At 44.5% G+C, this 57,671-nt stretch carries 44 protein-coding genes and 2 pseudogenes (1 of these 46 running past the window's edge); 12 read left to right on the top strand and 34 right to left on the bottom strand.

Translation table 11 applies throughout. The annotated features are described in order from the left end of the window. The 9 genes and pseudogenes from U2P89_RS11790 to U2P89_RS11750 form a co-directional block, all read right to left on the bottom strand. Positions 1 to 663, bottom strand: partial view of an RHS repeat-associated core domain-containing protein gene (locus tag U2P89_RS11790; RefSeq protein ID WP_322191484.1) — the 5' portion only. Its footprint begins 111 nt before the window's first position; only the first 663 of its 774 coding nucleotides appear in the window; it begins with the start codon at positions 661 to 663; its stop codon lies beyond the left edge, outside the window. A gap of 359 nt (positions 664 to 1,022) precedes the next feature. Beyond that, positions 1,023 to 1,451 (bottom strand): energy transducer TonB, encoded by a 429-nt coding sequence (locus tag U2P89_RS11785; protein ID WP_322191483.1) that lies wholly within the window; start codon positions 1,449 to 1,451, stop codon positions 1,023 to 1,025. Between the two features lie 116 nt (positions 1,452 to 1,567). Then, positions 1,568 to 1,984, bottom strand: a complete 417-nt coding sequence (locus tag U2P89_RS11780; RefSeq protein WP_322191482.1) for an energy transducer TonB — start codon at positions 1,982 to 1,984, stop codon at positions 1,568 to 1,570. Then, entirely contained in the window at positions 1,978 to 2,898 is a 921-nt protein-coding gene (locus U2P89_RS11775) for a hypothetical protein (RefSeq protein WP_322191481.1), read from the bottom strand. Before U2P89_RS11775 ends, U2P89_RS11780 begins: the two co-directional genes overlap by 7 nt. Then, positions 2,871 to 3,039 (bottom strand): annotated as a pseudogene (locus tag U2P89_RS11770) (RHS repeat domain-containing protein); the annotation flags it as partial. The gene U2P89_RS11775 and the pseudogene U2P89_RS11770, both read right to left, overlap by 28 nt. A gap of 166 nt (positions 3,040 to 3,205) precedes the next feature. Next, complete coding sequence (locus U2P89_RS11765; protein ID WP_091908893.1) at positions 3,206 to 3,583, bottom strand: hypothetical protein; 378 nt, start codon at positions 3,581 to 3,583, stop codon at positions 3,206 to 3,208. Between the two features lie 122 nt (positions 3,584 to 3,705). Next, on the bottom strand, positions 3,706 to 8,793 hold the full coding sequence (locus U2P89_RS11760) for an RHS repeat-associated core domain-containing protein (protein WP_322191480.1): 5,088 nt from the start codon (positions 8,791 to 8,793) through the stop codon (positions 3,706 to 3,708). A gap of 55 nt (positions 8,794 to 8,848) precedes the next feature. Beyond that, on the bottom strand, positions 8,849 to 9,238 hold the full coding sequence (locus U2P89_RS11755; RefSeq protein ID WP_322191479.1) for a T9SS type A sorting domain-containing protein: 390 nt from the start codon (positions 9,236 to 9,238) through the stop codon (positions 8,849 to 8,851). Positions 9,239 to 9,440: 202 nt separating this feature from the next. Next, positions 9,441 to 11,099 (bottom strand): tetratricopeptide repeat protein, encoded by a 1,659-nt coding sequence (locus tag U2P89_RS11750; protein ID WP_076929965.1) that lies wholly within the window; start codon positions 11,097 to 11,099, stop codon positions 9,441 to 9,443. 111 nt (positions 11,100 to 11,210) lie between these two features. Here U2P89_RS11750 and ispE point away from each other — a divergent pair, with 111 nt between their 5' ends. The 8 genes from ispE (at position 11,211) to U2P89_RS11710 (ending at position 20,499) form a co-directional block, all read left to right on the top strand. Continuing rightward, on the top strand, positions 11,211 to 12,110 hold the full coding sequence (ispE, locus tag U2P89_RS11745; RefSeq protein WP_076929963.1) for a 4-(cytidine 5'-diphospho)-2-C-methyl-D-erythritol kinase: 900 nt from the start codon (positions 11,211 to 11,213) through the stop codon (positions 12,108 to 12,110). Between the two features lie 17 nt (positions 12,111 to 12,127). Further along, positions 12,128 to 14,671 carry a prolyl oligopeptidase family serine peptidase gene (locus U2P89_RS11740; protein WP_092024958.1) on the top strand — a complete coding sequence of 848 codons (2,544 nt, stop codon included), beginning with the start codon at positions 12,128 to 12,130 and terminating at the stop codon, positions 14,669 to 14,671. A gap of 54 nt (positions 14,672 to 14,725) precedes the next feature. Then, positions 14,726 to 15,511: an inositol monophosphatase family protein gene (locus U2P89_RS11735; protein WP_091908998.1), complete on the top strand. Its 786-nt coding sequence runs from the start codon at positions 14,726 to 14,728 to the stop codon at positions 15,509 to 15,511. Continuing rightward, entirely contained in the window at positions 15,511 to 16,305 is a 795-nt protein-coding gene (zupT, locus tag U2P89_RS11730) for a zinc transporter ZupT (RefSeq protein ID WP_091909001.1), read from the top strand. Before U2P89_RS11735 ends, zupT begins: the two co-directional genes overlap by 1 nt. Before the next feature lie 63 nt (positions 16,306 to 16,368). Then, a complete protein-coding gene (locus tag U2P89_RS11725; RefSeq protein ID WP_019539724.1) occupies positions 16,369 to 16,929 on the top strand; it encodes a helix-turn-helix domain-containing protein in 561 nt (186 codons plus the stop codon). 79 nt (positions 16,930 to 17,008) lie between these two features. After that, positions 17,009 to 18,682 carry an AMP-binding protein gene (locus U2P89_RS11720; RefSeq protein WP_092024956.1) on the top strand — a complete coding sequence of 558 codons (1,674 nt, stop codon included), beginning with the start codon at positions 17,009 to 17,011 and terminating at the stop codon, positions 18,680 to 18,682. 72 nt (positions 18,683 to 18,754) lie between these two features. Then, positions 18,755 to 19,636: an ACP S-malonyltransferase gene (fabD, locus tag U2P89_RS11715; protein ID WP_076929947.1), complete on the top strand. Its 882-nt coding sequence runs from the start codon at positions 18,755 to 18,757 to the stop codon at positions 19,634 to 19,636. Positions 19,637 to 19,797: 161 nt separating this feature from the next. Beyond that, positions 19,798 to 20,499, top strand: coding sequence for a DUF4919 domain-containing protein (locus U2P89_RS11710; RefSeq protein ID WP_322191478.1), 702 nt, complete (start codon positions 19,798 to 19,800; stop codon positions 20,497 to 20,499). A gap of 8 nt (positions 20,500 to 20,507) precedes the next feature. Here U2P89_RS11710 and corA read toward each other — a convergent pair whose 3' ends face one another. From corA to U2P89_RS11695, 3 genes are all read right to left on the bottom strand, one after another. Next, positions 20,508 to 21,572: a magnesium/cobalt transporter CorA gene (corA, locus tag U2P89_RS11705; RefSeq protein ID WP_322191477.1), complete on the bottom strand. Its 1,065-nt coding sequence runs from the start codon at positions 21,570 to 21,572 to the stop codon at positions 20,508 to 20,510. Between the two features lie 92 nt (positions 21,573 to 21,664). Continuing rightward, positions 21,665 to 22,054, bottom strand: a complete 390-nt coding sequence (locus U2P89_RS11700; RefSeq protein WP_322191476.1) for a HigA family addiction module antitoxin — start codon at positions 22,052 to 22,054, stop codon at positions 21,665 to 21,667. Between the two features lie 35 nt (positions 22,055 to 22,089). Then, on the bottom strand, positions 22,090 to 22,224 hold the full coding sequence (locus U2P89_RS11695) for a hypothetical protein (RefSeq protein ID WP_313381363.1): 135 nt from the start codon (positions 22,222 to 22,224) through the stop codon (positions 22,090 to 22,092). Positions 22,225 to 22,287: 63 nt separating this feature from the next. Here U2P89_RS11695 and U2P89_RS11690 point away from each other — a divergent pair. Then, positions 22,288 to 22,506 (top strand): annotated as a pseudogene (locus tag U2P89_RS11690) (WYL domain-containing protein); the annotation flags it as partial. Positions 22,507 to 22,662: 156 nt separating this feature from the next. Here U2P89_RS11690 and U2P89_RS11685 read toward each other — a convergent pair. The 17 genes from U2P89_RS11685 to U2P89_RS11605 form a co-directional block, all read right to left on the bottom strand. After that, positions 22,663 to 23,625 carry a hypothetical protein gene (locus tag U2P89_RS11685; RefSeq protein ID WP_019539733.1) on the bottom strand — a complete coding sequence of 321 codons (963 nt, stop codon included), beginning with the start codon at positions 23,623 to 23,625 and terminating at the stop codon, positions 22,663 to 22,665. Between the two features lie 178 nt (positions 23,626 to 23,803). Beyond that, the gene (locus tag U2P89_RS11680; protein ID WP_322191475.1) at positions 23,804 to 26,116 is read right to left on the bottom strand and encodes an outer membrane beta-barrel family protein; all 2,313 of its coding nucleotides are present in this window, start codon (positions 26,114 to 26,116) and stop codon (positions 23,804 to 23,806) included. 138 nt (positions 26,117 to 26,254) lie between these two features. Continuing rightward, positions 26,255 to 28,402, bottom strand: a complete 2,148-nt coding sequence (gene scpA / locus U2P89_RS11675) for a methylmalonyl-CoA mutase (protein WP_091909015.1) — start codon at positions 28,400 to 28,402, stop codon at positions 26,255 to 26,257. 84 nt (positions 28,403 to 28,486) lie between these two features. Beyond that, positions 28,487 to 29,389 carry a prenyltransferase gene (locus tag U2P89_RS11670; RefSeq protein WP_313381360.1) on the bottom strand — a complete coding sequence of 301 codons (903 nt, stop codon included), beginning with the start codon at positions 29,387 to 29,389 and terminating at the stop codon, positions 28,487 to 28,489. A gap of 23 nt (positions 29,390 to 29,412) precedes the next feature. Further along, positions 29,413 to 31,311: a methylmalonyl-CoA mutase small subunit gene (gene mutA / locus U2P89_RS11665; RefSeq protein WP_322191474.1), complete on the bottom strand. Its 1,899-nt coding sequence runs from the start codon at positions 31,309 to 31,311 to the stop codon at positions 29,413 to 29,415. 514 nt (positions 31,312 to 31,825) lie between these two features. Further along, positions 31,826 to 32,698, bottom strand: coding sequence for a helix-turn-helix transcriptional regulator (locus U2P89_RS11660; protein WP_139233424.1), 873 nt, complete (start codon positions 32,696 to 32,698; stop codon positions 31,826 to 31,828). Next, positions 32,698 to 33,039 carry a nitrous oxide-stimulated promoter family protein gene (locus tag U2P89_RS11655; protein WP_076929922.1) on the bottom strand — a complete coding sequence of 114 codons (342 nt, stop codon included), beginning with the start codon at positions 33,037 to 33,039 and terminating at the stop codon, positions 32,698 to 32,700. The genes U2P89_RS11660 and U2P89_RS11655 overlap by 1 nt, the downstream gene beginning before the upstream one ends. A gap of 65 nt (positions 33,040 to 33,104) precedes the next feature. Further along, the gene (locus U2P89_RS11650) at positions 33,105 to 34,442 is read right to left on the bottom strand and encodes a hypothetical protein (protein WP_091909029.1); all 1,338 of its coding nucleotides are present in this window, start codon (positions 34,440 to 34,442) and stop codon (positions 33,105 to 33,107) included. Positions 34,443 to 34,495: 53 nt separating this feature from the next. Continuing rightward, a complete protein-coding gene (locus tag U2P89_RS11645; RefSeq protein ID WP_091909032.1) occupies positions 34,496 to 35,272 on the bottom strand; it encodes an SDR family NAD(P)-dependent oxidoreductase in 777 nt (258 codons plus the stop codon). A gap of 258 nt (positions 35,273 to 35,530) precedes the next feature. After that, positions 35,531 to 36,991: a rod shape-determining protein RodA gene (gene rodA / locus U2P89_RS11640; protein ID WP_092024942.1), complete on the bottom strand. Its 1,461-nt coding sequence runs from the start codon at positions 36,989 to 36,991 to the stop codon at positions 35,531 to 35,533. A gap of 16 nt (positions 36,992 to 37,007) precedes the next feature. Beyond that, positions 37,008 to 38,900, bottom strand: coding sequence for a penicillin-binding protein 2 (mrdA, locus tag U2P89_RS11635; protein ID WP_091909038.1), 1,893 nt, complete (start codon positions 38,898 to 38,900; stop codon positions 37,008 to 37,010). Further along, complete coding sequence (gene mreD / locus U2P89_RS11630; protein ID WP_091909041.1) at positions 38,890 to 39,405, bottom strand: rod shape-determining protein MreD; 516 nt, start codon at positions 39,403 to 39,405, stop codon at positions 38,890 to 38,892. Before mreD ends, mrdA begins: the two co-directional genes overlap by 11 nt. Continuing rightward, positions 39,402 to 40,253, bottom strand: a complete 852-nt coding sequence (gene mreC / locus U2P89_RS11625) for a rod shape-determining protein MreC (protein WP_313381358.1) — start codon at positions 40,251 to 40,253, stop codon at positions 39,402 to 39,404. The genes mreD and mreC overlap by 4 nt, the downstream gene beginning before the upstream one ends. A gap of 70 nt (positions 40,254 to 40,323) precedes the next feature. Continuing rightward, the gene (locus U2P89_RS11620) at positions 40,324 to 41,349 is read right to left on the bottom strand and encodes a rod shape-determining protein (protein ID WP_019539746.1); all 1,026 of its coding nucleotides are present in this window, start codon (positions 41,347 to 41,349) and stop codon (positions 40,324 to 40,326) included. Between the two features lie 42 nt (positions 41,350 to 41,391). Then, entirely contained in the window at positions 41,392 to 42,915 is a 1,524-nt protein-coding gene (gene purH / locus U2P89_RS11615) for a bifunctional phosphoribosylaminoimidazolecarboxamide formyltransferase/IMP cyclohydrolase (RefSeq protein WP_322191473.1), read from the bottom strand. A gap of 364 nt (positions 42,916 to 43,279) precedes the next feature. Continuing rightward, on the bottom strand, positions 43,280 to 44,245 hold the full coding sequence (locus U2P89_RS11610; RefSeq protein ID WP_091906300.1) for an ROK family protein: 966 nt from the start codon (positions 44,243 to 44,245) through the stop codon (positions 43,280 to 43,282). A 167-nt stretch (positions 44,246 to 44,412) separates the two neighbouring features. Next, on the bottom strand, positions 44,413 to 45,126 hold the full coding sequence (locus tag U2P89_RS11605) for a M48 family metallopeptidase (protein WP_322191472.1): 714 nt from the start codon (positions 45,124 to 45,126) through the stop codon (positions 44,413 to 44,415). A 152-nt stretch (positions 45,127 to 45,278) separates the two neighbouring features. On the opposite strand from U2P89_RS11605, the gene U2P89_RS11600 reads away from it, so the two are divergent. Then, entirely contained in the window at positions 45,279 to 46,727 is a 1,449-nt protein-coding gene (locus U2P89_RS11600) for a tryptophanase (protein WP_322191471.1), read from the top strand. Positions 46,728 to 46,730: 3 nt separating this feature from the next. Here the strand turns inward: U2P89_RS11600 and U2P89_RS11595 are convergent, their stop codons facing one another. The 3 genes from U2P89_RS11595 to U2P89_RS11585 form a co-directional block, all read right to left on the bottom strand. Further along, entirely contained in the window at positions 46,731 to 47,117 is a 387-nt protein-coding gene (locus tag U2P89_RS11595) for a hypothetical protein (RefSeq protein WP_019539752.1), read from the bottom strand. A gap of 249 nt (positions 47,118 to 47,366) precedes the next feature. Further along, the gene (locus tag U2P89_RS11590) at positions 47,367 to 49,118 is read right to left on the bottom strand and encodes a RagB/SusD family nutrient uptake outer membrane protein (protein WP_322191470.1); all 1,752 of its coding nucleotides are present in this window, start codon (positions 49,116 to 49,118) and stop codon (positions 47,367 to 47,369) included. Positions 49,119 to 49,138: 20 nt separating this feature from the next. Next, positions 49,139 to 52,384 (bottom strand): TonB-dependent receptor, encoded by a 3,246-nt coding sequence (locus tag U2P89_RS11585; protein ID WP_322191486.1) that lies wholly within the window; start codon positions 52,382 to 52,384, stop codon positions 49,139 to 49,141. Between the two features lie 1,200 nt (positions 52,385 to 53,584). On the opposite strand from U2P89_RS11585, the gene U2P89_RS11580 reads away from it, so the two are divergent. Both U2P89_RS11580 and hemW read left to right on the top strand, forming a co-directional pair. Next, a complete protein-coding gene (locus U2P89_RS11580; RefSeq protein ID WP_019539756.1) occupies positions 53,585 to 54,361 on the top strand; it encodes a glycerophosphodiester phosphodiesterase in 777 nt (258 codons plus the stop codon). 30 nt (positions 54,362 to 54,391) lie between these two features. Beyond that, a complete protein-coding gene (hemW, locus tag U2P89_RS11575) occupies positions 54,392 to 55,519 on the top strand; it encodes a radical SAM family heme chaperone HemW (protein WP_322191469.1) in 1,128 nt (375 codons plus the stop codon). Positions 55,520 to 55,523: 4 nt separating this feature from the next. Here hemW and U2P89_RS11570 read toward each other — a convergent pair whose 3' ends face one another. Next, positions 55,524 to 57,008: a TolC family protein gene (locus tag U2P89_RS11570; protein WP_322191468.1), complete on the bottom strand. Its 1,485-nt coding sequence runs from the start codon at positions 57,006 to 57,008 to the stop codon at positions 55,524 to 55,526. Between the two features lie 168 nt (positions 57,009 to 57,176). Beyond that, on the bottom strand, positions 57,177 to 57,623 hold the full coding sequence (locus U2P89_RS11565; RefSeq protein WP_322191467.1) for an ABC transporter ATP-binding protein: 447 nt from the start codon (positions 57,621 to 57,623) through the stop codon (positions 57,177 to 57,179). Positions 57,624 to 57,671 lie beyond the last annotated feature (48 nt).

Raw genomic sequence — 57,671 nt, 5'->3', positions numbered from 1 at the left:
GCCTAAGGCTGTTTCCATATCATCTCCTTCCAGCAGAGATGCTCCGGTAGACAGCGTAAACCCGGTGGCGGAACTTGTCAAACCTTGGGTTGCCATTTCCTGAACAGCCTTGCCTCCTAATTTTGAAGTATATTTGCTGATATAAGGAGATAGCTTTCCTGATATTTTCGAACCTATACCGGCAGTTGCTCCTCCGATTGCTGCATCAAAAAGGATTCCGTCAAGTTTAATATTATTCCAATTCCATTTGCCATCAGCTCCAAAGCCCTGATTTACGACGCTATTCATCCCGCTCATCAGGGCTCCTCCTCCCGCCGGAGACATATAAAGAGAAGCCCATCCTCCGACCAAACCAACACCAAAATAACTTAATCCTTTCCAGTTAAATTGACATCCATTCCCAACCCAATTTATTACCCCGCCAATAAGTGCACCTATTATATCATCAATTATAGCCCATTCACCGGATGGATCAATGTAAACAAGCGGATTGTTCAAACAGTAGGAGTACCGGTTAAAGTTCTGCGTGAAATCCGGCATCTGCACGTATGGGTCGGGACTTAAGAACCTGCCTAATGCCGAGTCATAAAGCCGCGCATTCATATTGATAAGCCCGAACCAGTAGAGGTGTTCGTGCCCGGTGTAGCCGCGGCGCAGGAACAAAATAGGCTCGCTGCCCGGAGCATACGCCGCGTGCGGGCGGGATTGCGCAACCTGCCCCAGGCGTCGTAACTCAATTCCTGTTTCAAAGAGCCGTCGGCATTGGCCACATGGGTGATACTGCCGAGATAATCACGGCAAATATAGTAAATTTTCCAAACATTATTCTCCTTTACATATACCGCAGGGGCGGAATAGGCGTCGCCCCCTAAAAAGATGTTCTACATTTGTTTGGGTGTCTATTTCATACTGCCCGCCGATATATTGTCGTGTCAATACATCTTCGATCCTTGTTTAAGGTGCATCTTTACACGGTCACCTGTGGCATTGTTAGGTAAATGTAGCGTTATAGTCGTTCTTCTCTACCGTCTCCTATTCGTCGCTTTATTTAATTGAGAATTACCTATGTGGGTTAACCTAAACGTAATTGGAAGTTGAAAACAAATTCCTATCGGTTTGCCTCTATTTATTGCAGGTTTATCAAATTTAATAAGTCTGGCAACTCGTAAAGCCTCCTCATCCAAGTCAGGTCGAATTCCTTTTGTAATTTTGTGCTCCGAAGTATAACCCAATGTATCTATCCAAAAACTCACAAATATTTTCCCTTCTATTCTATCTTTTTTTGCACTCTCAGGATATCTTAAATTTTCATTTATAAATTTATTAATATCCTTTATTTCTGGAAGTTCCTGAGGCTCTCCAAAAATAATATTACAAGTATCACATATATTTTGGGCATTTGCAACAATTATTGTTGTAAAGCTTATAATTAAAATAGCTACTTTTACCATTTTCTCGGGATTTTGTAAATGAAATGCCACCATCTTTTATTTATCAAATTGGTTTCATAAGCATTAAACCAATAAAAATTTGCTTGTAGAGAACTGAAAACAGTTGTTTCATCATTTTAAATAAGAGGTTTGCACGAGGAAGCAGATAGATTGAATTTAACAGGGACAACATATCTTACCTTGATTGCTCTTCCTTTTTGCATCGCCGGCTTTTCGTAATGAATCAGCTTTGCTACCCTCAGAGCTTCGGTATTCAAATCTTTTCTTATACCTTTTTCTATTTTATGATCTATGGTAGATCCATCAACATTAATCCAATAAGATACAAAGACCGTACCTTCCAAAGAATCCTTTTGGGCTGTTTTAGGATATTTTATATTGTCTGCAATAAACTTGGTTAAACACCCTTTAAATAATGGTGCCGATTCAATATACGTGATTAACTCGTTATTATAGGTCGAGTCATTGTTTTGACTATGCAAAAATGTACCCCATAACAGAACAAGTAGTAGAATAAATACTTTTTTTACCATTTTCTCGGAATTTTATATATGAATTGAAATCTTTTGGGATAACTTGAATAATTAACACCAAATAAAGAGAGTTGACTTTGATAAAATTCAACACCTTGCCAAGGCAATTTATTTCCCAGATAAAGTCCCTGTCTTTTATATGCATAAACATATCCATTAATTTCCTCAAGGTATGTATCTATTCCAAGTCCTCGTAAATCTTCAGGAAGTTGAGCTATTGATTTTCCTGCTTTTATATTCTTCGAACTATAGGATTCTTTCATATATGTTGCATAAAGAGTTGCATAGTCTTCGAACGCGTATTGTCCATATGAAATTTCACCTGTTTTCGGATGAGTTGCCCCCCAATAACCATCTGCTTCATAATTTTTTGATTTTTTATCTGGATCATAAGTTCCCTCAAACCCAAAATAATCCAACGCCTTTTGATACTGTCCATTTGCGACAAAGCGCTTCAACACTTGATTATTATTTCTAAAACCCTGCCCTCTCATGAAATTGGTTGTCCTTTCTGGAAAAACCATCGCTGAGAGACTTGGGTCGAATGTCCAGCCCGTCTTATCAACTGTCCATGCAGAAACATTTCCACTCCATACATTATGTGAAATATTATAATTTGCTCCTACTGTTGTAAAATTTGAACTTATTGGAAATCCCATTTGAGGGGATAATCCTGCCGACCACCCTACACTAAAACCACTATTCGTAGAATATGAGGCATATAATGTATTAAAGGCTGCCGTGGCACCAGCATAGGCACTAAAATCGCTATTCTTGAAATTATAACCGACACCGGCTTGTACGCTTGCAACACCCGGTATGCCAAAAACAACCGAAAAACCAATACTTAATCCACCTTTCCTACTCCAACTTATATTTGGGATAAACCAAATAAATTCTCCTGTCTCATCCACATACACCAGCGGATTGTTCAAACAGTAACTGTACCGGTTAAAGTTCTGCGTAAAATCCGGCATCTGCACATACGGGTCGGGCGATAAGAAGCGTCCCAGCGCGGGGTCGTAGAGGCGGGCGTTCATGTTGATCAACCCGAACCAGCTCCTCTCGGCTCCCCCTAGGAGTTATAGGCAAAAGTGGCGGTAATGCCGTTTTCGGTCATAGTGTTTGGATTGCCAATCCGTCTGACCGCTCAAAGCGGTCAGACGGGTGGGAAAACTACCCCGCCACTACGGGATAGCTCTTAACTTTTTGTTTTTCTTTTTATTTGCCATTAGGAGCATTATTTTGATTGGGAGTATTACTTTTTAAATAAGTTTGCTTTAATAATTCTTCATAATGCTTGATACTTTTCGGTTTGAATCCAAATTTTAAGAAGACCCCTGAAATATGAGGAAAGAACAAAACTTTTTTCAATTCGTCATTTAAAAACTCAATTATATAGAAATAAAAGAAATGTCTTTTTATCCTTTTTATCTCATAATTCTTGAATACTTTCCTTTTTTTACAATCTTGTATTATTGTTATTTCTTCATTATAAAAAACATCCCGTAGTTTTAGTAATGGAAGAAGAATAATCTGTATAATTAGAAAAAAAATAAATCCTACTAAAAAAGGCATCATTTTCTCTACGTTAACCATATTTATTATTACTCCTATACAACATACGATAATAATACATATATTGAACAACGGCAAAATATATTTATATAAGAAAGTAATTCTGCTTGATAGTCTTTTCATTGCAATACATAAAATTATAATTAGTATATAAAACCTAATTTTAGAGATCCAGAAGCACCCCATCCCAAAGCAATTTTTCCGGAAAGATCTAAGCCAAAAAATCCACTTCTAAAACTCCAATCATCATAAAAGTTAAAGGTTGCTCCGAATATTCCAAATGCTCCAACTTCAATTGTATGAGTTTTAAATGGATATTGGGGCGAAGACAAGTCAATAGATTGACTATAATTAACTCCGGCATAATAGCTTGCCCCCAAATCCAACAATTTCCTTATACTTCCTTCTCCTTCAAAATAAAAATTAGGCGCTTCTTTATTACTGAGATTGCCTTCTATTAAAATATCATGAACCGGTGAAATATTTATTCCAACACCTTTATCTAAAGAACCTGCTATTTGTACTCCATAGGAAATCTCGCCTTGAGCTGATGTGTAAAAGTGATCTTTCATCCAATTTTTAATTGATTTTTTTGAATTATATTCATTCCTAACCTGAATAATCGCATTTTCCACCCCTTTCTCCGGCTTATTATAATCATATTGTGGATAATATATGTTCGAATTCCCATTATGATGGTACCCCATACCCAGTCCTTTATCTTTGCTATAACCAACCATCGGTTGTGGTTGACCTGCTTTTCCGGCTGATATACCACCGTACATTCCCGAACCGTCCGTATTTGAACCAAAATGAAACACAACTTCGTCCGGTTTTCCCCAGTTCCATGGAAGCCAGTTCCATTTTAATGGATTTCCCTGGTTTTCTTTTGGTGTATTGTCGTGAGCTGCTTTTGCATAGAAAAAAACTCCGATAATTGCACCGATAATCCAATTTGCCAATTCCCCATCCTGATCGATATAGACCAATGGATTGTTCATCGCATAAGTATATCGATTGTAGTGTTGGGTCATGAATGGATTTTGCACATACGGGTCGGGACTTAAGAACCTGCCTAATGCCGAGTCATAAAGCCGCGCATTCATATTGATAAGCCCAAACCAGTAGAGGTGCTCGTGCCCGGTGTAGCCACGGCGCAGGAACAGAACAGGCTCGCTGCCCGGAGCATACGCCGCGTGCGTGGCGGGATTGCGCAACCTGCCCCAGGCGTCGTAACTATATTCGGCTTTCAAAGAACCATCACTATTGGCAATATGCGTGATACTGCCTAAATAGTCTCTGCAAATATAATACATTTTCCAACTACTTCCGTTCTCTTTCACATAAACTGCCGGAGCGGAATAGGCATCGCCACCCAGGTAGAGCCGCTCGATGTTGTTCTCCACATCCAACTCGTACTGCTTGCCGATGTAGTAGCGCGAAAGGATAACGTTATTATTCTGTTTTACCTGCATCTTCACCCGGTCGCCCGCGGCGTTGTAGGTAAAGGCGGCGTTAAAGCCGTTCTCCGTAATGCTGTTTGGGCGTTGGTACGAGGTGTAGGTAACGCTTTGCTCCCTTACGGGCACAGCCGTGCCCGTGGGGGTAAACATGGTAACCTGGTAAGGTCTCGACGTATTGCCGTAGGCCAGTGTCCCTACGCCGGGCATCTGCGTAATGTTGCCGTTGGCGGCGTACGATAGGGTTTGCCCGCCCATGCTGCTCAGGCGGTTCAGGTGGTCGTAACCGAACGTCTCGGTCTTGTTGTGCCTGTTGTCTTTGCGGCTGAGCAGGTTGCCCTTCTGCACGTCGAAGTTATAGGTAAAGCTCTGTATGCTGCCCGCCGTGCGGCCGGTGGGCAGCCCGAAGGCGGTGTAGCCGTAGGTGCGCGCCATGGTGCCGGTGGTGGCCCTGGTGGGCTGCCCCAGGGCGTTTTCCTCGGTAAGCTTCCAGATACTGGTGGTATTATTCAGTTTTATCTCTGTATTATGCCCGTAGGCATACGTGAAATTCTCCGTACCGATGGTTCCGTTTTGCGTTTCGTACTGCACGGACGAGACATTGCCGGTGGCGTAAGCGTAGGTCTTTTGCAGGAACTTGCCGTCGGGCACGGTTTCTTTTAATGTTTGTACCCTGTCAAATGAATCGTACGTGTAATCAATACGAGTTCCATTGGTAGAGTTCTCGTATTCTAAAAGCGATAAGTCGGTAGTTTTATAGACATACGAGGTAGTGAATTCCGGGCGTTCTACACGCTCAATTCTTCCGTCTCTTTTAAATATCGAACGAATAATTTTACCGTTGGCATCTTTTACTGTACGGGTCAATACGCCTGCCGAGGTGTAACTGTCGCTGAAGGTTTGTGTTCCGGCGCTGGGGTCGGCGATGGATGTCTGCCGCCCGAAGGCGTCGTATCCGAAGGATGTGATCACCCCGCCGGGAGCGGTAATGGAGGACGGTTGTCCGTCGGGGCGCAGGGTGTAGGTGATGGTTCCGCCCGGGTCGCTCACGCTTATCAGCGCGCCTGACGCGTCGGCGGTCTTGGTGACAGCTATCCCGTTGCGGGTTTCCGTCACGCTTAACCCGTTGTAGTTCCACGTGGCGGTTTTACCGGATGCTTCGGTAAGGTTGGTCGGACGGTCATAGGTGTCATAGGTATAGGTGTTCCAATACGAGGGCGACGAGCCCTTGAACGGAAGCGATACTTTTTCCAGTCGTCCCTTGTTGTCGTAAGCATTATCCACATACTGCCAACTGCCGTCGAAACGCTGGTTGCCCTTGCGGATCTCCCTGCCCAGCGCGTCGTAATGGACAACGGTGGCAGGCTGGCCGGTAACGGTATGAGTGATGGTGTACAGCCCTGCACCACCCCAATCGATTTCGGTGGTTTCAGAAGTCCCGTCGGGATATGCCACGGAGGTTAACTGCCCCCATTCATTGTAAACGCGGGTAGTGATCCGGCTCTTATGATCCTCAATGGTTTTTGGATTACCGTATTTATCGTAATTGGAATAATCCGTTTTTTGCAGCAATGCGTTGGTGACGGAAGCGATATATCTGCCTGAAGGATCGTAGGTATACGTGTTGCCGAGAAACTCGGTAACGTTGTACGGTGCCGACTTTTCGGAGGTTAGATTCCCATTGGCGTCATATTCCCATTTTGTTTCACCGGTTTTCTGGTTGCCGCCTGTCCCCGCGTGGGTGATCCGTGTTGCGGGCAGGCGGGCGCTATTGTAGGTAATCGCTTCTTTATGGATCCACGAAGCACCGCCCCGGGTGTTGGTCACGGTCGTGGTCAACGGCTGGCCGATAAGGTACCGGGCAGAGGTGATAATATTGTCGTATGTTTGGTCGGTTATCCGGGTGATCCCCGACCCCGAGCCGATGTTCAGGGTGATCTTCGTGGGGTTGTTATACGTGTCGTATTGGTAACTGGCGTATGTATATACGCCAGTCAACTTGTCGGTCTCGTTGGAAGAGGTCATCCGGGGATTGCATTTTCTGTTGCTTCCTTCGTTACGGGTATAGTAGTAATTGGCCGTACCGAAAGGTGAATCGACTTTGATCGTTACGCCGAACAATAAGGGATCACGTTCTTCCTCAACCGTGATATTTTGTACGTATTCAATAGTCTTCACCTTCTCAAACCCCGAGAATCCAAGCCCGGTTTTATGTGCTACAGCACCATACCAGGTGTAGTAATATTGTTTGACGGGACGATAATTATCCATATAAATATTAGACGTACGCAAAAGATTCAAGGGAGCGATCAAAGAGAAAAAAGGATAGGATCTGCTGATTGATGACGTGATATAGTTATCGTTCTCCACCATATTGCTGTAGTCATTCATATATTGCATCCCGTAACTGTCGGTAAGACCGGTCAGGAGCTTATCTTTGCCTTCATCTTTGGTAAACCGGTAACACTTCACATAAGCATCCTCAATAGTGATAAAATGGCTGGAATTGCGGAATTCCACCACATTGGCCGGTAATATCTTCGAATTCGCGGTAACCGTGACTTCATTTCCGGTAGCCGTGTTTTGTATTATACCATGTCTATTAAGGAATGCTCTTACCCGGTTATTTTTCAATCGCAACAGGTCGCTTTTCCCGTCACCGTTGACATCCATCAGAAAATAGGTCTCCCCAGATTCCGCATTTGTTACGGATTGAGTGCTCTTCACATGCTCCTTGCCGGTGGACAAATACACAGTCCATGTGTTCCCGTTATCAACATAACCAAGGTCAACCTCTTTGTAAACACTCCTCCCGTGTGTCGGACAGCAGGCATCATCCACATTATAGGGTGTACCGTATCCTTGACATGACTGCAAACTCGAATTGCACTCGTTGCAATATAAATTATAGATAGACACGAAATTAGTAACATCGTAGCTGCATTTCCTGCAATTATGCGAATATTCATTGATAATAGGATGAGGTGTACCACAATTATAACACATACTGGGTGCCCAGACAGGTATGGGAGCGTACGTCCTGTCCTGGTAAGAGTTGACAGGGGGGATCAGGATATCGGCCATTCCATCGCCATTAAGGTCGCCAATCAGTTCGTTCCTGTAGAATTCCGTCCTTGTCAGGGATGAGGAAAATGGAAGGGCTGTAAAAGAAGTGCCGCTCAGCGTATAGACTTTCCATCCCGATGAAGATGCATTGCCGGCCTGACTGTTATAAGTCAATGCTATCTGAGGTGCAGATGACGCAACAGGTGCCGTCGGAACAGGTATGGAATAGAATTTCCCTCCCGAAGGGGTAACTCCTTCAGTAAAATCGATTTTCCCCTCAGACTTACTTTGGTCGACGGACATTACCTGCGCAGATAACTCAACCACAGCACCGTTTTCCTGCATATACTTATTTTTCAACACTTTGTCTGCATTGGAGATCAAGGCAGGAACACCTGACTTAATATCGTCCAGCACAAACCCTTTAAACCTATAATGGTAAAGAGTATCACCTTCGCCTAAAACTTCCGGTTCAATGGTATATCCGGTTTGTTTATCATATAAGTTATTGGAAACAAAGAATCCCGAATCATTATAATGTACATGGTCGCACGATTCATCCGTACAGACATGTATATGCCCCGTTTTTGGTATCGTATCATTGCCTGTATGGCAAAACGCTTTCGTTCCCGGCAAAACCCACAGGTTGATGCCGAGCAATAAACAGAGCGGAAGATTTCTATTCAAAGTGTAAAATGTTTTCATACGCATGTGTTTTTTAAGTAATGGGTTATCATTATTGAACCGGCAAATCAACAAATCATTTCTTGATCACCCTCCAGGCAGTGGGTTGACCATTCAGAATAATATGCAGGATGTATATCCCTTTGGGGTACCTGCCCATATCGACAAGGGTCGTCTCGCCCGTGATGCGCCGTTTTGCCACGATGATCCCGGTTATATTGTAAAGAGAATATTCACCCTGCATGGAGGGGGCGTAACCGGAAACCCGGATGGTCATCTGTGTTTCAACGGGATTGGGATAGATCCTGACCTGTGTATCATCGAGAGTCTCCTCGAAGAAGACCGTGTCGGCCGGGTTCTCCGAATCGGAAGCACTCCGGGGTTCTCCTGTTCTTTCAGGGTAATAACTTTCGGATCGGCAGACTCTCCGCGATTGACGGATGTGGAAAAAAGAGAAGATCCGCACAGACAGAGAAAAACAAACAGTGTAATTTTTTTATTCATGAATATATTCTTTTGTAGTGTTAATTACTCATTACAAAGAGAATATAAAATATGTAATACTTCGAGTTTTTAATAAAATATTTTTTAAATTTTACGCCTATGGATAAGCTATAAGGCTCACTATCAAAATTATATTGAGGTTACCACTTTACGCTCCCGCAGTGTTATGAAGAAGGTGTTTTTACCCGTTCAAAGAAAGAAGTATTGATTCCCGACTCCTTCAGCTTATTTTTTAGCTGGTTCTTTCTGCTACGTATGCTGGCAACACTGGTTCTGAGTATAATGGCCATATCGCTGTTGGTCACACCGCAGCAAATCAAAAAAAACATCAATAACTCAGATTTGTTGATATCATCTGGAAGGGAGATGCCGGTCAGCTCTTCGAATTTCTTTCCGGAAATATCACGGGCAAAACCGTCTATTAAGTTTTTTGACATTGATTTCAGCAACTGTTCGATAAAGTCGGCAAAATCGGGTTTTAACCTTCGCTCTTTGTTGGCCAAGGCGCCTAGTTCTTTTTCTATTAAAAAGAATTGGGTTAACATCCGATTATAGATACTCATGGTGAACTGCTGCTGTTTGTTTTTCCTCATTTCCTTTTCCATCTCCATTTTTTCGAATTTTACCCTGTTGTTTTTTTTCTGGATATAGATGGCTGAAAGGATTAGAAGAATGATCAGGCAAAGAATCACAATTATGGCTATCCTTGCATGTGCCTCAGCCCGCAATGCTTTGTTTTCCGCCTCACTGTGATTATATTGTTTTTCCAGTTGCAATATATGGATATCTTTCTGTTTTGCAATTGTCTTATCATGAACAAGGGCCGCTTCCCTTCGATAGTTGTTTGCTGTTTTGTAGTCGCCCTGCTCTTCTGCTATATCTGCCACATTTTCATACAGCAGGTAGTTTAGCTCATAATTAGAGTCGGGAATATGTTCAATAGATTTCAAGGCATAGAGCATGGCGCTGTCTAATCGGCCGAGATAGCGATATTGTTCGGCAATGGAATAATACATCCGGAAAATATCTGGTTTTTCTTTCATTAACGGCACTAATCCAAGCAGCTCCTTTTCCTTTTCCAATGCTTTATCATATAGTTTCTGAGTAGCATAATAAACAGATTGGGCATTCAGCAGAAAATAATCTTCATCCACACTTTTCGGGGAAATAGCGTCCAGTGTGTCGAGGTATGCTTTTCCCCGGTCAAGATTTTCCAACTTCAAACTATTCCAGAAGAGTGCGAGATAGCTGTCGAAAATGTGTGCCGGATTTTTTTCAACTTTGGCACATTGCAGGGCTTTTTGCCGATACTCGGCGGCAATGGTGAAATTGCTGTTCTTTTCATGTATGCTTCCGAGAAAAAAGTTCAACAGGTAAGCAATGGAAGGGTCTCCCTTCTGTTGGAGGGAGAACATTTTTTCTGCCTTTTTGAGCGGGAGCAGCACAGTGCTGTCGGTAATATTCATCCGGTATCTGACAACACTCTGATAAATAAGCGAACGGATATGGCCATCCGTTCCCGGCCGGTGTTTGGTATAATATCGTACCACCCCACTGATCAATGAATCGGAAGTGAATTCGGTATATGTTTTATCATCAACAATGGTTTTTAAAAGTCCGTGGTATGCACGGTTGGCAGGGGAAAGCCGTCGGGGATCGAGCTTACGCAGGCTGTCGGCAATGGTCTCAGGATATTTTCCCAACTGATTGTCCCATTGCTGCAAACGGATATATGTTTGCCGTTCTCCTTCATTATCACACGACAAGGGTATCCATAGCAATAAAAATAGCATTAAAATAACTTTCAGGTTATCCCTCCCCATAGCATTCGATTTTTCACAAATTTAGATAAATTTCTAAAATTGTGCAATGGAAAATTGACAGTTGACAATAAAAAAAAGAAATACTATATTTGCAGGCTAAAGCATAGGCGAATGATCTGTTTTCCCAACGCAAAAATTAATTTAGGGCTCCACGTTGTTTCGCGCCGAAAAGATGGCTATCACAACCTGGAGACTATTTTTTATCCTATCGGGTTAAAAGATGCCCTGGAGATCGTCCCGGTAGTGGAGACCGGGGCGAAAAAGCCTGCCGGGGTTCCGGAATTTACCGCAAGCACAGGTTCGACGGCCGACAATAAACCTTCTCCCGGTAAGTACCGTTTTTTCCAGACCGGCATTCCGATCGAGGGAGCACCGGAAAATAACCTGGTGATCAAATCGCTGCACCTGATAGCCACTGAGAAAAAGCTGCCGGAAATAGATATTCACCTGCTCAAAAAGATTCCGTCCGGTGCTGGATTAGGCGGCGGTTCTTCGGACGCGGCATTTATGCTCAGGCTGCTCAACGAGACTTTCGACTTAGGGTATTCAAAAGAAGAACTGATGCTTCGTGCCGCCCGTTTGGGTGCTGATTGCCCCTTCTTCATCCTGAACAGGCCCGCTTTTGCTACAGGCACCGGCGACGAACTGGAACCCATAGAGTTAGACCTAAGCAACTATATGCTTTTACTTGTGAAGCCAGATATCATGGTCTCCACCAAAGAGGCTTACGCGATGATCACCCCGCGGAAACCGGATCTACCGCTGAGAGAGATTATCCGGAAACCGCCTGAAACATGGAGAGAGCTACTGAAAAATGATTTTGAACCTCCTGTTTTCAAAAAATTTCCCGAAATTTGCAGGATCAGGCAAAAACTTTATGAAATGGGGGCGGTATATGCTTCCATGAGCGGGTCGGGGTCGTCTGTCTTCGGCCTCTTTGAAGAGGAACCTGATTGGAGGGGAGCATTCGCCGGCCATTTCGTTTGGAACAGTGATAAGGTGGGAAGGTGATTTTTAGTTTACAAAATATGAAACGATATTCTTTTTTTTACATCATTAGCGGGTTACTGCTGGTAATAAGCACAAAGGCGCAGCAGCCGCTGATGCCGGACAAGATCTATTCTTTCGATCCGATTCCGGTACAGAGACCGGTAATGCTGGATAGTACAAACCTCGACAAATCCACCTTTTCGGATGAAAAGCTACTCGCCTATCCGGTCTCCTTTCCGGCACAGGAACGGTTTACCACAGAGTTGACTCCGGATACGGCCGGATTTTTCAACCTGACAAAACCACCACAGGGAGAAGCATTGCAACTATTCTCTTTCTTTGTCACCGGTGACCGCTATGGTAAAGGGAAACTCACCATAACATCGCCCAATCCGCTGGAATTGTGGGTCGATAATGTGAAACGGGCAACCAAAACACAAGTAAACGACAGCCTGCACCAGTCGGGATCTGTGGATACGAACCTGAACGGGCCGGCGAACAATGTGCGTATTGTCATTAAGATGCTCACCTCGGCAGAATATAAGGCAGATCCCGCTGTGAAGATCGAACTGAAACCCGACGAGAAAGATTCCCTGCTCGTCTATACATTTAATAACATAGACAACCGAAGGATCAATATCAAAGATATCCTTGAAGGAAAAAGGGTGAATAGCTCTTCGGTTTCACCCAGTGGACGATTCGTGCTGCTAAGCCTGCGGGAGACATTGTCCGGGGGGAATAGCCGGAGTTATACAGAGATATATGATGCCAGGCAGAAACGGATGATCCTTTCGGAACCGGGCGCCAGAGCACAACTGAATTGGATGCCAAAATCAGACCTGCTCTATTATGTGGCTGATGACAACAGCGGACGGACACTCTACACACTGGATCCGCTCACAGCAGAAACTAAAATTATTGCCGAAGGACTACCGAAAGAGAATTTCCATATGGCACCCGATGAACAATCGGTTTTCTTCTCCACAAAGGAAAGCATTACCATCAGTAATCCCGGGGGGTTGAAACGGCTGCTCGGGATCGACGACAGGCTGCCGGGTTACCGTGACCGCTATTTTTTATACCGGCATTTCTTCGATACGGGTCTCACCCAACAACTCACCTTCGGACGCCAAACCGCTTCACTCAATGATGTGACTGGCGATGTAAAGAAACTGCTCTTTTCCACTTCTGAAGAATATCTTCTGGAACGCCCTTTCCGCAGAAGTTCGCTCTATATGCTGGATTTGGAGACCATGGAGGTGGATACGATCTGGAAAAATGAAACGTACGCTTACTCCGCCCAGTTTTCACCCGACGGAAAACAACTGCTGATCCACGGTGCTCCCGAAGCATTCGGAGGTATCGGGCTTAATATCAAAGAGGGGCAGGTTGCCAACAGCTACGATACACAGTCGTTTATCATGAATCTGGCCACCCGGCAGGTGGAACCGGTCACCAAAAACTTTGATCCTACCATTAGCGCACAGGAATGGAATGCGCAGGACGGATATATCTATTACCGCGTAGAAGAGGGTGACCGTGCAAATATGTACCGCTATGATCCGAGACGGAAAAAGTTCGACAAACTACCGCTCAAAGAGGATGTGATCCGCTCCTTCAATATTGCCGAAAATGCCGCATGGGCGACTTATACAGGGGTAAGCACATCGAATTCGAACCGGAGTTACCTGCTGAACCTGAAGACGATGGAATCGACCCTGATCTCCGATCCTTATGCGGAACGGCTGAGTAAACTGCAATTAGGAGAAGTGAAAGACTGGCAATTCACCAGTTCTTTCGGCGATGTGATCGAAGGACGTTACTATCTGCCTCCCAATTTCGATCCGAAGAAAAAATATCCGCTGATCGTTTATTACTATGGCGGAACCAGCCCTACGTCACGAACATTTGAGAGCACTTATCCGTTACATGTCTACGCCGCACAGGATTATGTGGTCTATACGCTGCAACCGAGCGGCACTACCGGCTACGGGCAGGAGTTCTCTGCCCGCCATGTGAATGCCTGGGGCGACCAGACTGCCGAGGAGATCATAGAAGGAACCAAAGCGTTCGTAGCCTCCCACCCTTTTGTGGACGGCACAAAGATCGGTAATATCGGTGCATCGTACGGCGGATTTATGACGCAGTACCTCATCACCAGGACCGACCTGTTTTCTGCTTCGGTATCGCATGCCGGGATCAGCAATATTACCAGTTACTGGGGTGAAGGATATTGGGGTTACTCTTACAGTGCAGGAGCAAGTGCAGGAAGTTATCCATGGAACAATCCCGACCTCTATGTAAAGCAAAGCCCGCTCTTTTCTGCCGACAAGGTCAATACGCCGTTGCTGCTACTGCATGGAACAGCCGACACCAACGTGCCTATCGGTGAGAGCATCCAGATGTACAACGCCTTGAAACTGCTCGGCAAGGAGGCAGAATTTATCCAGGTGGAAGGTGAAAACCATGCTATCTATGATTATGACAAGCGGATTGCCTGGAATAACGCTATCTATGCCTGGTTCGCCAAATGGCTGAAAGAGGACTCCCGCTGGTGGGATTCGATGTTTCCTGACAATTGAAAATTGAAAATGAAGAATTGGTAATTGGTAATTAGTAATTAGTAATTCTAAAATATGAATCTGGAAGAACTTTGTAATAAGGTAAAAGAACTTGCATTCTCTACGGGCGAATACCTGAAAACGGAACAGGCTGCCCTGCGTAAGAGGGATATTGAGTTGAAAGGCACCCGTAATTATGTGACCTATATCGATAAAGAGGCGGAGAACCGGTTAGTAGAGGGATTAAGCCGGTTACTTCCCGAAGCGGGATTCCTCACGGAAGAGGAGACAGTGGGGTTTGAACAGAAAGAACACACATGGATCATCGACCCGCTGGACGGTACCACCAATTACGTGCACGGCGATTCTCCTTTCTCGGTGAGTATCGCCTTGATGAAAGAAAATGAAATTATCCTGGGTGTGGTATATGATCCACTGGCTGCACAGATGTATTCCGCCACCGGAACGGGAAAAGTTTTCCTGAACGATAATCCGGTAAGAGTGAGCGGCCACTCCACCCTGACAAACGGCTATATAGGCTTCGGCATTCCGTACAGCCTCGATGAGAGGGGTGAACAGATCCTCAGGAATGCCATGAAGCAGTTTCGCAAATGCAGTTTCCGCATCAAGGGATCGGCAGCACTGGAAATCTGTTACATAGCGGCAGGCGTATGTGACGCTTACTTTCATAGCGGCCTCTCACCATGGGATGTAGCTGCCGGAGCATTTATCCTGGAATGTGCCGGTGGAAAATGCAGCGATTTTTCCGGAGGGGACAATTACATTTTCAATAAAGAACTGGTCGCTTCAAACGGTATTATTCATCAGGAAATTATGGAAACCATCATACAGGGAAACTAATGGAAAACCAGACTGTTCTAATAGCATTCCTGCTAACCCTCTTTGCCGGCTTGTCGACCGGTATCGGCAGTTTAATCGCTTTTTTGGCTAAACGCACCAACACTAATTTCCTTAGCCTCTCCCTGGGACTTTCCGCAGGTGTGATGATCTATGTTTCTTTCATGGAATTGATGCCTAATTCGTTGGAGTCGCTTACCGGCATATTTGGCCAGAAAACAGGTATGTTCTATATGATCCTTGGTTTTTTCGGAGGTATCGCACTGATCGCACTGATTGACTTCCTGGTTCCCAAATCGCAAAACCCACACGAAATACACGGTGTGGAAGAGATGAAGACAAACTACAGGTTGAAACAGACCGGTATGATCACGGCTATTACCATCGCCATTCACAACTTCCCGGAGGGGATCGCCACTTTCATGTCGGCTATGAACTCGTTCGAGGTAGCCATCCCCATTACAGCGGCCATCGCCATCCACAATATTCCCGAAGGGATTGCGGTATCGGTTCCTATTTATCACGCTACCGGCAGCAAGAAGAAAGCATTTTGGCTTTCTTTCGCCTCAGGGTTGGCAGAGCCGCTGGGTGCGCTCATCGCTTTCCTGTTCCTGCTCCCTTTCTGGAATCCGGTGCTGGATGCGTTTATTCTCTCGGCCATTGCCGGGGTAATGGTTTTTATCTCCCTGGATGAGTTATTACCCACCGCAGAAAAATACGGTAAACACCATCTCTCCATTATCGGGTTGATGATTGGCATGGCGATTATGGCACTGAGCCTCTATTTGTTCATCTAAACAAAAAAGATTATTTTTGTTTCACGTTTTTACAGATCCATCAACACTCATACACAAACAGCTATGACAACAGATATTAGACAAATAGGCGAACGGATCAAAGGGTTGCGCGATGCGATCAACCTGTCCCCCGGTGAGATGGCCCATAGACTGGAAGTAGATACGGACGATTACCTGCAATTTGAGGCGGGTGAGAAAGATATCTCCGTCTCATTCTTACAGCGCATAGAGCGGGAGTTCAACGTGGATCTGGGTACCTTAATGTTTGGTACGGAGCCTCGAATGAATTCCTACTTTATCACCCGGAAAGACAAAGGTGTAAGTGTGGAAAGGGTTTCAGCCTATAAATACCAATCACTCACTTCCGGCTTCACCAATAATGTGGCAGAAATTTTTGTCGTCACGGTAGAGCCTAAGCCATTGGATATCGATTTTTACCAGAATATCCACGCGGGACAGGAATTCAACATGGTGTTGGAAGGAAGCATGATGCTGCATATCAACGGCAAAAACCTGGTACTTGAAGAAGGCGACAGCATCTATTTCGATTCGTCGCTCCCACACGGTATGAAGGCGCTTAATGACAAACCGGTAAAATTTCTTGCCGTCATCCTCTATCCGTAATTAATAAAGAAATAAATATTTTCCTCTAATCGGCAGGATATTTCCAACACAAAAGTCCTAACGTCATAATACGGTTATCATGCTAGAAAAATTTGTAAAGAAAACCTCATTCAGTTCGCATCAGGATTTTATCGACCATTACGATATCTCGGTTCCCGAAAACTTCAATTTTGCATATGATGTGACGGATGAATGGGCGCGAACAAACCCCGGAAAACGGGCGCTCTGCTGGACTAACGACAAAGGGGCACACAGGGATCTGACGTTCGGCGAACTGAAAACGCTGTCAGACAAGACAGCCTCATTCTTCCAATCGCTCGGCATCGGAAAAGGGGATATGGTGATGCTTATCCTGAAAAGAAGCATCGAGTTTTGGCCGGCCATCCTGGCGCTACACAAGATCGGAGCCATAGCGATCCCGGCAACCCATCTGCTGACCGATAAAGATATCGTTTATCGTAACAATGCGGCAGATATAAAGGCGATTGTAGCCGTACAGGATGAAAACCTGATTGAGCATGTGAATCTGGCAATGGCTAAATCGCCTACGGTACAACACCGTATTATGGTGGGTGATACCATTCCCGAAGGGTGGATCGACTTTCACCGGGGAGTGGGAGAAGCGGTTCCGTTCGTCAGACCGGAAAAGGTGAACGATAACGACGATATCATGCTCCTTTATTTTACTTCCGGTACTACGGGGCAACCCAAGATGGTGATACACGATTTCACCTATCCCTTGGGGCATATCACTACCGCCAAATACTGGCATAACCTGCATGAGGATAGTGTACACCTGACCGTGGCAGATACCGGATGGGCCAAAGCGGTATGGGGAAAGCTATATGGACAATGGATCGTGGGCGCCTGCATATTTGTCTACGACTTCGACGGCCGTTTTATCCCCCAGGATATGCTCCGGATGATATCCGAATACAAAGTCACTTCGTTCTGCGCTCCTCCTACCATCTTCCGGTTCCTGATCCGTGAAGACCTGGCCAAATATGATCTTTCGGCTCTGGAATACTGTACTACAGCGGGGGAGGCGCTCAACCCGTCGGTATTCGAGACTTTTTATAAACTGACCGGTATCAAGATGATGGAGGCATTCGGGCAGACTGAGACAGCCCCTACTATAATCACTTTCCCCTGGATGGAACCCAAACCGGGTGCGATGGGTGTCCCCAACCCTCTTTACAAGATGGATCTTCTGACCCACGATGGACGTGCGGCCGAAGATGGGGAACAGGGAGAGATCGTCTTCTATACCGACGGAAAGCGTCCTCTTTCTCTGTTCAAAGGCTATTATCGTGATGAAACGCTTACCCAGGAAGTATACGCGGATCATATTTATCATACGGGCGATATGGCCTGGCGCGATGAGGACGGTTACTACTGGTTTGTAGGACGTACCGACGACGTGATCAAGAGCTCCGGCTACCGCATCGGCCCGTTTGAGGTGGAGAGTGCGGTAATGACCCATCCTGCCGTGGTGGAATGCGCCATCACCGGCGTACCCGATGAGATCAGGGGGCAGGTAATCAAGGCAACCATCGTGCTGGCGGAAGAATATAAAGCGCAAGCGGGCGATGAACTGGCTAAAGAGATTCAGGAGCATGTAAAAAATGTAACGGCTCCCTACAAATACCCGCGATTGATTGAATTCGTAAATGAATTACCCAAAACGATCAGCGGAAAGATCCGACGGGTGGAGATCCGGGAAAAAGGGGGAAGTGGAGAAGTGGAGAAGTGAAGAAGTGAAGAAATTTTGGCTTATAACGATTTAATGATTCAACAATTTAATGATTCAACAATAAATAATTATATGAAGAAAGCATACGTATTTCCCGGTCAGGGAGCCCAGTTTGTGGGCATGGGTAAAGAGTTGTACGAAACATCACCCTTAGCAAATGAATTATTTGAAAAAGCAAACGAAATACTGGGATTCCGGATCACCGACCTGATGTTTGCCGGAACGGATGAAGACCTGAAACAGACAAAGGTTACACAACCTGCCATCTTCCTCCATTCAGTGATCCTGGCAAAAACACTGGGAGAAGAGTTCCAGCCCGATATGACTGCCGGCCATTCGCTCGGAGAGTTTTCAGCATTGGTAGCTGCAGGAGCCTTATCATTTGAGGATGGACTTAAACTGGTATATGCCCGTGCGCTGGCTATGCAAAAGGCGTGTGAAGCCAATCCCTCCACCATGGCAGCCATTCTTGCGCTTCCCGACGAAAAGGTGGAAGAGATCTGCGCATCGATTGATGATGTGGTTGTGCCCGCCAATTACAACTGTCCGGGACAGATCGTGATCTCCGGGTCCAATAGTGGAATAGAAAAAGCCTGCGAACTGATGAAAGAGGCAGGCGCTAAACGTGCCTTACCCCTGAAAGTAGGTGGTGCTTTCCACTCACCACTGATGGAACCTGCCCGTGTAGAATTGTCGGATGCCATTGAATCGACCCGTTTCTCGGCTCCCGTCTGCCCTGTGTACCAGAATGTATCCACCACAGGCGAAACAGATCCCGACACAATCAAGCAAAATCTGATTGCACAGCTTACCTCACCGGTAAAATGGACACAATCGGTACAACAGATGATTGCCGACGGCGCCACGGAGTTTGTAGAACTTGGTCCCGGCAGCGTATTACAAGGACTTATCTCCAAGATCGACAGAAACGTTACCGTTTCAGGAAAACAATAAATTTCAGGTATTTAAATGAGTTTGAACCGGAGTAGGACATAGCACTTACTCCGGTTTTTCAATGTCCATTAAGGTTTCTTATCTAATTTTTTTTGTTAAAATCGAATTTAGAAAATACATTTGTATTGTAACGCAATTACTAACACAGAAAACAGAAAGCTATGCAAAAATTATTGTCCATATTTACACTCATTGCGTCTGTGACATTTTCGGCACACGCACAGGAAGAGTTTTTCAGCGCCCCCAATTATGTCCAGATCGAAAGAAACATAAAAGAACCGACTTCTACCTACTATTATCCCAAATTGATGGAGAAATATATGGCCGGAGACGAGAAAATGACCCTTGAGGAAGGACGACATCTCTATTTCGGTTTTATCTATCAGCCCCAATACATGCCTGTTGACACCTCCTCATATAACAATAAACTGGCAGAAGTATTATCCAAAAAGGTATTCACTCCGAATGATTATACCAATATCCTGGAATATTCAAATGCACTGTTGCTCGAAGATCCGTTCAACCTGCGCGCGTTGAATGCGAAATTGCTGGTGTATGCACAACAGAACAATACCGAAGAATATAAAAGAGTGGCACAACAACGGCGAGTAGTGCAGAATGCTATTGCGGGCACCGGTGACGGGATGTCGGATAAAACTCCGTTTTACGTGATCAAGGTGGCTCATGAATATGATATCCTTCCTTTTCTGGGTTACAACTTTGGTGGTAATGATAAAATTCTCTCAAGCAAAAAGATAAATTATCTAACCCTCGGAGATAATCGATTCGGCGTAGAGAGAGTATATTTCAATATTGCTCCCGTTATTGATCATGTGAGTTCACGCGGCGGAGGAAAAATGTAAAGTGGTTGTCAAAACCACTTTCTTTTTTTAAAATACCAAAGCATCCCGATGGCGATCAACAACATTACTCCCCAGACTATGAAATAACCATACCGCCAATGTAGTTCCGGTATATTGTCGAAATTCATTCCATAGACACCCACAATAAATGTGAGCGGGATAAATATTACCGAGAAGATGGTAAGCAGCGCCATTATATCACTCAGTTTGGTACTCATGGAAGAATGATAAATATTTAACTCATCGTACAATAGTTCACGATAGTAATCCAGCAGTTCTACAGCCAGGTTTATATTATCCTGAAGTTCTTTATAGTGTTTTTCGTTTACCGGGGCAATATAATCGCTTTCCGATTTCACAAGCCCCATAATCATCTCCCTGGCAGGCCTTATATAGCGTCCTACATTACTCAGTTCACGCTTAAGAAGATTAATTATTTTGAGTGTTTCCCTACCGGGATCCATAATCATCTCGTTTTCCAGGTTTTCAATCTTTTCGCCAAGTCCTTCCAAAATAAAGATATAATTATCGATTACTACATCCAGCAGGGCAAAGGCCAGATAATCGGCACCCAATGTCCTGAATCTCTTGGAATGCTTTCTGATCCGCTCCCTGACCGGATTAAACAAATCGCTCTTCTCTTCCCGGAAAGTGACAAGCAGGTTATCCATTACCACAAGACTCAGGTTGTCGACAGATACCCGGTTTTTCCCTTCGTTGAGTTCCATCATCTTTATGGAAACAAAAAGGCCCTTATCGAATTCTTCCATCTGAGGACGTGTGCCCGGCTCCATCACATCCGATAAAATATCGGCCGGGATTTGCAGGGTATCGACCAACTCTCCCATCAATTTCTCATCATGCAATCCGTCGATATTCAACCAAATGAGTGTTTCACTGTTTTTATAAGGCAGGAGTTCTTCTACCGACCGGATTGTCGACTCGTTCACTTTCTCAAAATCGATCTCAAAAAGTGTCATGCGGACCTCTCCGGAACGATGCCGGCCACGAAACTTCAGTTCGTACGGCGAGAGTCCTATATCTTCTTTACGTTTAAGTGGAGTGTGGGGCATATGTCGGGAATTACAAATTATCAATTATCAATTACAAATTACCAATTAGAGAAATATGTGGGTGGAAATAGTATCCTCAATTTATAAACCATTTATACATAACGAAACTTTTCCAAATGAACAGGATGAAGAAGTAAATTGCGACGTTCTTCCTCCAGATCATAAGTCCTTTGCAAACGTAACCAGAAGTCAGCTTTTCCTCCGAAAACAGCTTCTATCCTCAATGCTATATTAGGGGTAATACCTCCCCGCCGATTCAGTATTTTAGATAATGTCAAACGGCTAACCTTCAACATACCAGCAGCTTCTTTGATAGTTATTCCGGCGGGTTTGATTACATCTTCAAGTAAAATTTCTCCCGGATGAATGTGTATATCCTGATGTTTATTCATAATCGTCTTTAGTGATAATCTGAGGGATTCAAATATACAGTATTTATTTGAAAAGTAAAATCCCTTATAAATTAAAAACCGCCCTGACATATGCCAAAGCGGTTTTACCTTCTTGCTTTAATCATTTACTTCGAAAAGATATCTTTTAACTGCCCTACAATATTTCCACTTCCGGATATGGTAATCTCACCGATCTTGTCGGCAATTTTCTCCACGTATTCCATCTCTTTCAGTTTCCACAACATTTCGTTCTCCTCCATCAATTTGGCAGTATTGAGCATACTCCGTACGGAATTTTCTGATTATAAATAAATTGGAACCAGATGCCACAAAACAAAAATGCGTTGATCCGTTACCGTACCATCGATAAATGCCTGCAAAACCGATACCGCCAATGGACGTTGGAAGATTTGATAGAGGCCTGCTCCGAAGCGCTTTACGAGTATGAAGGCCGAAAGGTCAATGTAAGCAAACGTACCGTCCAACTCGATATCCAGACCATGCGTAGCGAAAAACTGGGATACAATGCTCCCATAACGGTACGATTTTTCAAATTAAAGTAAAACTCAACTTAGAACTTGAACGCCTGTTTTTGGGCTTCGGCGACTGCATTGAAGTAATTTCTCCTTCACGGTTAAGACACAGAATTTCAGATACCCTGCGTGCCGCATACAGCCTATATGAAGAAAAATAAAACACTACCGTTTTCTGTCCAGATGGATGCAGGTTTCAAAGAATTTAATAATATCATTCTTAATCAGTTCCGGATGTTCATGTCCGATATTATCATAGGTGTTAAAAACAGCATTTACATTATTGGCTGAATATATACTCCTGCATCTGTCCCATCGATCCGGTAGCATTTGTTCTCCTAAAAGATTAAAGATCTGATCCCTTTCATACGGATCGAATGCGTCTTCATAAGGAACTGCGTCGTTATCATCAAATCTTCCCATAAAATAGAACTGAGGTGTTTTTAAAAATGATGTTCTCTGAAATTCTTTACCTGTTATTTCATCAAAATCACCCGTACCTACCGGATATTTTACTATTTCATTATTAATACTATCCATAGGAAGCATTAATAAGCCATTTAATCCTCCTGCTGCTACAGCCAGTATTTTTTCCGGATGCATGATGGTAAATCTGTTCGCGAAAGTTCCCGATGCAGAAAATCCGGTCAGAAGATACCGATTCCCAATCCGGATATTTTTACCTTCCAACCTCTTTTGAGCATCCACGCACATTTCAAGAAGCTGAATATCGAGTCTTTCCAAAGAGTTACCTTTCTGAAACATCACATCCCTATCTAAAGCATGAGTATATATTTTCCATTCTGATTTCGGACGAGGGAATACAGGGACAATCAACGGATATTTTAATTTTTGTGCGACCCAGTTTCCCAAATAAAAATCGACAGTCACGATCCTTTTTGCTTTTTCAATATGTTTTTGTAAGTCGTCATCGACAAAACCTGAATTATTCGGTTCAATAATCAGATAATTCTCTTCGTATTCAGAAATGCCATTCGGAATAAATAAAAAATAGGGGTATTCGAATTGATTATTTACACCGGGTTCGACAAATATCAGTTCACCGTTATATGAATCAACACATCCGTTAATCAGAATCAGAAAGGATAAACAAAGAAAATATTTCATAGGATTATCTTACAGTCATTATTTTTCATAATGCGAGGTTACTGAAATAATTGCGTACAACTCTTGGCACAAATATAATGGTTATTACCGGAATGTACAAATATCAACATTCCGGTAAACTCCTCATTACTAACCATTATCCTCTTTCCTCTTTCAATTTTCAACTTTCAACTTTCATCTACCTCATCCTGCTGATCTCGTTCTCACCGGCACCCGTACCTTTATACCTGTTCTGGCCCGTATTGAATTTATACCGGAGAGTGAGTTCCAGTTCCCTTGTATCCCAACGATTGAACTGGTATATCTCCATTTTTTCGTTATAGAAAGTAACTCCGGTTATCTGCCTGTGAAGCAGATCATGTCCTTTCAGTACAACGGATAACTGATCATTCATGAACGATTTGGTTATTCCGGCATTCACTATAAACTGATTTTCGGAAAGATAAAGGTTTTGATTGTGTCCTTTACCCTGAAAGCGTGTATCTAATGTCAGTATAAATCCCTTCGGTAACGTGAAAGAGTTATTTAGCGAAACTACCGGCATGGGGCTGCTCATATTTACGGGTTTGCTATTACTGTTGATAGTAAGCCATTGTTTGATAAATCCGGCACTGGCTTGCGGACTCCAGATTCCAAATTTTGGAGAGACCGTAAGGAAAGCGGTAAGCGAAGGCAATTTCTCCAGGTTACGAAGGGTAACAAGGCTTACGGCTGGATTTTCCTCCATTTGCTCCGTCCAGACGATAATAGCATCTTTTTCATTCTTGTAGCTCATCATTAATTGGATAAACTTCCATGATCCTGTCAATGTGGCATCGTGAATGACCTCATGCCTGAGAAAAGGATTTCCCGATTCCAAGGTAAAACGGTTCACATAAAGTACATTACTTCGAAGCTGGTGATAGTAGGGACGTGCGGTTTTCGCCGTATAACTCAGTTGTAACTGTGCATCTTTGATGCTTGTTGCAAAGGAAAAGTTGGGGAACCATTGCGAATAGTTCCTACTCTGTTCATCGATCTTCACGTCGTTATTGAAATAGTCGGAACGCACATTCTCGTAACGCAGTCCGGCGGTAAACCGTCCGACAGACACCGGTCGGGAGTATTCTGCAAAAAAGCTTCCGTTCTGCTCCCGGATAGTGGTGTAGGATGAGGGTATCATGCTGATATCGGTCATATATTCGTCATCCCTCCGTGTGTTGGTATATTCATTGCCGAAAGAGACCTTTCCGCCTAAGACAGGATAGGATAATACCAGCCTGGAAGCAAACAGGCGGTTATCCAGGTTGTTTTCCGAAGTGATCGTCCTATTGTCGAATTCCTCACTGGTTTCCGTAATGACCGACTCCGAAGATTGTTTTCTCCTGAAATAATCGGTATTGAGGTCGACCGTCAATTTTCCGAATGAACCGTTGTAATACAGATTCATTCTATGCGCAGGTATATTAGCCGAACGGTTGTCATCAATACTCAGCCATTTATCGTAAAAGGCCCCGTCGGCATACACGTCGCTGTGAGTAGTTGATTTCATTCCGTTTTTACCGGGGAAGGATGCCCTGGTGTATTTCATTCCCACATAGTGTACGGGGGAGATTTCGTAATTCAGCCCCACGATCCCTGTCAGGATATTGCCTATTCCGTCGATATCCATTTTGTTATTTTGTGTCCAGAGCGTATCGGCGAATGTCTTTTGCTCTATTCTACTGTCCTGTATATAAGCGTATCGCTCATATTTGAGCGTGCCGAAAATATCCCAGCCTTTGTGGCGGTAATTCAGGTTCAGTTGCTCCCTGAGATCGGTATTTTCCGTCTGAAGGTAGGTGGAACGCAGGTCGAAGCCGAATCCGTCACCCGTTTTACGTACGGTATATATCCGTATGACAGCCTTTACCGAAGCGTCGTAGCGTGCACCGGGATTGTGTACGATTTCCACCTCTTTGATATCGGCCGAACTAAGGTTATCGAGTTCCGACTCGTCACGTAATTCACGGTTATTAATATAAATCTTAGCTTTACCTTTTCCCAAAACGGTAAAATCGCCTTTATCACCGGTCACGGCAGGAAGTCGTTTGAGCACATCGTTGGCGGTACCGGCTTTACTTAACACACTATTCTGTACCGATGTGACCAGGGCGTCGTCCCGCAACCTGACCTGTGGAAGCGTTCCTTTCACCACCACCTCGTCGAGCAGGGTTGTGTCGGGTTGCAGGAGTACCTGCTGTTCCGGCCGGGCTGGCAGGATTTGTGGTTGGTAACCGATAAAAGATATCTTTACGATAGCGTCCGAATTTATCTCGTTGGTAAGTGAGAATTGTCCTGTTTCATTGGTGATTGTCCCGGCTATCAATACCGAATCAGGCAGAGAATAGAGAGCCACATTGGCATACCCTATCGGATTGTTGTCGGTGTCTGTAACGGTTCCTTTTATTTGCGCACTGAGCGGTAGCACGAAGCTACAAAGTAATAACGAAAAAAATAATTTCCAACTCATAATCGTTTTTTGGAAATATGACATCTCATGGGTTCATTTGGTTACAAATTAGTTACAAAAAGATAATCCGCCCCTCCACCCTATCTGATAAGACAGGATCGAAGAGCGGATCTGCAATATTAATAAGTCACGGGTTACTTACTCGTCCATCAGCACATGCATGATATCGCATGCCGATTGGGTGACGGAGCTTCCCGGCCCGAAGATAGCAGCCACACCTGCCTTATAGAGAAAATCATAGTCCTGTGCGGGGATCACACCGCCTGCAATCACCACGATATCGGGACGGCCCAGCCGTTTCAGTTCTTCGATCACCTGCGGCACAAGTGTTTTATGGCCGGCAGCCAGGGAAGACACCCCTAACACATGCACATCATTTTCCACGGCCTGACGGGCTGCCTCGGCCGGCGTCTGGAACAGGGGTCCCATATCCACGTCGAAGCCGCAGTCGGCATAACCGGTAGCGACCACCTTGGCACCACGGTCGTGGCCGTCCTGCCCCATCTTGGCTACCATGATCCTGGGTCTGCGCCCTTCTTTCCGGGCAAACTGGTCTGTGAGGGCACGTGCTTTCTCGAGCGTCGGCGCCTCTTTCGATTCTGATGAATACACGCCTGAAATTGTTCTGATTACTGCATTATAACGTCCAACTATTTTTTCACATGCGTCGGAGATCTCTCCCAGCGTGGCACGCACCCGCGCAGCCTCCACCGAGAGTTCGAGGAGGTTGCCCTGTTTGGTCTCCACACAACGGGTGATGGCGTCGAGTGCTTTTTGGACTGCTTCGTTATCACGATTAGCCTTCAACTGGTTAAGGCGTTCTACCTGCTGTTTACGCACTTCAGTATTATCAATATCAAGAATATCGATAGGATCTTCCTGATCGAGCCTGTAGCGGTTCACACCGATAATTGCCTGCACACCCGAGTCGATGCGCGCCTGTGTACGGGCGGCCGCCTCTTCGATACGCATCTTGGGGATACCGGTCTCGATGGCTTTAGCCATCCCTCCCAATTCTTCGACCTCCTGAATAAGTGTCCATGCCTTATCTACCAGTTCCTGTGTGAGTGATTCCACATAGTAGGAGCCTGCCCACGGGTCGACCTGGCGAGTGATTTGCGTCTCTTCCTGTATATAAATCTGTGTATTACGGGCAATACGTGCCGAGAAATCGGTCGGCAACGCAATGGCCTCGTCGAGCGCGTTGGTATGGAGCGACTGGGTATGTCCCAGCGCGGCAGCCATCGCCTCGATACAGGTACGTCCCACGTTGTTGAACGGATCCTGTTCGGTGAGCGACCAGCCCGATGTCTGTGAGTGGGTACGCAATGCCATCGATTTGGGATTTTTGGCACCGAAACTCTTTACGATCTTTGCCCACAACAGGCGTGCGGCCCGCATCTTGGCTATTTCCATAAAATGGTTCATGCCGATGGCCCAGAAGAACGACAAACGGGGTGCAAAGGCATCCACATCGATACCGGCATTAATACCGGCTCGCAGATACTCGATACCGTCAGCCAGAGTGTAGGCCAACTCGATATCGGCGGTGGCACCCGCCTCCTGCATGTGATATCCGGAGATGGAGATGGAATTGAATTTGGGCATCTTTTGCGAGGTAAACTCAAAGATATCCGCAATGATCTTCATCGAGAATTCCGGCGGATAGATGTAGGTATTGCGCACCATAAACTCTTTCAGGATATCGTTCTGGATGGTACCGGCCATCTCCTCCAGTTGTGCCCCCTGCTCCTGTGCCGCTACGATATAGAATGCAAGGACAGGCAGCACGGCACCGTTCATGGTCATGGATACCGACATCTTGTTGAGCGGGATACCATCGAACAATATTTTCATATCTTCCACCGAGCAGATGGAGACACCGGCTTTTCCCACGTCGCCCACAACCCTTTCGTTATCGGCATCGTAACCGCGGTGCGTAGGCAAGTCGAACGCCACGGAAAGCCCTTTCTGTCCCGATGCGAGGTTGCGGCGGTAGAAAGCATTGGACTCTTCAGCCGTGGAGAACCCGGCATACTGGCGGATGGTCCACGGGCGCATTACATACATCGTGGAATAGGGCCCGCGCAGATAAGGCGGCAAGCCGGCGGCATAGTTCAGATGCTCCATGCCCTGAAGGTCTTCCTTCGTATAGACCGGCTTCACCGGAATTTGTTCCGGCGTAAGCCAATCGGCTTTGATCTCGTTTTTTTCAGCCCATCCGGCCACATCGGTCGATGTAAAACCGGTTGAGTGAATATCAATATCTTTAAAATTTGGTTTCATTTTTTTAGACTTTTAGAATCAAGAACCAAGAATCAGGACTTTTGGACTTGGTTCGATCATTTTTATTTTAAATCACCTTTGTTTTTATATAAAAGAAGCTATTACATTGCCGGCCACCATGAGCAGACTGAATAACAGCACCAATTGGGCTGTGTGGGTATCCAGAAAGCGGATAATCCCCAGATCGTCCATTGTCGCTTTTCTCATCAGTTTGATATTCTTAATGGCAAGCGGAAAACTAAGAAGTACCAGGAATACCCAGGTATCCAGCATCTCTATCATCACCATGATCGCGACCAGCAGGTAAGCGGCCAAAAGCAATGTCTGATAGGTAATCTGAGACCCTTCCAGTCCCATATTCATTGCCTGAGTACGTATACCGGCTTCTTTATCCTGTAACATATCGCGCGTATTATTGGCATGCAATATGGCTACGATGAGTAACCCCACAGGCGTCATTACGAGCAGTATAGGCCACAACAATTGCCCGGTCATGACATAAGCCATTCCCAATGCAATCGACAAGCCATAACAGATAAAGATAAGCAGGTCTCCCAACGCTATATACTTGAATTTGTAATAAAGCGTAGAGCTGATGATCCCGATAATCCCAATAAACAGCAGTGGAAGACCGGTATTTAACAGGAGATAAATTCCTAATAAAATACCGACAAAGAGCACCGTATAGCCATAATAGAGTACCGTTTCCGGTTTGAAAATCCCCATCACGATCAGGCGTGGCGGTCCGGTCTTTTCTTTGCGGTCTACTCCACTCACATAATCATGATACTCACCTATCAGGTTTCCCGCCATATGGAAAATGACCGCGCCGAAAAAAGCCAAAATACCATATGTCCAGTTCAATTCAGCGATCTCCCCTCTTTTATAGAGGTAAAAGACATAGGATATGGCAATCAGCGCCGGCGATGCCGATGCAGGGAACGCCCACGGATGCGCTACGATGATCCAGTTTTTTAGTTTTCCCAACTCTTTATTCTTTGTTCTTTGTTCTATAACAAAATCTTCTCATTGAACGCTTTCAGCGTCTCCAGGACATTGCTCCGCACATTGATGAAATGTTCGATACCGATTGCTTTCAGATCGTCCGCACAGGCAGGAGCACCGGCCACCACGAAAATCTCTTTTCCTCCTTTGAGAAGGTTATAAGCTTCAGGGGCCAAAGCAGCATATTCATCATCGCTAGAGCAGAGCACCACTATGTCGGCACCTTTGGCACGGGCTGCATTGACACCCTCTTCTACCGTTTTGAATCCGAGGTTGTCGATGATCTCGTAACCGGCACAAGCAAAGAAATTACTTGAGAACTGTGAGCGTGCCAAACGCATGGCCAGATTACCTATGGTAAGCATAAATACTTTGGGGCGTTTACCACTCCGTTCGGTAGTCAGACGCAATTCGTCGAAAGCGTTGGAAAGACGACGTGTATTGAGCCGCTTGAGCGGGCTGTTTTGTCCCTCATCACTTCCGCAACCGCAGTGAGCTGCGGTATCTTCTATCTTTTGGCCCATGGCCTCCCCGAAGTTAGGATACTGATTGGTACCCAGCAGGATTTCCCGCCGGTTGGCTACCGCATTGAAGCGGGCATTGGCAGAAGCATTGATGGCATCCTGGACAGTGCCTGCCTTAAGCGCTTCGTAGAAACCGGTCTCTTCGGTTTCGAGGAACAACTTCCAGGCTTGTTCGGCCAGTGCGGATGTGAGTGTTTCAATATAGTATGATCCTGATGAAGGATCGGTGATCTTATCGAAATGAGACTCTTCTTTGAGCAGTAGTTGCTGGTTTACGGCAATCCGTTCCGCAAAAGCAGTAGGTGTCTCGAATGCCTCGTCGAAAGGACGCACGGTAAGTGAATCGACTGCGCCGATGGTAGCAGACATCGCCTCTGTTTGGGTGCGCAGCATATTCACATAGGGGTCATACAACGACTGGTTGAATCGTGAAGTGGAGGCATGGATATTCATTTTCGCAGCACAGCGGCAGGTACCGTCGGGCGCTTTGTTATCGCAGTCATGTGCACAGGGCGGTTTGTAGGCATCCACGATCTCGGCCCACAGCCAGCGTGCCGCACGGAATTTCGCGATCTCCATGAAGTAGTTGGCTCCTACCCCCATTTCGAACTTTATCTTTTTTGCAGCCATAGAAGGATCGATACCATTCCCGATCAAGGCCGATAATACCTGGTTTCCGTAGGATAGGCTGTATCCAAGCTCCTGATAGCTGTAAGCCCCGGCATCGTTCATCCTGTCACCTGACACGGTAATAGCACGATAGCGGGGAAGCGGTGCCGTAATTTTCACCATCTCCACTGCCTTTTCCACCCAATTGGGTTCGTCAATCCCTTTTTTCAGTATTTTCCTGAAAGGATCGAATTCAATAGAACCGAAGCATTCCATCACATTGAGATTCTGCGAACGGACATACTCTGTGACCAGGCGGGCCAGATCGATGGTGCGCGAGATACAGGTGCTGAAGTTCAACTCTACCTTGTCAGGGGCGATCCCCTGAAGGAGTATCTCTACGTTTTCAGCCGAAAGTGCATTCTTCGGCAGACGAAAACCAAAAGAGGTAACGCCTTTTTCCAGCAGGGTAAGCGCTTTCCTGTTAGCCTCCGCAAAGTCTTTCACATTGATATCCTGACGCACATACCACTTATTATCCTTTCTGGTACTGCGCACATAAGGAAACTGCCCCGGCAGGTTTTCGGCTGCAAGGGATCCTTCTATATCTTCCACACGATAAAAAGGATTCACATTAAACCCTTCGTTGGTTCTCCATACCAGTTTTTTCTGGAAGTCGGCCCCTTTCAGGTCTTTTGTGATGACTTCCATCCACTCTTCAGTGGAAACGGGAGGAAAACCTGTGAAAAGTTTCTCTCTCTGATTACTCATAATTCACTATTTTATTATTATTTTGAGGTTCATTCATCTCGTATTACTTAGCGAAAACTTCTTTCCCTATTTAGAAACTGTTTTGAATTTTACGAGTAATTACTTCTTTTTTCACTCTTTCATCTTGTTTTTTGCCCTTTTTTGCGCCTTCGAATTTTCATTTCGTTCAAGTAGCCCGCTACATTTCAATAAATAAAAATCCAAATCCATCAAAAAATTACTAAAAAACAATTGATAAAAAAATCAAAACAGTTTCTTATTTCTGACAGGTTGTAATTAACCGTATCTTCCGGCTCTAAAAGAGAACAAAAATAATTCTTTTTATTCTCTTTTAAAAGTATTTACCGGCTTAATTGCATCTTTCCGGTGATTCCCTATTTCCTCATCAGATCCGATAGAACGCATAGAGGAAATCGAGGATCAAAAATATGATTCCAATACCTTGTATTATTGATATGATAATGTGTTTCACGCGATAAAGATAATTTTTCACTTAGAATCTCAGGGTTCTTTATCACATGGATATCAATCCTTTACGGATAGCATAAAAAGTGAGTCCCGACACGGTTTTAATTCCTGTTTTTGAAATGATATTCTTTCGGTGTGTGAGGACTGTATTATGGCTGATGTGCAGTTTTTCCGCTATCTCTTTATTAAGATATCCTTTCACAATAAGCCGCAGGATCTCCTCTTCCCGGTTGGTAAGCTGGTGAACATGCCGGTCGGGTTGCTGCTGCGCATGATCACCGGAAATGGCATGATGCAGGTGTCGGATACCGGTTGAGTCCAATTCGTTAAGTTTGGGTCGAAGTACTTTCTTCCGTAACCTATTGTGGATGGCAAGATCTTTTTCAAAAGAATGGACGGAAAAGATGATTGCATAAATAAGATTCTGATTAAACTCTTTGGAGAGATGCCTGATTAAAATATTCTTCAGGTCGTGTAGCAATTCATAGGGGAAATCATCGTCGAATAGGGTTTGATTCTGTAGGTGTTCCGTCATCTTCTCCTTGAATTTCTGAAAGATATCATTGAGTATTCGCAGCTCTTCATTTTCAGAACCACTGATGACAATAAAAGCATTCAGGTGTTTTCCGATGTTAGGTATCAATTCGTGAATATAACTTTCCACCGTACACTGGAAATAATCGGCAATCGATTGGGCGTCAAACAGGGCAAGTGAGGCCTCAGGGAGGTAGTTTTCATTGAGATAGACATTCAGGATGGTAAGGATGAAGTCGGGGTTGAGTGTATATTCATCGCACAGTTCCACAATAGTCTTGTCTCCCACGCCAAGCCGTATCCCGAAACGGTTCAGTACAGGAATAAGCTCATTGTGCTCCATCAGCACATCGGCCATAACACTATATTGATTCAATAAAGCCACTATCTGTTCCGATTTGCTTTGACTTTTGCAGTAAAATCGCGATCATGCCTGCGTTCACGATAAAGATGACGAATAGCTGCCACAGGATGCACAAGTAACATCCGCGGCCCTGCGAAACGCATCACTTCCTTGATTTTCTCCCGCATGCTGTTCTTATAGCAGTGGACAGGACATTTGGCGCAGGTGGGTTTCTCTTCACCAAAACGGCAAGTCTCCAGTCGCTGCAGGGCATACTCTTGCAACGACCTGCATTCTGTACATAACTCCTTACCTGAACTGTGTTTAGAACGGCAGTAAAGCGCGATCATCCTGCTGACGACTTTTTTCTCTCCTTCGTTCATCTATACTCCCTTTCAAAACGAGGCGTAAAATTAACCATATTATTTTTCGCAGCCAAATCGATGGTCTAATAAAAAGAGTCCTCTTTATCCGGTGGTGGTTTCACTGTTGTCTTTTTTAAAATTTGATAATCACCCTGCGAATTTCTATTTACCTCATATCCTTCATTGAGTTCAATCACCCACCCCTCTCCGACAATTCTCTTACCGGTTATTTCCAACGGTTCCGAAACGATTACCCATCGCCAATCATTCCTGAGCAATGCCCCTCCTTCCTCTACGGTAAGGATACCCCAGTTATCGCTGAGCGTGATGGTAGGATAAACTGTTCCTTCATCCTCATCAAGAGGAATGAGGTTTTGCGGGTTGAAAGCCATATTCATCTCTTCCAATCGTATTTCGAGACGCGGCTCCTCGAAAAATTTCTCCCGATACATATCAAGTACCAAATTATTGGATACTTCCCGTTTGCTCTCTTCATCGGCAATTGTGCGGCCCCGGTAATCTTCGGCAACCTGTTTTACATACGATTGCAACAGGATACGCCTGTCTACCCCGAATGCTTCTGAGAAGAATTCAGTGAATTGTGTTTCTCCATCCACCTTTTTATTCCAATGGTTATCCTTCTGATAGAGGAAAAATCCGTACACCGGTACTGTTTCATAGGCAAATGAACGTACAAATGAGGGTACTTTTTCAAACTGTTCGATCCGCCGGATAAGATATTCCCTCCACTGCCATTTATTACGTCCACTCATTATCTGTCCCGTGTATGTAGCCAGTCCTTCCAGTAATTCGAGACTGTTTTCTGTTGTTTCGGATCCCCGGTATAGCATTTGACGATACTTCCTGAAAATTAATGCATTTCTCAGATGATCCTCTGCCCGGTTAAATCTTCGGGCTTTTAATGCCGCTTCAAGCGCTGCCATTTCAAGACGCAAGTATATCCTTCCTTCCCTGATATCCAAATGGTTATTCTCTTCCCTCCTGTTCCGGAAACCAAGTGAAGGTTGGGCTACGTGAAACAACTCATGGGTCATAAGATCGACACGATCATGTTCGTTGGCGGATAATGGTAATGTTACCATCGCCCAATGAGTACCGCTCCATTGGATATCGGTATTGGAAAAGGTTACTTCTTTGGGTAATATGCCCTTATAAACACCTTTATCGAATTTCAGGGCACCCTCCGCATCGGGCAAGTTGGCATAAACCTCTCTTGTCGAGGTATCTACAAGGAGGATAGGACCGTAAATATCTTTATCCCACACCCCCTGATGCAGAAAGGTCGCCTCCTCCACCTGCTTGAAGTAGAGTAAAAGTGAGTCTGCAGAGTAGTGTGATGCCTGCACAGTTGCAGCAATAAAGAGCAGCCCCGTAAACAATATGCCTGTAAGCAATCCCATTGCTTCACGATTTAGGTAACGGCCTATTTATTCCCCGGATAACCGGGATTTGTTTATTTCCGCATTATCTTTGCTGAAAGGAGTGTAACCCATTTTCTAGGCAGGAGGCGTATTCCAAAAGGAGCCAATTTGTTCATAGCGCCATGGATGACCATGGGTTTACCTTTCATCATAGCCTTGAATCCAAGTTCTGCCACCTCCCTCGCATCAGCAATCTTCACATTCTTCACCAATTGGGATGCATTCATCTTAGATATTTCTCCAAAATGGGTACTGGTAGGTCCGGGGCAAAGTACGGTTACTGTAATTTGGTCCTTTTTCAATTCATTTTCCAGCGCCTCCGACAGGTGAAGGACATACGCTTTAGTGGCAAAGTATACCGCCATCATGGGTCCGGGTTGAAAAGCTGCTGTAGAAGAAAGATTTAAAATTCTCCCTTTTTTTCTTCCTTTCCATTCCTGCACAAACAGATGGGTCAGGTGTGTAAGTGAGGTTATATTCAGGGTTATCATCTCGTCGTAACACTCCCATTGAGTATCTGAAAATGCTCCATAATCACCAAAACCGGCATTGTTGACCAGATAATCCACGTCCAAGCCTTTTTCCTTCACTTCCTGAAAAAGTTCTCCGGCGGCACCGGAACGGGAGAGGTCTTTTACCAACGGATATACGGAAATATCATACCGGCTCTCCAGTTGTTCTTTCAACAATTGCAACCTGTCACCACTACGGGCGGTCAGGATCAGGTCACACCGGTTCTCTGCAAAAAGGAAAGCCAATTCCTTCCCTATCCCTTTGGATGCTCCCGTGATCAATGCCGTTTTATTCATACATCACCCATTTTATGGCAAAATTAAACTATTTTTTTTCTTACCTGTCAAATATGGAGAATATATTTAAGGTGGAAAGGTGGAAAAGTTTGTTGATGAAGGTGTGGAAAGTCAGGAAAAATAAATGGCAAGGCATTGCAGGGAGGAGGGCCACAATCCAGCTCTCCGTTGCAAACGCTCTGCAATATTAATTAAATTGGGTTCTAATTGATGGAGCGTATTCCGGTTGTGATAACCGGGATACGTTCACTTTTCATATCAACTCCGTTTTCTTGATTTATCAATCCGAAGAAAAATAAAGAGTAAAATAGTAAATCCCCACAGGGAAGATCCTCCGTAACTGAAAAAAGGCAACGGAATTCCAATGACGGGCATAATACCAATTACCATACCGATATTGACGATCATATGAAACAGGAAGACACCTGCCACACCATAACCATAAGTACGCCCAAAAACCGTTGTCTGACGTTCAGCCAACCGGAGCAACCGGAGCACAAAGAACATCATCAGCAACAGTACAACGGTGGAGCCGATAAATCCGTGCTCCTCCCCTATTGTACAGAAAATAAAATCGGTATCCTGTTCGGGGACATATTTGAGTTTCGTCTGTGTACCATTGAGGAATCCTTTTCCTGTCAACCCTCCCGATCCGATGGCAATCTTGGATTGCCCCACATGGTATCCAGCCCCTCTCAAATCCTGCTCCATTCCCAAGGTCACCTTGATACGCATCTGCTGGTGTGGCTGAAGCACATCGTAAAACACATACTCCACCGATTCAAGAAAGGCAAAAGAACCGATCAGAAAGAGAAAAATATAGAGATATGTTCTTTTTCCGTACCTGAGAAAATGGAACAACAGATAAAGGGCAGTATATGATAATGCTATGATAGCAACTATTCCCCAGTCTATATTGAAGGAAAAGAAGGAAGCGACATAAGCCAGTAAAAAAATAACAGCTACCGACAGCAGAAGGGTGACGACGGTATTAAGCCGTTTGATATAATTCCATATCATGGCTGCCGAAAAGATAATAATCAGGATAACTGTGGCGAATTCTCCTTCGGAAAGGGCACCCATCTGATTATCGGAAAACCGGATACCCAAAATAAAATAGAGAATAGCTGCAATACCCATAAAAAGGAATCCTCCTGGTAACCCTTCCCTGTACAGCACCAGGATAAAACTCAAATAGACAAGTGCCGTACCCGTTTCGCTCTGTGCAATTACCAGTATCACCGGCAACAGGATGATAGCACTGACCAACCAGAGGTTCTTCCGTTCCATCAGGTGAAAGCTATACGAATTGAATACCCTGGCCAATGTAAGGGCAATAATGAATTTCATAAACTCTGCGGGCTGTAACCGTACCGGCCCGATAATCAGCCATGAACGGGATCCATTGATTTCTTGCGCCACCAAGAGTGTAACGACCAACAACAGGATACCTGCCAGATAAAATAGAAAAGCATAGGTTTCATAAAAAGCCGTATCGATTTTCAACAGGGCAAAAGCCAACAGAAACGAAGTACCCATCCAGATCAATTGCATCCCTGCCCTGGAAGAGAGATCGAACAGTCCGGTCGCATTTTCCAGATCGAAACTGGCCGCATAGATATTGAGCCATCCGAGAAAGACAAAAAGGAGGTAGAAAATGACAGTCACCTTGTCCACTTTCCCCTTTTCTTCTATTTCGTTGCTTCCCTGATAGATCATTATATCTTACTTTTTATTAATTGTTAGGAGACTTGCTGGCGGGCAGATTTCTGGTGTACACATAGGGTAGTATTTCACGGTTCACGATAGTGGTCTCTAACCATTGATCACTCTCCGGTATCTCTCCCCTGAAGAATTTCTGCATCATCAACCTTGCGATAGGTACAGCATTTGTCGCACCAAACCGTCCATTCTCCACAATAACTGCGATAGCCACCTGCGGATCATCTTTCGGCGCAAAGCCCATAAAGAGCGAGTGATCATCACCATGCGGGTTTTCAGCCGTACCGGTCTTGCCGCATACTGCCACAAACGGTGCCAGATTAATACCACGACAGGTACCCATCGTCACCGCATCAGCCATCCCCTCGACAGTTATATCGAAATACTCCCTGTTGATACCCGAGTCATGTCTCGTAGTATAGGTTCCCTCCAACGCCGCTCCTTTGCGTTCTTTTACCACATGAGGTGTATAATAATATCCCCTGTTGGCGATCATAGCACCCAGGTTGGCGATCTGCAGGGGTGTGGCAAGGATCTCACCCTGTCCGATAGCGATGGAGATTATATTATGTGCATTCCAACGTTCCGTTTTGAAAACGTTTGTATAGAACTTGCTGTTGGGAATAAATCCCCTTTTCTCGGAAGGGAGATCTACTCCCAACGGATAACCAAAGCCCATATCCACCATATGGTCGCGCCACACGTCGAAAGCTGCCCCTACCGTTGCATATTTGCCCCTGTTACTCAACATGCCGTTCAATCCGTAGCAGAAGAAAGAGTTACAGGAGGTAGTGAGGGCATACTGAAGAGATAGCGGTGAAGCGTGGGGATGGCAGCCGGGACGTCCTCCCAGCGGAGGATATCCGCCATAACAGGCATATCGTGTCTCGGGCGTGATAATACCTTCCTGCAGGAAAATGAGTCCCTGTGTAGGTTTAAAGGTTGATCCCGGCGGATATGTACCGGCAATAGCCCTGTTGATAAGCGGTTTAAACGGATTGCTTTCCAACTGCCGGTAGTTGGCACTGAAACTTTTTCCGGTAAGAAGTACGGGGTCGTAAGTAGGGGCCGAGACCATGCAGAGGATCTCACCCGTTTTGGGATCGATCATCACAATACTTCCCACTTTATTATGCATCAGCTTCTCACCGTATGCCTGCAGATCGATATCGATACCCAGGGTAAGGTCTTTCCCCGACACCGGCGCTTTATCATGTGCTCCATCTTCATACTTTCCCTGCACTCTCCCATGTGCATCGCGGAGAAGTATTTCTACTCCTTTTTCACCCCTAAGGTCTTCTTCATGCGACAACTCAATGCCGGATTTTCCGACATAATCACCCCTCACATAATAGGGATCGGCCGCCATCTTATTCTTATCAACCTCGGCCACGTAACCAAGGATAAGGCCCATGTTGGGGTAATTGTATTGCCGTTCCGTACGGCTCTGGATATAAATCCCCGGAAATTTATATAGTTTCTCCTGCAATAGCCCGTATTCCTCCACATTGAGCTGTGTCATGAACAGTTGCGGGGTATAGGATGAATAACCGGGGTTCTTTCGGCGATCCCTCATATCGGTATCCAGGGTATAAAACCGTTCCATATCGATATTGAGTGTACGGCAGAAATCGAGCGTATCGAACTGTTTCATCTCCCGGACCACCATCATCACATCATAGGTAGGCCTGTTATATACAAGTAGTTTACCATTCCTGTCATATATGGCGCCTCTTGCCGGATAGAGAGTCCTGCGCAGGAAAGCGTTACTGTCTGCATACTCCCTGTATTGGGGGCTCATCAACTGCAAGTTGAAGAGTTGAACCACATACACCAATACAATTACTACTACTATAGCAGCAATAACATACCGTCTTTTGGCAAGGGGATTAGCATTATTGTTCACCGGCTTTTCTCCTACACATTAAACTATCCAACGCAATAATCAACGGGATTGTCACGACTGAACTCGTGCCAATCCGCAGCAGAGTATTCTTCAGATTAAAGAGAGTAAACGATTCAATAAAGAACAACAACGTGAGATGCAAGAGTACCATGAAAATGGTGAATCGCACAAAAGGACCGGCAGCAGTATTGATACCGGGTACGAAATCGTCATACCCTTCCCTCTCAAAAAAAAGACCCAGGATATTTTTCCTGAAAGCCCCGACAATAGTGATTGCCGCTGCATTCATCCCGGGCGTATTCAAAAAGATATCGATGATCAACCCCATCATAAAAGAGGAGACGATCACAGAATAGAGGTTTCTCCCTACCGGCAGTTTCAGCAGGAAATAGCTATACAGAACCGGAGTGGCAATACCAAAAAGGTTAATCCGGTTCAGCAACAGCGTCTGAAGCAATATCAGTAACACAAAAAGCAATATCTCGTATATATAACTCAGTTTCATTGCTGTAATGTCTCTTCGAGCTGTTTCTGTTCCTCGTAATAGGTGTCGTCAATCACCAGCACTTCCTGCAACGTATAGAAATTGGTGGCCAATTGTATATTGAATGTATTGAAATTATCATCCTTCGACCGGCCCTCACTATTTACAAAGCCTATGATAAGATTTCTAGGAAAAATACGTGAAAAACTGGTCAGCACAGTATCCCCCTCACGGAAACTCTCATGTTTAGGTAATTCCTGCAGCTGTGCCTCCCTTATATTTGTCCCGTCCCAGGATATAGAGCCGTAGTTCTCGGAATTTTTCAATCTGGCACTTAACCGGAACTTGGGGTTAATGACAGGTATTACCACCGCCCTATTTCGGGACACAACAGATACTACCCCCACTATACCGCCACCCGCCGAAATCACTCCCATATCGGGTCTGATTCCGTGCTGCGATCCTTTATTGATCGTAATGAAGTTGTTTACTCCTGAAAAACTCAGGTTGACCACTTCAGCAGAGATAAAATCGAATTGCGGCAATGGCAGGGAATCACTCGCAAAAGCACTTACCTGAGTGGAATCGGCAGCAGTAAGAATTTCTATCTGTTCCTTGAGCGACAATACTTCTCTTTCCAATTCAGCACTTCGTTCTAATAACAACTGATTATTTTTCTTTAGATGGAAGAACGAAGTAACATCATTAGAAAGTGAATAAAACCATCCTGTAACCTGATTGGCTGAAGTAAGATAGACACTGCGCTGATAAGAGTTCTGCGTAAAAACGAGATAGAAACTGAATGCTACCAACAGTGCAGCAAGCAGCCAGTGACTATTCCGAATGATAAAGTTAAATAGATTACGCATAAAACCTATGCCTTCTTATTTCTTATCCCTGATCATCGCCTTAGCTTTCGAACTAAGAGTCTGCGGAAAATTACCGCATTAAAAAGGTAAATTTATCAATATTCCTCAGCGCGATACTGGTTCCCTTGGCTACCATGTGCAGCGGATCATCCACTACCCTGAAAGGAATACCAATTTTCTCGGTCAGCCTTTTGTCGAGGCCTCTCAATAAAGCACCGCCACCCGTCAGATAGATACCATTACGTACGATGTCGGCATACAATTCGGGAGGAGTCTGTTCCAATGCGCTTAACACGGCCGAATCGACCTTGGATACCGATTTTTCTATACAGTGTGCAATCTCCTGGTAGGATACGGGCACATCCATAGGCAATGAAGTCATCCTGTTCGGCCCGTGGACGATGAAATCTTCAGGTGGATTGTCGAGTTCGGTAAGCACTGAGCCTACATTGATCTTGATCTGTTCGGCCGTACGGTCGCCCACCTTGATATTGTGCTGCCGTCCCATATAATCCTGGATATCTTCAGTGAAATCATCACCCGCAATCTTGATAGATTTGTTGGAGACGATGCCTCCGAGTGAAATCACGGCAATTTCAGTGGTACCCCCACCTATATCCACGATCATATTGCCTTCGGGAGCCTCCACGTCAAGACCTATACCGAGGGCTGCCGCCATCGGTTCAAAGATCATATAGACATCGCGGCCTCCGGCATGTTCTGCCGAGTCACGCACGGCACGGATCTCCACTTCGGTGCTTCCCGAGGGGATGCAGACGACCACACGCAGTGAAGGAGAGAACAGCCCTCCTCTATTTTTGTTCGCCATTTTGATCATACCCCGGATCATCTGCTCCGCAGCGTTGAAATCGGCGATCACACCGTCCCTCAACGGTCTCACCGTACGAATATTCTCATGTGTCTTACCGTGCATCTGTCTCGCCTTTTCTCCCAAAGCGATCATCTTGTCGGTCTTGCGATCCAGTGCCACGATAGAGGGTTCGTCCAGGAGTATCTTTCCCGCGTTGTTCACAATGACGGAATTGGCGGTACCAAGGTCCATTGCCAGCTCCTGTGTAAATGAAAATAAGCCCATAATGTATAATATTAAGCTATTCGATAGTTGCTATTTCTGTGTTTAATGTTTGAAGTGCCTTATACCGGTTTTCACCATTGAGAGGCCGTTTTGGTTGCAGTAATCCACCGATTCCCCGTCCCGGACGGAACCACCGGGTTGAATAACGGCTGTGATACCTGCTTTGGCTGCTATCTCCACACAATCGGGGAAAGGGAAGAAAGCGTCGCTGGCCATCACTGCCCCCTGCAGGTCGAAATGGAATGTCCCTGCTTTCTCTATTGCCTGATTCAGGGCGTCCACTCTCGAAGTCTGTCCCGTACCACTGGCTATAAGTTGCTTATCTTTCGCTAACACAATGGCGTTCGACTTGGTATGCTTCACCAGGATATTGGCAAACAGCAGGTCTTCTATTTCTTTTGTCGTTGGGATCTTGGTTGTCATCACCTGCAAACCGGCTGCAGTTTCAACACTCACATCCTTGTCCTGCACCAAAGTTCCATTCAACACCGAACGGTATTGCAATCGTTGTGTAGCTTTCTCACTCGATTTCAGTACCAAAATTATACGATTTTTCTTTTGGAACAAAATATCCAGCGCCTCTTTATCGTATTCCGGTGCAATGATCACCTCGAAGAAGATCTCGTTAATGGCTGCGGCTGCTTCTTTGTCCACCCGTCTGTTGGTCACCACTATACCCCCAAAAGCCGATACCGGATCAGCAGCCAATGCGGCATCCCATGCCTCTTTCACTGTCGGACGACAAGCCATGCCACAGGCATTATTATGTTTGAGAATGGCCAGAGCCGTTTCGTTGAAATCTGAGATCAGTGAAACAGCCGCATCAATATCAAGGAGGTTGTTATAGGAAATCTCCTTGCCATGAAGCTGCTCAAACACTTCGTCGAAATTGCCATAAAATAATCCCTGTTGATGAGGGTTTTCTCCGTAACGGAGTTGTTTCCCACCGTCCTGGGCTATACGCAGCGCCGACTTATCATCACCATCAAAATAACTAAAGATCGCTGAATCATATCCTGAAGAGACCATAAAAGCCTCTTTGGCAAACCGGCGACGATCATCTATGTCTGAAAGTCCCTTTTTCTCTTTCAGCAAATCGAGTAATGGCGCATACTGCTCTTTCGACGCTACTATAATTACATCCTTATAGTTCTTTGCAGCAGCACGTATAAGCGAGATCCCCCCTATATCAATCTTCTCGATGATTTCCTCCTCCGTCCCACCGGAAGCAACCGTTTCCCTGAAAGGATACAGGTCAACAATGACCAGGTCGATGGAAGGTATATCGTAAGATTTCACCTGTTTCTTGTCACTCTCATTGTCGCGCCGATAGAGTATGCCTCCGAAGATTTTCGGATGGAGTGTTTTTACCCTGCCTCCCAGAATGGAAGGATAGCTGCTGACATCTTCTACCGCTTCACACTCGTAACCTAAAGACTGGATGAATTCCTGCGTACCACCGGTAGATATAAATTTAACCCGTAAATAATGTAGTTCCCGAAGTATTTCTTCCAACCCATCCTTATGATAAACCGAAATGAGGGCTGTTTGAATTTTTTTTGACATTATGCGTCCGTTTAAGTCGTTATTTTTAAAATGAGTACAAAGGTATAAAATCTATCGCTCTTTTTTGTCAATCGGGTTGTTAGTTTTGCATAAATTTGAAAAAACAGCCCCGAAACAATTCGGAGCTGAACCATATATAGGTAAAATGTTCTATTTTACCATGAAATAGAGAGAATGAAAACCCAAAGGTAAGCCGGTTTCGGACCGGAACCGCATAAAACCGGTTAAGTTAATATGAAGTTCCGGTTACACAAGTGTTACATAATTATTATACCGGCAAGCGATCCATTATTCGCAGCAAGAAAAAGGCGCTGCTGTTTGCAACGCCCTTAAGTATTTTAGCTGTCAAAAAAGATGGCAAGGATCAGCTTCTCACCTCCCAACCGAGTGCGCTGGCGCCTAATACGGCAGCATCACTTTCCTTCAGGTCGGAGAACATCAGTTTCACTTTATTCCGGAAGATAGGTAACATGTTTCTCTCCATACTTTCACGAATAGGATCCATGATGAGATTACCAGCCTTGGAAAGGCCTCCAAAAAGGATAATCGCTTCAGGGCTGGAAAAAGCCACGAAGTCTGCAAATGCTTCACCCAGCATCTCTCCGGTAAACTTGAATATATCTTTTGCCATTTCATCTCCAGCCATCGCTGCATCAAACACATCTTTGGAGGTGATGTCATCGGCGGGGATATTACGAAGACGTGTCTGTATGTCGGGTTTCAACTCCAGATATTCACGGGCAGTACGTGCCAAACCTGTAGCCGAAGAGTATGCTTCGAGACATCCGGTTCTTCCGCAACCGCAAAGCCTGCCGTTGTGCCGACGCATGATCACGTGCCCGAGTTCACCGGCAAAACCATCATGACCATACACCAATTGCCCGTTCACTACAATACCGCTTCCCACACCTGTACCCAGCGTGATCACAATAAAATCTTTCATCCCGCGGGCAGCTCCATAAGTCATCTCACCGATAGCCGCTGCATTAGCATCGTTAGTAAGTGCTACAGGGATGCCAACCCGGTCTTCCAATAATTGAGCAAAAGGAATCACTCCTTTCCAGGGGAGATTGGGTGCAAACTCAATGCTTCCGGTAAAATAGTTACCATTGGGTGTACCTGCGCCAATACCTTTGATCTGATCCTTAGTGGTTGTCCCGGCAATAAGATCATCAATCAAATCGGAAAGCTCATCCAGATAATCTTCCACTTGGGAATGTTTCCCGGTCTTGATACTGTCGCTCTTTAAAATCTGTCCTCTTTTGTCCACGATGCCGACAACGGTATTGGTACCGCCTACATCAATACCTATCACATAGGGTTTATCCATAGATTTGTTTTATTAAAAGTTAGTCAATGATGATTATTAGAATTTTATCTGCACAAATATAGAGGTTTTTTGTTAAAATGGATCCATACTCACAGAATTATTTCATTTTTGCCATGCTTTATCCGAAAAGATATTTTATAAACCAAACAGTATCACACTTATCCCGATTACGGTTTTATCAAATTGTAAGCCGGAGAATTGAATTTCCGAACAGAACGGCTGACCGCTCTGGCATCCTCCCCGCATAACTTGCTCAACAATTCCCAGAATTTCTCACCATGATTCATCTCGACAGTATGCGCCAGTTCGTGAAGCACAACGTAATCGATCAGCCTTTCAGGTAACAACATCAGATAGAGCGAGAGGTTGACATTTTTTTGGAGGGAACAACTACCCCACCGGGTTGTACTTTTATTGATCTTTACCTGACTAAACTGTAAATTGAACTCTTTTGCCCAAAAGGCGACCTTTTGTGGCAGAACACGTTTTGCCTCATGCCGCAGGACACTCCTGACCATATCCTTGATCCTATCCTGCAACTGCCTGTCCATCATATCCAAACCATCAGGAATAAAAACTATCAACTCTCCATCCCTCAATCTCATCTGAACATTTTTCATTTTATCGGTTCTCGATATTCTGGCTTGAAACGTAAAAGTATCGATAACGGATTCCTCAGTAATCAGCGGTTTTGCGTTAACCGCAACTTTAATTAGTCGTGGACGCATCTCATCCAATATCTGAGGAAGTCTCTTGAAATCAAATCCGTATGGGACAGTCAGATATATTTCACCCCCCTTTCTTCGGGCAATAAGTTTTTTTGCTCTCACATTGGGTTTAATCAGAATAGACCCTAATTCATTGTCATAATATTCGTACATTCGGCAAAGATATGGCTTATTATTGGTTTTTCTCCCGGCTTTCACTATATTTGCAGCTTCAAATTTAAATTTATCAGGAAAAACCTGGTATTAACGACAATCTTCAAGAATTATCAACTATTTAGTAACTATAAGACAAATACACTGAACCCATGAATGAAATTAAATTTTACAACGGGGAGAATATTCCGTTGGAGTTACACAAGGTACGTATAGTACAAAAATTACATTTAGTACCTATTGAGAGAAGATTAGAAGCGTTACAGGAAGGTGGATTCAATACTTTTAGGCTCAATACCAAAGATGTATTCCTCGACATGCTCACCGACAGCGGCACCAATGCAATGAGTGACAACCAGTTGGCCGCCATGATGCAGGCCGATGATGCCTATGCCGGGTCACAGAGTTTCTTCCGGCTGCAGAAAGCGGTAGAAGATGTACTGGGCAAAAAATATTATCTTCCGGTACACCAGGGCCGCGCGGCAGAGAATATCCTGTCTAACGCATACGTGCGGAAGGGCAATCTGGTTCCGATGAATTACCACTTTACCACTGCCATGGCGCATATCACCCAGTATGGGGGAAAGATAGCGGAATTATTGTACGATGAAGCCTATGTGATCAACTCCTCCCACCCTTTCAAGGGAAACATGAATATTGAAAAGCTGGAAGAGATCATCAAGATACACGGAGCCAAGAACATCCCGTTCATCCGTATGGAAGCTTCCACCAACCTTATCGGGGGACAACCCTTTTCGGTGCAGAATCTGAGGGATGTAAAGGCCATTGCCGATAAGTACAATATCCGGCTTGTCCTCGACGCGAGCCTTCTGGGCGAAAATGCCTATTTAGTGATTCAACGGGAAGAGGAGTTCAAAGATAGCACAATGGGTGAAGTGATGAAGATCATGACCGGGCTGGCAGATATTGTCTATTTCTCGGCAAGAAAACTTAGCTCTTCCCGCGGAGGTGGTATATGCACCGACAATGCCGACATTTACAAAGAACTGGAAGCACTGGTACCTCTGTTCGAAGGATTTCTGACCTATGGAGGTATCTCTGTTCGTGAAATTGAAGCAATGGCTGTCGGATTGTATGAAACACTCGACGAAACGATGATCAGTCAAAGTCCCGACTTTATTGCTTACCTGGTGAATGCACTCGATGCACACGGTGTGCCGGTGGTAAAGCCGGCCGGTGTGCTGGGCGCCCACGTGGATGCGATGAAAGTGTGCGAACATATCCCGCAGAAAGAGTATCCTGCCGGTGCTTTGGCCGCGGCGCTATTCCTTATTTCAGGAATCCGTGGAATGGAAAGAGGTTCCATCTCCAACCAACGCGATGAATATGGCAATGAAACCTATGCTGATATGGAACTGGTGCGTCTGGCAGTTCCCCGCCGGGTATTCACCTTATCACAGATCAAATATGTAGAGGACCGGATGACCTGGTTGTACGAAAACCGTGCATTGATCGGCGGACTCCGTTTCGTATACGAGCCACCCGTACTCCGTTTCTTTATGGGAGGACTGGAACCGGTAAGTGACTGGCCTCAGAAACTGATTGCCAAATTTAAGGAAGATTTCGGAGAAAGCCTGTAAATACTACTCCAACATCTCTACTTTATCACTGATGAACTCTCCGGTAAATGCGATCAGACGCTTGAAACCATCCGGTAGATGTTCATCAGTGTTGTTATTGACTGAAATGAACTTGCTCTGATCGTCCCGTTTTAATTCGATCACGTAAATGATATTATTATCGGTATCATCTTCCCGGTCGAAACCATACGAATCGTCCATCTTTTCCAACTTACTTCCGGCTATCAATTTGGCAAATATATCAAACTCCTCCTGTGTCAGCTTACCTTCTTCAATGAGAGGCCTTGCCTTTCCTTCATACTTATCAAAGAAATAGTTATATCGGCCGATTCGGTAAGTGGAATCCGGATTCAACTGGAATTCGACCTTAAAATTATTGATACTCTCCATACTATATCTATAGGTGAAATCTTTCAGGCCGGAAGAGTGACTACAACCGATTAGGCAGGATAGAAATAAAACAAATAGACACAGGTTGAATATTTTTGACATCATTGTTTCTTTTATATTGGGAAGTCGCCTTAAAAAGAGACCAAAATACTAATAATAAATTCACTTAAACTACAATCAGACTGAATAACGATTAAAAAGAGGGTACAATCCCAATGTGACAATACCCTCTTTTTGAAATTATCCTATTCATCTCCAGGGAGCCGGCTGCACCAAATACGGGTTACCACTCTCATCTTCTCCCATGGTCTGTATTTGCCCTTCCGGTAATGGGAACATGGTCCTGGCACTACTCAGTGTGGAAGCCGTAGCAAATTTGGCTAGGAAATTCCTTTCAAACTGAATATAATCACCCAGCTCTTTACTCATATATTCTCCACCCCAACGAGCCAGATCAAACCAACGCTGCCCTTCCATTGCCAACTCCAGCTTACGTTCCATACGAACAGCCTTGATACAGGTTTCCTTATCGCTGAATGCCGCATGGGTTGAAGGATAGTTTTCAATCTTATAATTGGCAGCAGGTGCACCATCTATCTTAATGATATTCACCTCTAATGCAGCACGGGTACGTATCTGATTCACCAGATCCATTGCTGCTGCCAGTTCATTGTCATTGGCCAGACATTCAGCATACAACAGTATCATATCCCGAAGGCTCAAATACTGAAGATTGATAGCTGATCCCGGTGCCCATCCGTCGTGCAAAGCTCCTCCGGCTAAACCCTCATCCTGTTCTTTTTTGGTGTACACATGTTTCTTGGGCAGAAAGTATCCGCCATTGGCCACATCCCGCACCCAGTTATTTTGGGGTAACCCCCAATCCTTGTATGGAATACCGAAGCGTCCAACTGCGAAATCGAGACGGGGATCTACCGGAACATTATTGTTCACCGATATCGGGGCTTTTTCATCGCTCGATATATTTCTCACGGTTACATAGGGTGCGCTTCTGTATGAATTATCCAGCAACGGTAGTCCATCCGCTCCCACTTTAAAAGAGTTGGCAAGTTCGTTGGAAGGTTGGTAAAATCCACAGCAACCACCGGGCGATCCATCTCCTCCGTGAGGATAACAAAGCGACAATCCGCTATTTGCATTATTGTAATCGGATGAGAATTGTACAGCAAATATGGACTCTTTCCCATTATCGCGATAACTTTCAAAGTTGGCACTCAGGTCATCTTCCAAAGCATATTTCAGCCCATTGGATGTCACCCCGTTATCTATCACATCTTTTAAAATAGGCTTGGCAGTTGCCAGGTCACCCTTATGCATTAAAATCTTCGCCTTCAATGCTTTGGCAGCCCAATGATTGGCCCGGCCAGGGCTATCCTGTGTGGCGGGCAGGTCACGAATGGCAATGTCAATATCTTCAATTACCTTGGGATAAATATCAATATCGTTATGCACCTTGGGATCATTGTCGGTAATGGTTTCATCTACCCAGGGGATATAAGGTCCAAAAACCTTGATTCCTTCAAAATAAAACAATGCCCGGAGAAAATATAATTCGCCATTCCTTGATTTCTGGAAAGCCTCGGGAAGTTCTTCCACCTCTGCCATTGTCTGTAGGGCAATATTCACCCGTTTTGCCCCTTTATATACCCACTGATATTTTTCATTAATATATCCGTTGGTAGGCAATGTACTATACATCTCCATTTCATTCAATACCGACTGGTCATTAGCATCAGATCCCTTATTGGCATCTCCACCGTACATTCCTCCGAATGTCCAGTTAAACGGGGTAGCACCCCATCCGTTTTCAGTCAGATTTGCATAGGCATTCACCGTTAAAAGGTCAATACCCGTCTGGTTTTTCAAAGCTTCATGATTAATACTTCCCTGTGGATCTTTGTACAGAAAGTCTTCCCCACAAGAACCCAGTAAAACGATTACCGAAATAACCAGTATATATAATTTATTTTTGTACTTCATTGCTCTGTAATTTAATGTGATTAAAATTCAAAATTAACACCAAAGAGGAACCTCATGGTCGTAGGCCATCCACCGGCATCAAGTCCTCTACGGAGGTCCGAACCACTACCTGTTCCCGTTTCCATATTAGTGATCTCGGGATCCAGACCGCTGTATTTGGTGAATGTAAGCAGATTTTCCGCCTGAATATACAACCGAAGGTTGGAAATGGTTGCTTTCTCCAGTAAAAGTTTCGGGAAAGTATATCCCAGTACGAGATTTTTCAATTTAAGGAATGAACCGTCTTCCACATAATAAGATGAAGCAACGGCGCCACCCCAGTTATCTTTAGAGTCAAGCACCGGCAGTTTAGCTTTGGAATTGTCCGCTCCTTCTCGCCAGGAATAATCCCTCATCGTGGTCGAACGATTTCCTCCGAACAACGGGAAATCGGTAAAATATTTGGTATTATTGAACAGATCATTCCCAATGGTAGAATACCAGAACATGGTAAAATCCCAGTTTTTATAGGTCAATGAAGCATTCAGGCCGGCTACCAGGTCCGGATGCGGGTTTCCGATTACTGTACGGTCGTACGAATTGATCACTCCGTCAGGTACGCCATCGGGGCCGCTTACATCTTCAAACTTAAATTTACCAACATAGGACCCGGGATTACCGGTTATACTGGCTTTGTCCGTTCCGTATGGTACCGGCGAATTCAATACATCATCCTCGTTTTCATAAAAACCAATGATATTGTAACCAAAAAATTCAGAGATTGCACGCCCTTTAATAGTTCTGGTTGCAGAAGTGGAAAGACGGAATCCATCTCCATATAATGCATAATCATCAGCATCGGACAACTTCAGTACTTTATTCTTATAGGTGGAAAGGTTTAATCCGAGATCCCAGGCCAGATCGCCGGCTCTATCACGGTAGTTGAAACTGAAATCGAACCCTCTGTTCTGCATATCCCCATAATTGATATAGGGCCGTCCGATCTCCGTATTGGCTAATGCCGAGTAAGCAGCCTGGATCAACATATCCGATGTAATCTTATTATAAAATTCGAATGTGGAGGAAAACCGCCCTCTTCCGAAAGTAGCATCCACACCGATATTGGTCATCTTGGTTGCCTCCCATCGGGTGTCTTCATTTCCATAAGTAGCCAATCTGTATCCCAGATTCGACCCGGTATTCGCACCACCCAAATCGTAGTTCGTATTCTCGGGAGTTGTACCAAAAAGCATCGCGTAATTAGTCGCACGGGGTATTTCGGCATTACCGGTATGACCGTAACCAACACGCAATTTCAGGTCATCCAACCAGCTTCTAGTATTTTCCATAAATTCCTCTTCCGATACACGCCAACCGGCAGACATGGAAGGAAATGTTCCATAACGGTTCTTTTTTGAGAAACGTGATACACCGTCACGACGAACGATCCCGGTGAACAGGTATTTATCTGCAAAAGCATAATCAGCACGTCCAAAAACACCAAATAGGGCGAATTCCCCATTGTACCAGGAGTTATTGGTCCGTTGATTGTCGTTTTCACCCATTGCCAGCACCCATGTATTGGGATTGTCTTCATACAGATAATTATAACGGCGCGCTTCCATACCTCTTCCCAACCCGTCACGAATGGCTTCCGTTCCCAGCACCACGTTCAACGAATGGACATCCTCCAATACCTTGTTATAGGTAAGGGTATTGGTCCAGACCCACCGGAAATTGAAAGAAGCTGCCTCCTGAAAATGGTTGTTACCGGGACTTTCAGAGAATTCAAGATTTTTCTTACTGATATAATAACTGTAAGCATTGGTATAATCCAATCCGAAACTGGTGCGGAACATCAGTTCTTTCATCAAATCGATTTCCGACCATATATTTCCGAAGATACGTGAATTACTCCAGTAATTATCCTTATTCCTCTCCTGTATCGCTACAGGATTCTGCCAGTTACCCGTACCGGTGATCTTCGAACCACCCCAGTTACCGAAAGTATCTTTTACCGGAACCCAGGGCGAGGCACGATATACCCATGAATACGGGGTGCTTTCGGATGAATTGCTGGTCAGTCCCTGATCTTTCGTCCATGTATATTGCAGGTTTTCACCTACGCGTAACCACGGCCGCACATCGAAAGATGTATTGAGACGGGTTTGATAACGTGTATAATAAGAATGAATAACCGTCCCTTTCTGATCGAAATAATTCAATCCCATCAGATATCGACCTTTTGCTCCTCCACCAGAGAGCGTCAACTGATGATTTTGCATTGGTGCTACCCGGTCCACAGCATCCCACCAGTCGGTATCTGAGAACGGAACAATCTGGTTATCGGGGAAATTATAATTATTGATATTGATGTTCTGGCTTCCCTGGGCACCTGTTGTAGTCAAGTAATTCGGAATTTTTGGTTGAGCCCCTGAACCAAACTGGGCATGCTCGGGAACACCTGTCTCACCGCGCAGGTCAAACGAATTTTGTTGCGATTCCCACTCTATAGCTAACCTATCCATGGAATTCAGCAGGTCATACCTTTTCCCTGTCTTTTGCACACCATAATAGGCGTCGTAGGTAAGTTTCGGCTGTCCCGATCCGGTTCCTCTTTTCGTGGTGATCAGGATCACACCGTTCGCGGCCTGTGCACCGTAAATAGCTGCCGAAGAAGCATCTTTCAACACCTGCATGCTCTCTATATCATTCGGATTCAGACTGCTCAGATTCTGATTACGGGTAGAAACTCCATCAATCACATACAGCGGCCCGTTATCATTTACCGTATTAATTCCACGGATACGTACCATAGTAGCCGAACCGGGAGAACCGGTCTGTCCGATATATACCCCCGGCGTTTTACCCTGCAACTGTTGCGCAGCCGAAGCGCCGGAGGAAGCGAGAAGTTCTTTCGTATCCACAACCGCTACCGAACCGGTGATATCTCTCTTGGCCTGCGTTCCATAACCGACCACTACAATTTCCTGAAGACTCTCCATATCTTCTACCATCACTACGGTGATGGAGCGGTTACTCCCTACAAGCACTTCTTCCGTAATATAACCCACATAGGTAAAGACCAATTCCGAATTTTGGGAAGACACATTCAATGTGAAATTCCCTTCGGAATCGGTAACCGTGCCGTTCAGGGTTCCCTTTTCGACGACATTCACCCCGATCATCGGAGTGCCGCCGACATCAGTAACCGTACCCTGAATACGTGTTTGCGCAAACATTCCCAGGGATATTATCCACACAGATGCGAATAACCACCCTCTCATTAGATTTAACATTCTTTGTTTCATACTTTCATGTTGTTTGAATTAATAATTAAAAATGTGTATTTGATTAGGTACCAGGCAAAATAGTTTTGCCTCAATATTCATTCCGCTGATATTGAATGCTTTCATTCTATTAATTCTCCCTTCTCCACAAAACCGGACAATACATCAGGATTACCTGTGGAACAGAGGATAAATCAGCCAGTCAGCTTTAAGTTGGTTTATTGATAAACAAGAGTATCAAATGGTTTCTAAGCATAATTTAAAAAATTAGATAAGTGAATAACAGTATTACAAAACCTGTTCCGAACAGTTTTTCGAAACAGACAGCAGATAAGCAGAGACATGACAAACACCTGCCGTATTCCTTTGAATCACGGCAATATGATATTGCCCGGAACATCCAATAAATGTCCCGGAATATTTTACGGAGCCTGATGAAAATGGAACAATCCTCTTTTTTTCGGGGAATATGCGAATGGTATCTATAACGGATAACAAGCCGGAAACGAAATAACCTGGCTCTCGCCGTCTCGAAGGAAGGATCTGTTGATTTTAAACGACAAGGGAAGGATTTAAAAATCTCTTCAAATTGGTTAAATAGCGTAAAATACCCCCCCCCCCCGTCCGTTAATATTCGTTAACATGCAGAAAACGAAAGGATAAGAGGCTGATATTTTCACGCTATAAGTCATTTTGTTTTACCTTTTGGTACAAATTTACATTTTTAATTAAAACAAAAATAAATATATTAATCAATTTATGCAAATAAAAAATGCATTAATTTTTAATCAAGGTTCTTATTTCTAAAAATAAAAAATACAACCCCTATATATAATATTAATATTCAATAATATAAAAGAAAGGATTTATTTCGAATAATAATTGCATACTTCTTCCATTTTAATCACCGTCTCTTTGCCTTGCACAGAATTTAACACTATATCGTTAATAAGAACAAAAAGAGTTTCACCTCATTTATATAACAACATACCTTACCTTCAACCTTTTTGTTTTTCTATTGAATAACACTCCTCTGAATCAAGAGTAAAACATCAAGGGTCAGGAATAAAGGTTGTTTTAGAGCCGGGATTTCTCAGCTAAAATCAATCTATAGTTCTCCAAATTCACAGAAATGTAACGGATTTGTGGATTTAATAATGTATATTTGTTTTAATAATATTACAAACAATTACCAGTATGGACAAAAGAATTTATCTAAGTCTCTTATTTATCTTATTTATTGCCGTTTATGGCTGGTCACAAACTGAGATCATCGCCCACCGTGGTTACTGGAAGACCGACGGTTCGGCACAGAACTCCATTGCAGCCCTGATGAAAGCCGATTCCATCCATGTATATGGCTCTGAGGTAGATATATGGCTCTCTTCTGATGGTATTCCGGTGGTAAATCACGATGCTGATGTCACTCTGGAGGGAAAGAAGCTGATTGTACAGGACACACCGGCCGCTACGCTCAGAAAGGTAAAACTTGCCAACGGAGAACCACTCCCGACAATGGAAGAGTACCTGAATGCTTTCTCCCAATGCAAGCACACCAAACTGATCATTGAGTTCAAAACGCACAGATCAAAAGAGATGGAGGATGATCTGGCGAAGAAAGTGATCGATATGATACATGAACGCGGACTGCAGGATAGAGTGGAATATATTTCTTTCGGAATTAATTTTGTACAGCAGGTCAGAAAACTCGATCCGGACGCACCGGTCTATTATCTCAATGGCGATTTGTCACCACGTGTGCTTGCTAAAATGGGGTTGAGCGGATTCGACTATCACTTCAACGTGTTGTATCAAAAACCAGAATGGGTGAAGGAAGCACACGCGTTGGGGCAAAAAGTAAATGTATGGACGGTGAACAAACCAGAAGATATCCAAAAGATCATTGACCTGAAAGTAGATTATATTACCACCGATGAACCTTTGCTGGTAAAAGAGATACTACAGGCACAATGATTTTGAAACGGACTGCAAAAGAGTAAAAAAGTGGCGGGCATATATATCCATATTCCTTTTTGTAAAACCCGGTGTACTTACTGTGATTTTTACACCGGTACCAACGAAACGCAGATGGATGCTTTCGTCGATGCACTCTGTGCCGAAGCCAGGATAAGAAAAGATGAGATTCCGGAACAGGTGAAGACCGTTTACTTTGGCGGTGGAACCCCTTCACGACTCCGGCAGGAACATTTCGACAAGATATTCGATGCACTACAGCACCATTATTTCATTGCCCCGGAGGTGGAGATCACGGTGGAAGCAAACCCCGACGATCTTTCGGAGGCGTATGTGGAGATGCTCTCCCAATTACCTGTCAACCGCCTCAGCATCGGCATACAGAGTTTTGACGACGAAGAGTTGAAATTCCTGAGTCGGCGGCATTCAGCACAGCAGGCCATCGACACCGTGAAGAGATGCCAGCAACATGGTTTCGGGAATATAAGCATCGACCTGATGTATGGATTACCGCAACAGACAGAGGAGATTTGGCAGTATAATCTGGCACAGGCCATTGCCCTCGATATCCCTCATATCTCCTCCTACCATCTTATCTATGAAGAGAAAACAAAAATGTACAGGCTTTTACAAGCCGGCAGAATAAAACCGATAGGTGAAGAGGTCAGCACCACCATGTTCACTATGCTGATTGACCGGCTCACCTCGCATGGATATATCCACTATGAAATTTCAGCATTTGGGAAAGAGGGTTACTTTTCACGACATAACAGTTCTTATTGGAAGAACGAGAAATACCTCGGTTTAGGGCCGGCAGCCCATTCGTTCGATGGTGACAACCGTTCCTTGAATGTGCCGTCACTTATCCGGTATATCAGAGGTATAGAATCGGGCATATTGAACCGTGAAACAGAATATCTGAGCCTCAGTGAAAAATATAATGAAACCGTGCTTACTGGTCTGCGTACTATGTGGGGACTCGATCTTAGGGAACTTATAACCCGCTTTGGTGATGAATTTTACCGCTACTGCTTACAAAATGCACGAAAGTACCTTGACAGGAATCTGCTCAAAACCGAAGACGACAGGTTGAAACTGACCCGCGACGGTATCTTTATATCTGACGGTATTATGAGCGACCTGATGTGGGTCGGTTAAGTGATTACTCTACTTCCAACTGATTCTGGAAATCATAAAAGGTTTTCCTCATCAGATCAGCCAATGACAGTTGATAATTGATATACGCTCTCAGGTGGGATGTATAAGCATTGTTCAGACGATTCCTCTCCAACGCCAACCCCTGACTATCAATGTCCCCGTCAGAAAACCGCTGGCGTGTTATCTCAAAACTTTTTTCGGCAACCACCACATTTTTTTCCAGCACCTGCAATCTTTTTAAATTGCTGTTGATGCTGGCAATAAGATTTTTCACTTCAGTCTCTATTTCCCTTTCAACCTCTTCTTTCCGATAATTGTATTGTTTTAACCGCGATTCGGAAGCTCTTACCAAAGCCCTGTTTTCTCCCCAATCGAGGATGGGTATTGTAATGGTCAACCCCACACCATAACTGGAATTTCTATCTATCAGGTTTCTGTATGAATTTCTAATGGAAGGGAAAAGACCAATATCGGTTTGCTGATCTATACCGGCTCTTTCAAAATAAGCGTCGATACTCCCTCTGATCATTCCGTTTGATTTCTGCTGCTTTATGTTCAACTTCTGCAATTCTATCTGGATCTCCTGTTCTCTGACTTCCAACCTGTTTTTGAGTGCCATCTCAATAGCCTTCTCAGGATCGACTACTATAATCTGATAGTTTAACTCATTGTTCAATGTCACGCTATCATCCAAATTCAACCCTAACAATTCTTTGAAGGAGTTTTTGGCAGACACTTCATTTAAAACTGCAATATCGTGATTGTTTTGCGCTTCGGCCAAATCGACCTCCATCTGTAAAGCATCTACTTCACGTATCAATCCGGCAGCATATTTGTTCTGCGATATTTCATGTGCATCCATTTGCCTTTCCAGGTCGAGATGGGCGATCTCCGTACTTCTTTGGAGCGACAATAAATTATAATATGCGCTACTTACCTGATATACAAGATTCAATTCTTCCCTTTTATACTGTTTGTTGGAGCGTTCGTAATCAAGTTCCGCTCTTTTAAGCGTTGACCGGATATTATTGTATGCATAAAAGGAATGGAGCGGCTGACTAAATCCAATACGGGAACGCAGACGGGAAGAACGGAAATTGCTATTTAAATTTTCTCCACTCGATAACATATTCTGAATAAATATATTACCATCTGTCGGCAAAGGCTGGTTGATAGTCAATATGGTGGAATAACCCAGCTCTTTCACAGGATAATAAAAGGTAATACCCGTGGTATCTTTCCAGCTTTCAATAGTTTCAGTGTATTGAGGAGCTCCAATGGTCATATCGATATGCGTCTTCAACCGGCTGGTAGCGGACTTCAAATTATATTCGGCAATTTTAAGGTCTTCTCCTAATTTCAACATACTGTAACTTTTGCTCTTAGCTATCTCGATACTTTCTTCCAAAGTAAGGGTATGCACCGACTGACTATGCAATAACAGTGAAGAGACACATAAATATGTACAGATTAAAAACAATTTTTTCATAAGATTCTATTGATTTGGGAATTAATAAAAAGTGAAAAGTGAAAAACTAAAAGTGAAAAGTAAATATTAGAACCAAGAGTCAAGGACCAAAAATCAAGACTTTTAAATTTCTTTACTTCTTCACTTCCCAATTCTAATTTCTTAATTCTAATTTCTAACTTCTAATTATCAACTTAATTGTTTTCTTTTAAGATTCGGCTTATCGGAATGGATCATCCCGTCTTTCAGATAAATATTCCGATGGGCATAGTCTGCTATTTCCTGTTCATGCGTAATTAAAATAATGGTGTTTCCTTCTTTGTGCAATTCATCGAACAGCCTCATGATCTCTACTCCTGTTTTAGAATCGAGCGCTCCGGTAGGCTCATCCGCCAACAATATCCCGGGATTGGTTACCAGAGCCCTGGCAATAGCTACTCTCTGTCGCTGTCCGCCACTCAATTCCGAAGGTTTATGATGCAACCGGTCAGACAACCCTACCCTTTCCAAAGCTTTCAATGCCTTTTCCCGGCGCTCAATACCCGGTATTCCCGCATAAACTAACGGCAATTCCACATTCTGAATGGCATTCAACCGGGGCAGCAGATTAAAATTCTGAAAAATAAAACCTATCACTACTGACCGGATAAAATTTCAGAAAAAAATGGGGCTACCGCCTCAAGG

The sequence above is a fragment of the Proteiniphilum sp. genome, assembly GCF_034331125.1.
Taxonomy (GTDB): Bacteria; Bacteroidota; Bacteroidia; order Bacteroidales; family Dysgonomonadaceae; genus Proteiniphilum; species Proteiniphilum saccharofermentans.
Note: the sequence above shows the minus strand (reverse complement) of the source record. Positions and strands in the feature narration are given on the sequence as shown.

Coding starts and splice junctions, on each gene's coding strand:
- U2P89_RS11785 (WP_322191483.1), bottom strand. CDS start 1,451: ATGGTAAAAGTAGCTATTTTAATTATAAGCTTTACAACAATAATTGTT.
- U2P89_RS11780 (WP_322191482.1), bottom strand. CDS start 1,984: ATGGTAAAAAAAGTATTTATTCTACTACTTGTTCTGTTATGGGGTACA.
- U2P89_RS11765 (WP_091908893.1), bottom strand. CDS start 3,583: ATGGTTAACGTAGAGAAAATGATGCCTTTTTTAGTAGGATTTATTTTT.
- U2P89_RS11760 (WP_322191480.1), bottom strand. CDS start 8,793: ATGAAAACATTTTACACTTTGAATAGAAATCTTCCGCTCTGTTTATTG.
- U2P89_RS11750 (WP_076929965.1), bottom strand. CDS start 11,099: ATGGGGAGGGATAACCTGAAAGTTATTTTAATGCTATTTTTATTGCTA.
- ispE (WP_076929963.1), top strand. CDS start 11,211: ATGATCTGTTTTCCCAACGCAAAAATTAATTTAGGGCTCCACGTTGTT.
- U2P89_RS11740 (WP_092024958.1), top strand. CDS start 12,128: ATGAAACGATATTCTTTTTTTTACATCATTAGCGGGTTACTGCTGGTA.
- U2P89_RS11735 (WP_091908998.1), top strand. CDS start 14,726: ATGAATCTGGAAGAACTTTGTAATAAGGTAAAAGAACTTGCATTCTCT.
- zupT (WP_091909001.1), top strand. CDS start 15,511: ATGGAAAACCAGACTGTTCTAATAGCATTCCTGCTAACCCTCTTTGCC.
- U2P89_RS11725 (WP_019539724.1), top strand. CDS start 16,369: ATGACAACAGATATTAGACAAATAGGCGAACGGATCAAAGGGTTGCGC.
- U2P89_RS11720 (WP_092024956.1), top strand. CDS start 17,009: ATGCTAGAAAAATTTGTAAAGAAAACCTCATTCAGTTCGCATCAGGAT.
- fabD (WP_076929947.1), top strand. CDS start 18,755: ATGAAGAAAGCATACGTATTTCCCGGTCAGGGAGCCCAGTTTGTGGGC.
- U2P89_RS11710 (WP_322191478.1), top strand. CDS start 19,798: ATGCAAAAATTATTGTCCATATTTACACTCATTGCGTCTGTGACATTT.
- corA (WP_322191477.1), bottom strand. CDS start 21,572: ATGCCCCACACTCCACTTAAACGTAAAGAAGATATAGGACTCTCGCCG.
- U2P89_RS11700 (WP_322191476.1), bottom strand. CDS start 22,054: ATGTCAGGGCGGTTTTTAATTTATAAGGGATTTTACTTTTCAAATAAA.
- U2P89_RS11695 (WP_313381363.1), bottom strand. CDS start 22,224: ATGGAGGAGAACGAAATGTTGTGGAAACTGAAAGAGATGGAATACGTG.
- U2P89_RS11685 (WP_019539733.1), bottom strand. CDS start 23,625: ATGAAATATTTTCTTTGTTTATCCTTTCTGATTCTGATTAACGGATGT.
- U2P89_RS11680 (WP_322191475.1), bottom strand. CDS start 26,116: ATGAGTTGGAAATTATTTTTTTCGTTATTACTTTGTAGCTTCGTGCTA.
- scpA (WP_091909015.1), bottom strand. CDS start 28,402: ATGAAACCAAATTTTAAAGATATTGATATTCACTCAACCGGTTTTACA.
- mutA (WP_322191474.1), bottom strand. CDS start 31,311: ATGAGTAATCAGAGAGAGAAACTTTTCACAGGTTTTCCTCCCGTTTCC.
- U2P89_RS11655 (WP_076929922.1), bottom strand. CDS start 33,039: ATGAACGAAGGAGAGAAAAAAGTCGTCAGCAGGATGATCGCGCTTTAC.
- U2P89_RS11650 (WP_091909029.1), bottom strand. CDS start 34,442: ATGGGATTGCTTACAGGCATATTGTTTACGGGGCTGCTCTTTATTGCT.
- U2P89_RS11645 (WP_091909032.1), bottom strand. CDS start 35,272: ATGAATAAAACGGCATTGATCACGGGAGCATCCAAAGGGATAGGGAAG.
- rodA (WP_092024942.1), bottom strand. CDS start 36,991: ATGATCTATCAGGGAAGCAACGAAATAGAAGAAAAGGGGAAAGTGGAC.
- mreD (WP_091909041.1), bottom strand. CDS start 39,405: ATGAAACTGAGTTATATATACGAGATATTGCTTTTTGTGTTACTGATA.
- mreC (WP_313381358.1), bottom strand. CDS start 40,253: ATGCGTAATCTATTTAACTTTATCATTCGGAATAGTCACTGGCTGCTT.
- U2P89_RS11620 (WP_019539746.1), bottom strand. CDS start 41,349: ATGGGCTTATTTTCATTTACACAGGAGCTGGCAATGGACCTTGGTACC.
- purH (WP_322191473.1), bottom strand. CDS start 42,915: ATGTCAAAAAAAATTCAAACAGCCCTCATTTCGGTTTATCATAAGGAT.
- U2P89_RS11610 (WP_091906300.1), bottom strand. CDS start 44,245: ATGGATAAACCCTATGTGATAGGTATTGATGTAGGCGGTACCAATACC.
- U2P89_RS11605 (WP_322191472.1), bottom strand. CDS start 45,126: ATGTACGAATATTATGACAATGAATTAGGGTCTATTCTGATTAAACCC.
- U2P89_RS11600 (WP_322191471.1), top strand. CDS start 45,279: ATGAATGAAATTAAATTTTACAACGGGGAGAATATTCCGTTGGAGTTA.
- U2P89_RS11595 (WP_019539752.1), bottom strand. CDS start 47,117: ATGGAGAGTATCAATAATTTTAAGGTCGAATTCCAGTTGAATCCGGAT.
- U2P89_RS11590 (WP_322191470.1), bottom strand. CDS start 49,118: ATGAAGTACAAAAATAAATTATATATACTGGTTATTTCGGTAATCGTT.
- U2P89_RS11585 (WP_322191486.1), bottom strand. CDS start 52,384: ATGAGAGGGTGGTTATTCGCATCTGTGTGGATAATATCCCTGGGAATG.
- U2P89_RS11580 (WP_019539756.1), top strand. CDS start 53,585: ATGGACAAAAGAATTTATCTAAGTCTCTTATTTATCTTATTTATTGCC.
- U2P89_RS11570 (WP_322191468.1), bottom strand. CDS start 57,008: ATGAAAAAATTGTTTTTAATCTGTACATATTTATGTGTCTCTTCACTG.